This window comes from Amycolatopsis thermalba, assembly GCF_003385215.1.
Lineage (GTDB): Bacteria > Actinomycetota > Actinomycetes > Mycobacteriales > Pseudonocardiaceae > Amycolatopsis_E > Amycolatopsis_E thermalba.
This window is the reverse complement of the sequence record NZ_PQHW01000007.1, coordinates 55,677-111,733: the sequence shown is the minus strand read 5'-3', so window position 1 is coordinate 111,733 and position 56,057 is coordinate 55,677. Positions and strand designations below refer to the sequence as shown.

Genomic DNA, 56,057 nt, shown 5'->3' with positions numbered 1-56,057 from the left:
TGTGGCGCGCGAAGGGCAGCGGCCGCAAGCGGCTGGACTTCACGATCACCGCGTTCGACCCGCTCCCGCCCGCGGCGCGGACAGCCGTCGAGGAGGAGGCCGAACGGGTGGCGCGCACGCGGTGGTTCGCGGACCTGAAGGTGAGCTGGAACTAGCACCGTCGCCGAAGCCGTCGCGGGCGCACCGCGGTCTCGTCAGCGCAACGCACTGCCGATGCTGATGCCGCCATCCACATCCAGCACCACCCCGGTCACGTAGCCGGCCGCCTCCGAGCACAGGAACGCCGCCGCCTCCGCGATGTCCGCCGGGTCGCCGATGTGCCCCACCGGAACCCGCGCGGCCAGCTTCGCCCGTGCCTTGTCGTCCATCGACGCCAGCATCGGCGTCGCGATCAGCCCCGGTGCGATCGCGTTCGAGGTCACGCCGTGCCGCGCGCCTTCCAGCGCGATCGTGCGTGCCATCCCGACCACCCCGGCCTTCGCCGCGGAGTAGTTCACCTGGCCGAAGTTCCCGCGCCAGCACATCGACGACAACGACAGCAGCCGCCCGTACCCCTGCCGCTTCATCGCACCGAACACCGCCCGGCTGCAGTTGAACATGCCGCGCAGGCTGACGTCGATCACCGCGTCCCACTCGTCGTCGGTCATCCGCTCCAGCCGGTTGTCGCGGATCACCCCGGCGTTGTTGACCAGCACGTCCACCCGCCCGAACGCTGCCAGCGTCCCCGCCACCCACGAACCGACCTGCGCCGGATCGGCCACGTCCACCACGGACGCCCGCACGTCGATGCAGTCGGCCGCGGTCTCCTTCACCGCGGCCTCGTTGACGTCGCACAACGCCAGCGACGCCCCCTCGTCGGCGAACCGGCGCGCCATGGCACGGCCGAGCCCCTGCCCGGCACCGGTGATCAGGACGACGCGACCCACGTAGCGCTTCACGAAAACAGAAACTACTGTTTCATCCAGCGAACCACAAGTCTCAGGCGGCGACCGCGAGCCGCCGCTGCGCCTGCTGATACCGGGCCAGCACCAGGTCCACCACGTCCGGGTGCACGCCCAGCGGATCGGCCACCACGTCCGCGCCCGCGTCCAGCACCTTCCGCTGGAACAACCCCGGCGCCAGCAGCCACGACGCCACCGCCACCCGGCGGCCCCGCCCCCGCGCCCGGGCCACCGCGTCGGCGATCGAGGGCTGCGCCGTCGCGACGTAACCCACCCGCACGGACGTGCCCAGCACCGCACCCAGGGCATCCGCGGCAACCCGCACCTCGGCGAGCGCGCGTGGATCGCTGGAGCCCGCCGCGGCCAGCACGACCGCGTCACCCGCGCGGTAGCCAGCCCACTCCAGCCGGTCCCGCATCACGCCGACCAGCTCGGGCGCCGGGCCGAACGGGTCGGCCAGCAGCACGTTCCGGTGCCCGCTCGCGGCGATCTGCGCCGGGATGTCGGTTCGCACGTGGTACCCGGCGGCCAGGAACGCGGGCACGACGATCGCCTGGTAGCCGCGCACCGCATCGAGGACCGTCGTCACGTCGGGCTGCCGCACGTCGGCGTAGGCCACCCGCACCGGCACCGGCGTCCCGGCCCGCACGCGGTCCGCCAGCTCCTCGATCACCCGCGCGCCCCGCGGGTCCCGCGTCCCATGCGCTGCCAGCACGATCATCGTTCCACCGCCAACCGGTATCCGCGCTTCACCACGGTCTGCACGAGCTTCCCTTCGCCGAGCGACGTGCGCAGCCGCCCGATCGCGGTCTCCACCGCGTGTTCCTCACCGCCGCCGGGCAGTGCCGACGTCAGTTCCCGGCGCGAGACGACCCGGCCGGGCTCGCGGGCCAGCGCTCGCAGCACCGCCATCGGCGCGGGCGCCACGTCGCACAGCTGACCGTCCACAATGGCCGCTTGGCCGCGCAGCTCGATGAGCCGCCCGGCCGCCCGCAGCTTCGGTGACCGCTCGACCAGCGCCTGCGACACCGTCCGCGCCAGCGCGCCGATGCGCGCCCGCTCCGGCTGCACGGTGGGGATCCCGACCGCCGCCAGCGGGGCCGCCGTGATCGGCCCGACGCACGCGACCAGCACCCGGTGCGTCAGCGCCTCCACCAGCGCCGCGAGCCGGCCGGTGCGCTTGGCCATCGCCAGCGTGCTCGCCGCGGCCGGCGCGCTGGTGAACGGCATCGCGTCCACCGAGCCGTCCAGCACCGCGTCGATCAGCCGGTCCAGCGGCCCCGGATCGGACGGCCCGACCCAGCGGTACACCGGCACCTCGATGACCTCGGCCCCGGCCTCCCGCAACGATTCCACGAAGTACGGCAGGGGCTCGCCGTGCAGCTGCACCGCGACCCGCTGACCGTCCACACCGGACGCCAGCAGGTGCTGGAGCAGCTCCGCGCTGCTCTCCGAGGCCGGCGAGTAGCTCTCCGACAACCCGGCCGCGCGGATCGCGCCACGCGCCTTCGGCCCACGGGCCAGCAGCGACGCCTCGCCGAGGCGGCTGACCAGCGCCTCGCCGAGACCCCAGCCCTCGGCCGCCTCGACCCACCCGCGGAACCCGATGCCGGTGGTCGCCACGACCACGTCGACCGGCTCCGCCAGCATCCGCACGGTCGCGGCGTGCAGCTCGGTGTCGTCGGCGAGCGGCACGATCCGGATCGCCGGCCCGTACCGCACGGTCGCGCCCTGGCGCACCAGCAGCGCGCCGAGCTCGTCCGCGCGGCGCGCGGCCGTGATGCCCACCGCGAACCCGGCGAGCGGGAGGACACCGGGGGAATCGATCATGGCTGGAGGTACACCACACCCTCGATCACCCGCACCGGATACGTGCGCACAGCCACCGTCTCGTCGTCCAGCGAGTTGCCGGTGGCCAGCTCGAACCGGTGCTTCAGCATGGGCGAAGCGACGTGCGGCACGCCCTTCACGTCACCGATGATCCCCCGCGAGAGCACCGCCGCCTTGGTGAACGGGTCCACATTGGACAAGGCATAGACGTCGCCGGTCACCGTGCGGAAGATCGCCACCTGCCGCCCGTCGGGCAGCAGGGCGGCCACCCCGCGACCGGGGATCAGCCGGTCGACCGGGCAGATCTCGACCGCCTCCGTGGCGCGCTTCTCCTCCACCGCGGTCATCGCGAAACCACCTCCGGAACACCCAGCAGGACGGGGACTTTCTGGTCACGTTCGGCGCGGAACGAGATGGTCGGGTCGGGCGTGCCCGGCGCGTTGACGAACGAGGTGAACCGGGCCAGCTTCGCCGGGTCCTCCAGCACGCCGCGCCACTCGTCGGCGTAGTTCTGCACGTGCTTGGCCATCGCGGCGTCCAGCTCCTCGCAGATGCCGAGCTTGTCGTCGACGATCACCGCCCGCAGGTGGTCCAGGCCGCCGTCCATCTCCTCGATCCACGGCGCGGTGCGCTGCAGCCGGTCGGCGGTGCGCACGTAGAACATCAGGAACCGGTCGATGTAGGTGATCAGCGTGTCCTTGTCCAGGTCGGACGCCAGCAGCTCGGCGTGCCGGGGCAGGGCGCCGCCGTTGCCGCCGACGTAGAGGTTCCAGCCCTTCTCGGTCGCGATCACGCCGAAGTCCTTGCCGCGGGCCTCGGCGCACTCGCGGGCGCAACCGGACACCCCGGCCTTGAGCTTGTGCGGCGAGCGCAGGCCGCGGTAGCGCAGCTCCAGCTCGACGGCCAGGCCGACGCTGTCCTGCACGCCGTAGCGGCACCAGGTGGAGCCGACGCACGACTTCACCGTGCGCAGCGACTTGCCGTAGGCGTGCCCGGACTCCATCCCGGCGTCCACCAGCCGTTTCCAGATGTGCGGCAGCTGGTCCACGGTCGCGCCGAACAGGTCGATCCGCTGCCCGCCGGTGATCTTGGTGTAGAGCCCGAACTCCTCGGCGACCTCGGCGATCACCTTCAGCTTCGCCGGGGTGATCTCGCCGCCGGGGATCCGCGGCACGACCGAGTAGGTGCCGTTGCGCTGCATGTTCGCCAGGAAGTGGTCGTTGGTGTCCTGCAGCGCGGCCTGCTCGCCGGCCAGGACGTGACCGCCGTCGCGGTGGGTCGTGTCGAGCGTGGCGAGGATCGAGGCGACGGCCGGCTTGCAGATCTCACAGCCCGAGCCGGTGCCGTGCTTGGCGATCAGTTCGCCGAACGTGGTGATGCGGGTAGCGCTGAGGATCTGGAACAGCTCCTGGCGCGAGTAGGCGAAGTGCTCGCACAGCGCCTTGGACTGCTCGACCCCGCAGGCGTCGAGCAGCTTCGCCAGCATCGGCACGCACGACCCGCACGTCGTGCCCGCCTTGGTGCAGCCCTTGATCTTCGCGACGCTGTCGCAGCCCTCGTCGTGGATCGCGCTGGTGATGGCGCCCTTGCTGACCGCGTTGCACGAGCAGATCTGCGCCTCGTCCGGCAGCGCGTCCACACCCACCGCACTGGAGCCGCCTTCCGGCGCGAGCATCGCGGCCGGATCGGCCGGCAGCGGGCTGCCGACCAGCGGGCGGAGCAGGTTGTACGCGCTCGCGTCACCGACCAGCACACCGCCCAACAGGAGTCGGCGCCCGTGCTCATCAGGTTCGGACACGACGAGCTTCTTGTAGTACCCGCCGACCGCGTCGGAGAGCACGACCTCGACCGCGTTCTCCGTGGTGGCGTGCGCGTCGCCGAAGCTGGCCACGTCCACGCCCATCAGCTTCAGCTTGGTGGACAGGTCCGCGCCCGGGAACTCGCCAGTCTTGCCGAGCAGCTGCGCGGCGACGATCTCGGCCATCGTGTAGCCCGGGGCGACCAGGCCGTAGCAGCGGCCCTCGACCGCGGCGCACTCGCCGACCGCCCAGATGTCCGGATCGCTGGTGCGGCAGGCCAGGTCGGTGATGATCCCGCCGCGCTCGCCGACCGCCAGCCCGGACGAGCGGGCCAGGTCGTCGCGCGGGCGGACACCGGCGGAGAACACCACCAGGTCCAGGTCCAGCTCGGTGCCGTTGGTGAGCCTGGTGAACAGGCGGTCGCCGTCCTGCTCGATCTTCTCGGCCGAAGTTCCGGTGTGGACGGTCAGGTCCAGGTCGGTGACCAGCTTGCGCAGCAGCCGGCCACCGCCGTCGTCGACCTGGAGCGGCATCAGCCGCGGCGCCATCTCCACCACGTGCGGGGACAGGCCCATGTCGCGCAGGGCCTTCGCCGCCTCCAGGCCGAGCAGTCCACCGCCGACGACCATCGCCGCCGCGCGGCCGCGCTTGGTCGCCTTCGCGTGCTCGACCGCGGCCCGGATCGCGTCCAGGTCCTCGATCGTGCGGTAGACGAAACAGCCGGGCAGGTCGTGTCCCGGCACCGGCGGCACGAACGGGCGCGAGCCGGTGGCGAGCACGAGCGCGTCGTAGGGCTGCACGTGCCCGGACGCGGTGGTGACCGTCCTGGTCGCCCGGTCGATCGCGGTGACCGGGTCGCCCAGCCGCAGCTCGACCAGGTCGTCACCCTCGTAATCCGAACCGGACAGGGTGAGCGCCTGGACGTCCCAGCCATCCACGTAGGAGGTCAGGGCAACCCGGTCGTAGGCCGGGCGCGGCTCCTCGGCGAGCACGACGACCCGCCAGGCGCCCTCGGTGTCCTCGGCCCGCAGTGCCTCCACCAGCCGGTGGCTCACCATGCCGTTCCCGACGACGACGAGTGTGCGCATTACCGAAACCTCCTGCTCGCTTGCTCTTGCTTCAGACCCGGGCACCGGCGAGAGCCAGCCCGCGCTCGCTCACCGGCGCGTCCGACTTGCGGAGGTACACGGCCCAGGTGAGGACGAAGCAGATCCCGTAGAAGACGAGGAACCCGACGAACGCCGGCACGCCGCTGCCGGTGTCCAGGAAGGACTGCCGGAACGCCAGGTTGATGAACAGGCCGCCGAGCGCGCCGACCGCACCGGCCAGGCCGATCAGGGCGCCGGACCGCTTGCGGGCCTTGAGCATCTCGGTCGCCTCGTCGGCGCCGGCCGCGATCGCGGCCCTCGCCTTGGTGCGGAAGATGGCCGGGATGCTCTTGTAGGTGGAGCCGTTGCCGACCCCGGTCAGCACGAACAACACGATGAAGGCCGTGGTGAACAACGCCAGCGACTGGGTGTTCGACGCGATGATCAGGATGACGGTCATCACCGCCATGCCGACGAACGTGGTGAAGGTGACGCGCGAGCCGCCCAGCTTGTCCGCCAGCCAGCCCCCGGCCGGGCGGGAGAACGAGCCGAGCAGCGGGCCGAGGAACGTAACCGCCGCGGCCTGCAGCGGGGTGCGGCCGAACTGGTTCTGCAGCACCAGGCCGAAGGCGAAGCTGTAGCCGATGAACGAGCCGAACGTGCCGATGTAGAGGAACGACATCACCCACGTGTGGGCGTCGCCGATGATCTCCCGCATCGCCTTCTTGTCGTTGCGGACGGACGCGATGTTGTCCATGAACAACGCCGAGCACAGCGCCGCGACGACGATCAGCGGGATGTAGATGAACAGGATGATCCGCGGCGCGCCGGTGCCGACGGTGGCGATGATCAGCAGACCGAGCAGCTGGATCACGGCGACGCCGAGGTTGCCGCCGCCCGCGTTCAGGCCCAGCGCCATGCCCTTGGCCTTCTCCGGGAAGAACGCGTTGATGTTGGTCATCGAGGACGCGAAGTTGCCGCCGCCGACACCACCCAGCGCCGCGACGATCAGGAAGCCCCACAGCGGGGTGCCCGGCTCCATCACGATCGCCGCGCCGATGCTCGGGATCAGCAGCAGGGTTGCGCTGACGATCGTCCAGTTGCGACCGCCGAAGCGCGCCACCGCCCAGCTGTAGGGCAGCCGCGCGATCGCACCGACCAGAGTCGGGGTCGAGGTGAGCAGGAACTTGTCGGCGGCCGAGAACCCGTACTGCGGTCCCATGAACAGGACCATGACCGACCACAGTGTCCAGATGGAGAACCCGATGTGCTCGGAGAAGATGGAGAACCACAGGTTGCGGCGGGCGATCTTCTTGCCGGTGGACTCCCAGAACGACTCGTTCTCGGGCTCCCAGTGCTCGATCCAGTGCTTGCGCGCCGCTGGCGCGGTCATCGTTGTCGTCATGTGGCCTCCCTAGGCGGTGGTGGCGAGCCAGTCGGCGATGCCGCAGACGGCGTCGCGACAGCTGCCACATCCGGTTGTCGCTCGGGTCACGGAAGCGAGCTCGGTGACGTCGGTGGCACCGGCGCGGAACGCCTCGACCAGCCGGCCCTTCGTCACCGAGTTGCACCGGCAGACGACGGCGGCCGCCGGGATGTCGGCGGGGCTCGACGCGACGGTCGCCCCGCCCGGCAGCGCGCGCCCGAGCAGGACGGCGAGCCGGTCTTCGGGGACCGGGACACCCCGGTCGAACAGGTGCGTGATGTTCGCGGCGGCGTCCGGCGCACCCAGCAGGATCGCCCCGGCCACCCGTTCGCCGCGCACCACGAGCTTCGCGTAGCGGCCGCGCGCCGGGTCGGTCAAGCACACCACCTCGGCGTCCGGGTCGCTCGCATCGGTGTGCACGTCGCCGAGCGCGGTGAGGTCGATGCCGCGCGCCTTCAGCTTGGTGATCACCTGCGTGCCGCGGTACCGCGCCGACACGTCGGCGCCGGTCAGCAGGTCGGCCAGCACCTTCGCCTGCTGCCAGGCCGGCTCGACCAGGCCGGACACCGTGCCCGGGTGCTGCGCGCAGTCGCCGATCGCGTGGATGCGGCCGTCGCTGGTGCGCAGCGCGTCGTCGACCACGATGCCGCGGTCGACCGCCAGACCGGCCTCGGCGGCGAGCGTGGTCTCGGCCCGCACGCCGGTGCTGACGACGACCAGGTCGGCGTGGACCTTGCTGCCGTCGTCGAGCTTGAGCCCGTCGCCGGGAACGTACCGGGCCGCGCCCGCGCCGAGCCGGAAGTCGATGCCCAGCTCGCCCAGCGCCCTGGCCAGCACGCCACCGGCCCCGGCGTCGAGCTGGCGTTCCATCACGTGGCCGACCGGGTGCACGACGGTGACGAGGTTGCCGCGTCCGGCCAGGCCGCGGGCGGCCTCCAGGCCGAGCAGGCCGCCGCCGAGCACCGCGACCGGCGCCCCGGCCTGGGCGGCGTCCAGGATGCGGTCGCAGTCGTCCAGCGTGCGGAAGGTGACCACGCCCGGTGCCGGGGTGCCGTCGTCGGCGGTCAGGCCCTCGATCGGCGGCAGCCACGGGCGGCTGCCGGTCGCCAGCACCAGCGCGTCGTAGTCCACAGTGGAGGAGTCGCTGAGCCGGATCCGGCGGGCGGCGCGGTCGATGTGCTCGGCCCTGACGTCCGTGCGCAGGTCGATCGCGTGCCGGGCCGCCCAGTCCGGATCGTGCAGGCGGACCATCTCGGGGCGCATCGTCCCGGCGACGACGGCGGAGAGCAGCACGCGGTTGTACGCGGCGTGCGGCTCCTCGCCGATGACGGTCAGCGTGACGCGAGCGCCTTCCGGGTCGCGGGCCCGGATCTCGTCGGCGAGCCGGGCCCCGGCCATGCCGTAGCCCAGCACCACCACCTTGCGGGTCATTCCGCACCGTCCTTCGTGGTCAGGCGAACCGCGCACACCTTGAACTCGGGCATGCGGCTCGTCGGGTCCAGGGCGGGGTTGGTCAGCAGGTTCGCCCGCTGCGCGCCGGGGAAGTGGAACGGCAGGAACACCGTGTCCGGCCGCATCGAGGCGACGCACCGCACGCGCGCGGTGGTCTCCCCGCGCCGGGAGACCACCGCCGCCCAGTCGCCGTCGGCCAGACCGGCGCGGGCGGCGGTGTCCGGGTGCACCTCGACGTAGGCCTCCGGCACGACGTCGTTCAGCTCGCCGATCAGCCGCGTCTGGGCGCCGGACTGGTAGTGCTGCAGCACCCGGCCGGTGGTCGCGATCAGCGGGAACTCGTCGTCGGTCGGCTCGGCCGGGCCGCGGTGCTCGACCGGCACGAACCGGGCGCGGCCGTCCGGGTGGGCGAAGGAGTCCAGGAACATCCGCGGCGTCCCGGCGTGCTCGGTGCCGGTCACCGGCCAGTACAGGGCCTCACCGTCGCGCAGGCGTTCGTAGGTGACGCCGGAGTAGTCGGCGAGCCCACCCCGCGAGGCCTCGCGGAGCTCGGCGAACACCGTCTCCGCCTCGACCGGGAAGCGCGCGGCCGGCTGTCCCAGGCGCCGCGCGAGTCCACTGAGGACCTCCAGGTCGCTGCGCACCCCGGCGGGCGGGTCGATCGCCTTCTGCCGCAACAGGACACGGCCCTCCAGGTTGGTCATCGTGCCGCTCTCCTCGGCCCACTGCGTGACCGGGAGGACGACGTCGGCCATCGCGGCGGTGTCGGACAACACGAAGTCCGCGACGACGAGGAAGTCCAGGCCGCGCAGGCGATCCGCGACGTGCGCCGACCGCGGCGCGGACACCACGACGTTGCTGCCGAACACGAGCATCGCCTTCGGGCCGGTCTCGGTGCCCAGCGCGTCGAGCAGCTCGTAGGCCGAGCGGCCGGGGCCGGGCAGATCGGCGGGGTCGACACCCCACACGCGCGCGACGTGCTCGCGGGCGGCCGGGTCGTCGATCTTGCGGTAGCCGGGCAGCTGGTCGGCCTTCTGGCCGTGCTCGCGACCACCCTGGCCGTTGCCCTGACCGGTGAGGCAGCCGTAACCCGAGCCCGCGCGGCCGGGCAGGCCGAGCGCCAGCGCCAGGTTGATCCAGGCGCTCACGGTGTCCGAACCGCTCGCGTGCTGCTCGGTGCCGCGCGCGGTGAGGATGTAGGCGTCGCGGGCGTTCGCCAGCAGGGTGGCGACGCGGCGCTGGTCGGCGGCGGCGACACCGGTGACCCGCTCGACGCGCTCGGGCCACCAGCGCGCGACGATCTGCCACACCGCGTCGAAACCGCGGGTGCGCTGCTCCACGTAGGACCGGTCGAGCAGGCCCTCGGCGACCAGCGCGTGCAGGATGCCCAGCGCCAGCGCGAGATCGGTGCCCGGGGCGGGCGCCAGGTGCAGGCTCGCCTGGTCCGCGGTCGGCGTGCGGCGCGGATCGACCACCACCAGCCCGCCGAGGTCGATGGCCTTGCGCAGGTGCTGCATGAACGGCGGCATGGTCTCCGCCGGGTTCGACCCGATCAGCAGGACCGCGTCCGCCTCGCCGACGTCGGTCAGCGGGAACGGCAGCCCGCGGTCCAGGCCGAACGCCTTGTTTCCGGCCGCCGCCGCGGACGACATGCAGAACCGGCCGTTGTAGTCGACCTGCGAGGTGCCCAGTGCGACACGGGCGAACTTGCCCAGCAGGTAGCTCTTCTCGTTGGTCAGACCGCCGCCGCCGAACACGGCGACCCCGTCCCGGCCGTGCTCGGCCTGGACCTCGGCGATCCGGCGCGCGACCAGGTCGAGCGCGTCGTCCCAGGTCGCCGGCACCAGCTCGCCGTCGACCCGGACCAGCGGCGTGGTCAGCCGCGCCGGGCTGGTGAGCAGGCTGCCGGCGGTCCAGCCCTTCTGGCACAGGCCGCCGCCGTTGGTGGGGAACTCGCGGGGTGCGACGGCGGTGCCGGACAGGCTCATCCCGCACTGCAGGGCGCAGTAGGGACAGTGGGTGGCCACCTTGACCTGGGGTTCCGCGGTGAGCGTCACGCGCACCTCCTTCCGCCTCTGCCCAGAGACGGTAGGAACGGCGTGTTACCTGGAAACTCTCGAATGTTTCAGGCGTTTGACATTGCTACGGCATTTCGAGGGATGCCCGGTGAGAAGTGACGCGGGCTACAGGATCTCACTCACCGCGGCCGCGGCGGCACGCAAACCGTCGAGCGAAGCGGCCGTGGCGCGCGGGCTGAGCGCGTTGCCCGCCAACCGGAACAGCACGGCCCGCAGCAGGAGCTGCGGCCATTCCGGCAGGTGGGACCAGCGCCGCAGGAAGCCGGGCGCGGCGTCACCCCAGGCGACGGCGTCGACGGCGGCCACCGCGGCGCCCCATTCGGCGGGCCGGTAGAACGGGTCGAAGTCGACGATGCCGGGCGGGGCGTCGTCGTCGAAGAGGACGGTGCCGAAGAGGTCGCCCGGCACGACCTGGTCCGGCAGCCGCACGGGTCTTCGCGCCACCGCGAGGACCTCGAACCAGCGGCCGCCCTTGGCCTCGTCGACCGGCACGTCGGCCTCGCCCCAGGCCACCCGGTCGGCCACCGCGTCCGGATCGGTCCGGGCGGCCAGGTGCCGCGGGCGCGGCAGGCCGTCGAGGGCGTGGGCCAGTTTGAGGGCGGCGAGCATGATCTCGTCGTGCCGGTGCTCGGGACTGCCGTCGAGGTAGCGGCGCGCCGCCCACCCCGCGACGATCCACCGCCCGTCCCGCGCCCGCTGCGGCTTGGCGAGGCGCAGGTCGGGGACGTCGAGGGTGGGCAGCGTGCCGGCGAGCCACAGCGTGCGCGGCCGGTCCCGCACCGGGGTCAGGACGATGTCACCGCAGCGGTGCGCCCGCCCACCGGGCAGCGGCTCGGGGGTGGTGTGCTGGAGGCCGAAGGCCATGAGCACAGCCGCCGGTGGCTGACCTGCTCTCGGACCGTCGGGCACCGCCCGAGATTACCGCGTGGGGACGACGTTTTTCGGCCGTTCGAGCACGACCGGCCTCATCGGACGACCCAGAGTTTGATCGTTCCGTCATCACCGCCGCTGGCGAGTGTGTTGCCGTCGGGACTGAACGCGACGGCGTTCACCGGGCCGGTGTGGCCGGTGAGGACCGCGACGGGTGCGGTCCGTTCGCCGGCGTCGTCGACGGACCACGGATCCCACAGGCAGACGGTGCCGTCGTCGCTCGCGCTGGCCAGGGTCTTGCCGTCGGGACTGTACGCGACGGCGTTCACCGCGCCGGTGTGGCCGACGAACGTGCCCAGGAGATCATCCTCCTCCCTGCCGGCGAACCACCGCTTGATCGTGTGATCGGCGCTGCCACTGACCACACCGACCGGGTCGACCGGGCCGAAGGCGAGGCAGGTGACCCGATCGGTGTGACCGACGTGGGTGACGACGGTGCCGGGCTGACGCAGCGGCCACACGCGCACGGCGTTGTCGGCGCAGCCGGCGGCCAGGAGCGCACCGCTGCCGTTGTAGTCCACCGCGCTGACCGCCGCCGGCTGCTCCTCGGGCGGCAGGTCGCGGGCGTGCTGGTGGGTGACGGTGCTCCACAGGCTGATCGTTCCGTCCTCGTTGCCGCAGGCGATACCGGTGCCATCCGGGTGGAACGTCGTCGCCGTCACGTGCCCGGTGCCGGTCAGCTTGGTCGTGTAGGTGCGGGCGATCGGGTCCCACAGGGTGACCTCGCCGCCGCTGTCGACGCAGACCAGGGTTTTGCCGTCCGGGCTGAACGAAACGGACCGGGCAACGGTGATGTGACCGCTGAGCGGGGCGAGCAACCGGTGTGTGACCGGATCCCAGAGCTTGATGGAGTAGGAGACCCCGGCGGCGAGCAGCGTGCCGTCCGGGCTGAACGCCAGCCCGCGCACGATGTCGTCGGCAGCGAGATCCACCGGAGGGGCACCGCTGTGCGTGGTCGCGGCGGCCGTGCCTTGGCCGCCCTGGTTCGCCGACGGGGAGGAAATCAGTTTGGCCGCCACCGGGACCGCCAGGGTGGCGGCCAGTGCGCTTGCCCCGGCGGTGAGGACGGCACGGCGACTCGGCCGCCAGCCTCGCGCCGGCCCCGGACTGATCTGCGGTTTCCCCGGGTGTCCGGCAGGCTGGTCAGCACCCGTTGCCGAGGCTTCGCGGTTGCGGGCGAAGACGAAGTCGGCGGCACGGTCGCTCACCCGGCTGCCGGGCTCGGGTTTGCCGTCCCGCACCAGGGCTTCCGCAACCCGGTCGAAGATCGGGCCGAGCGTGAGCCCGGGTGGCTGGCCGGGAATCCCGGCCTCGACCACGTCGACCAGGTACTTGGTGAAGTAGGTCTGCGGTCGTGGGTTGCCGGCCGCGGTCTCGAACCAGGCGGTGTTGAATTCGCCGCTGGCCATCATCAGGTAGAAGCCCGGCGAACGCGGCAGGTCCGGAGTTCCGGCGAGGTGGCCGTCCCGGCCCGCGGCGAGGCCGGCGAAGCAGCAGTCCAGGATCGCGATCTTCGTGGTCGCCGTGCTGGCCCGGAAAGCCTGACGGACGGCGTCGAAGGTGAGGCTGGTGGTGGTGCGCAGGACCGGGTCCGGGCTGGAGTCGCCCAGCGCGAGGCAGAGCCGGTCCTCGTTGTCGTACTGGCCGTGGCCGACGTAGTAGAACAACGCGACGTCCACCGCGTCGCGCAACCCGACCACCAGTTCGTGCGGTAGGTCGCCGAGCCTCTCCCGATTGCCGACCACCGAAATCCGGTCCTGGGGCCACGGTCCGCACAACGGACTCGTCAACAGGGCCGTCATCCGGTTCAGGCTGTACTCGGCGGCCGGTACGGGCGGCAGGTGACGGTACTTCCAGGTACCGATCAGCACCGCCCGCGACCGGGAAAACTCCCCATCCAGCGCGTCAGGCATCGCCAAGCAGCTTGTCGACCACGGCTTCCGCGTCTTCGACGTTCTCGGCGGTCACCGTCACGCGGCGATCGCCGGACTCCAGCGTGACGGTCACGTTCGAGCGCCGCGACCGGATGAACTCGGGCAGCGTCTTGATCGTCACCGCGAGCACCCCGCCACCGGCGGCCAGGACCTGCAGCAGGTCCCAGGCCCCCTGTTCGCCGGCACCGGGCCGGCCCGGGACCTGCGTGACCTCCACACCGGGGATCCGGCCCAGGTGCTCGCGCAGCGACCGCAGCTCGGCCGGGTCGGACACCACCACGTCGACGCTGCAGGACGCGTTCTTCCCGCGCATGATCCCCCTCGCCCTGCTCGGACTGACACGCTTCGCACTCGCATCGTCGCAGAAAAGGGTCGCCGAATGGGCGGCGCTGACGAAAAAAGGCCCGCCGCGGCGACACCGCGGCGGGCCCTTCCGGCACGCGTCAGTAGGTCGGCAGGCTCTGGTCGATCTGCCGCGCCCAGGCCAGCACGCCGCCACCGAGGTGGGTGGCGTCCTTGAACCCGGCCCGGTGCAGCGCGGCCAGCGCCTCGGCCGAGCGGGCACCCGACTTGCAGTGCAGCACGATCGGCTTGTCCTGCGGCAGCTCGGCCAGCGCCTCACCGGACAGGATGCGGTCCTTCGGGATCAGCTTGGCGCCCTTGATGTTCACGATCTCGTACTCGTGCGGCTCGCGGACGTCGATCAGCTCGAAGTCCTCGCCCGCGTCGAACTTGGCCTTCAGCTCCGCCGGGGTGATGGTGCTGCCCGACGCCGCCTGCTGCGCCTCGTCCGACACGACACCGCAGAACGCCTCGTAGTCGATCAGCTCGGTGATCTTCGGCGTCTCCGGGTCCTTGCGGATCTTGACCTCGCGGTACTTCATCTCCAGCGCGTCGTAGCTGATCAGGCGGCCGAGCAGCGGCTCACCGATGCCGGTGATCAGCTTGATCGCCTCGGTCACCATGATCGAGCCGATCGAGGCGCACAGCACGCCCAGCACGCCACCCTCGGCGCACGAGGGGACCATGCCCGGCGGCGGCGGCTCGGGGTAGAGGTCGCGGTAGTTCAGGCCCTGCCCGTTCGGCGCGTCCTCCCAGAACACGCTGACCTGGCCCTCGAACCGGAAGATCGAGCCCCACACGTACGGCTTGCCCAGCAGCACGGCGGCGTCGTTGACCAGGTAGCGGGTGGCGAAGTTGTCCGTGCCGTCCAGGATCAGGTCGTACCCGCGGAAGACGTCCAGCGCGTTCGCCGTGGTCAGCTGCTCGGTGTGCAGGATGACGTCGACGAACGGGTTGATCTCGGCGATCGACTCCTTGGCCGACACGGCCTTGGGCTTGCCGATGTCGGACTGGCCGTGGATGACCTGGCGCTGCAGGTTCGACTCGTCGACCACGTCGAAGTCGATCACGCCGAGGGTGCCGACACCCGCGGCGGCCAGGTACAGCAGCGCCGGGCTGCCGAGGCCGCCCGCACCGATGACCAGGACCTTCGCGTTCTTCAGCCGCTTCTGCCCGTCCATCCCGACATCCGGGATGATCAGGTGCCGACTGTAGCGGGCCACCTCTTCTTTGGTGAGTTCGGCCGCCGGCTCCACGAGCGGCGGCAGCGTGCCTGCCATCGGTCCTCCAAGTTCGCGCGGCTGTCGTTGTCGCTCCCCAAGTATCCACAACACGGAGCGCGACCGGACTCTTCCCGCCGTCCCAGGATGTGGACCGGGTCAGCCGGCGGGAGCGCTGTCGCCGAACTGGAGCACCGGCCAGGCGTTGGGCACGCACGTCTTGCCGTCGGCCGGCACGGCCTTCGAGTTGTACTGGTCGACCGCGTTCAGCTGGGCCACGTAGTTGTTGGACACCCCGAAGGTCTGCTGCATCATCACGGGCGCCAGCGCGCCGTTCTCCTGGCAGCCCACGTGCGATTTGCCCAGCGCGTGCCCGACCTCGTGGTTGATCGCGTACTGGCGGTACAGCCCGAGGTCGGTGAACGCCATCGCCCCGCGCACCCAGCGGGCGAGGTTGATCACCACGCGGTGGTCGAACGCCCGCGAGTAGCAGGAGGTCGGGAACGGGATGCTGAACCCGCACACGTCCGGCCGCTTGGCGGTGTCCGGAGTGGTGAGGCTCACGCGGAAGTCGATGTCCGGGTAGTCCGCGCCGACCCGCTGCAGCTTGACCTTGCCGGTGCCGATCCAGCTGCGCACGTCCGACAACGTCCGCTCGACGGCGCTGGCGAAGGCGTCGTCCCCGGCGTAGCTGGCCGGGTCGATGCCGTTTTCGACCTCGATCGTGTAGTGGTACAGCTTCCCGCCGCTGCCGGCCTCCTTGCCGCTCACGCCGTCGTTGGGCACCGGCACGACGTGGTAGGCCATCGAGCCGCCCGGCGTGAAATCACCGCCGGTCGGCAGCTCGGCGGTGGGGATGTTGAGGTCGCGTGGCGCGGCCGGTTGTTCGGACAGCACGCTGTCCCCGCCCTGCCCGGCACCTCCGTCCACGGCCTGCGACGCGGAGTTCGTCTGCGGCGGGGCCGGCTCGGTGGCGGTGTTGAACACCACCAGGACGGTGATCACCACGAGGACCGGCAGCGCGTACGCGCGCCAGCCGTAGGCGCCGACGAGACGCCGCATCCGGCCCTTGCGGCGGCGCGCCTCGCGGGCTTCCTCCGGGTCCTGCTCGAGCTGCGCCTGCGGCGGCTTCCACGACGCGGTCAGCGGCTCGGCCTGCACGCGGCGCGCACGCGGGCGGTAGCGGTCCTCACTCAGGCGGACCGACGACCGGCCCGACGGTGGCGCGTACTGCGCTCGCCGTCCTTCGCCACGCTCGCCGTTACTCGCCCGATTCACGGGTCCCAGATTGCCACATGCGCAGAGTTACGCAACGCGCGACCAAGCCGTCACGCTGCGAACTCGAATTAGCTCGAATGGGCTACCACGAACCGGCGGCGACTTCCTCCCACATACCCAGAACAGCCTTCGCTACGACGATCGGGCGTTCCATCTGCGCCACGTGACCGGTCCTCGGCAGCACGAGCAGGCGCCCGCGCGGGAGCAGCTTCGCGGTCCGCGCCGCCCGGCGGACGGAGATCACCTTGTCCTCGGTGCCCCACACCACGAGCGTGGGAACCGTCACGTTCGGCACCACCCGCCACAGCGACGCCGCGCCCCGCGCGAACCAGGTCCGGAAGATCCCGAACGTGCTCCGGGACATCGCGAGGTTCGCCCAGGCCAGCTCGGCGCGGGCGCTGTGCTCCTCGACCAGCTCGGCCATGCGGTGCTCGGGGAAGGAGTCCGGATCGGCGAAGCACAGCTTGATCACCATCTTGGCGCGTTCCTGCGCGGTGTAGGCGGCGAGCCTGCGCCGGGCGCGGCGGCCGATGAACGGCAGGTAGGCCAGCGCCATCAGCGGATCGGACAGCCGCCGCGGGTCGGGCCGCCGGTCCGGCATCGCGGGCGAGATCAGCGTCAGCGTCTTGACCAGGTCCGGGTGGCGCGCCGCGACGAGCAGGGACACCGCCCCGCCCATCGAGTTGCCGACCAGGTGCACGGGGCCGACGCCGAGGCCCGTGATGAACTTGGCGACCACCTCGGCGTGCGCGTCGAGGCTGAAGTCGAACGCGCGTTCCGGCTCGGAGAACCCGAAGCCGGGCAGGTCGATCGCGACACCCCCGGCCGTCGGCGCGAGCAGCGCGGCCAGATCCGTCCAGTTCGTCGACGACCCGCCGAGCCCGTGCACGTAGAGGACGGTCTCGTCCTGGGCGCCGGGCGTGCGGCGGACGTGCAGGGAGACGCCGCCCACCTGCTCGGTTTCGCCGGGCCACGGCGGGAGTTTCGGGTCCAGTTCGGGTAACTCACGAGTGGACAGCGGAACGTGCGTGACGGGCACCCGGGGCGCCCCGGAATCCGGGGTCGGCCGGGAACTCGGGACGGTGTCGGTCATCAATCCAGGATGCCTACCGACCCGTCCCTTGGCGACTCGGCGATACCGGCGAGTAATCTCGAACGGGTTCTTTGGGAGGAAAGCATGACGGAGACTGCGGCGGCGCAACAGCGGGGAGTCCGGCTACCCCGGACCGAGCGGCGCGCTCAGCTTCTGGCCGCGGCGCAGCGGGTCTTCTCGGCCAACGGGTACCACGCGGCGGCCATGGACGAGATCGCCGAACAGGCCGGTGTCAGCAAGCCCGTGCTGTACCAGCACTTCCCCGGCAAGCTCGACCTCTACACCGCGCTGCTGGAGAACCACGTCGACGAGCTGGTCGCACGCGTGAACGAGGCGCTGGCCTCGACCACCGACAACAAGCTCCGCGTGCGGGCCGCGGTCGGCGCGTTCTTCGACTTCGTCGCCAGCGAGACCGGCGCCTTCCGGATGATCTTCGAATCCGACCTGCGGGGCGAGCCCGTCGTGCAGGAGGCCGTGGACCGCGCCACCACCGAGTGCGTGAACGCGATCACGGACACCATCACGGCCGACGCCGGCCTGGACGAGGGCCGGGCACGCCTGCTGGCGGTCGGCCTGGTCGGGCTGAGCCAGGTCAGCGCCCGCTTCTGGCTGGCCCACCACAGCACGATGAGCCGCGAGGAGGCGGTGTCGCTGACCGCGACGCTCGCCTGGCGCGGCATCGGCGGCGGCTTCCCGCTCCAGCACGCGCCAGGCGAGTCCGGCTAGTTCCGCAGCAGGCGGCTCAGCCGCTTCGCGACCTCGCGGGTTCGCTCGTAGGTCAGCTCGTGGCCCGCGCCGGGGAACAGCACGAACTCCGCGTCCGGCAGCTCCTCGGCGATCACCCGCGCGTGGTGCACCGGCGTGATCCGGTCCCGGTCCCCGACCATCACCACCGTCGGCGTGCCGCGCAGGGTCGCCAGCGCCTTGCGCCGGTCGTGGTCGGACATCGAGTCCCGGAACCCGCCCACGCTGCGCGGGTGCGCCCGCAGGAACTGCTCCGTCATCGCGCGCACGTCCGCGCGGCGGACCTTCTTCCCGAACGCCAGCCACTTCACCGACGGCCGCGCCAGCGGCGCCGGGATCGGCACGTGCTCGGCGCCCCACCGGTTCAGCAGCCGCCCGAACGTCTTGTCCACGCGCGCCGCCACCCGTCCGGCCCGCCCGTTCAGCCCGAGCGTGAGCCGGTCCATGTCGCAGCACGACGTGGCGATCAACGCGACCCCGTCGACCCGCGACTCCACCAGCTCCGGGTGCCGCTCGGCCAGCGCCATCACGGTCATCCCGCCCATCGAGTGCCCGGCCAGCACCAGCCTGCCCGCCGGCGCCAGCTCGGCGATCAGCTCCGCGAGGTCGTCGGCCAGCTGCGCGACGGTCGCCGTGCCGGGCTTGGCCGGCTCGGACCAGCCGTGGCCGCGGTGGTCGTAGCGCAGCACCCGCACCCCCGTCGGCAGCAGCGGCAGGACCGGGTCCCACTCCAGGTGGTCCTGCGTCCACGCGTGCACCAGGACCAGGGTGACGGTGGCGTCACGCGGGCCGGACGCGTCGACGTGGAGGACGGTGCCGTCGCTGGTGGTGAAGCGACGGTCCGTCCCCCTTCGACGGACCGTCGCCGTCATCGGGCCCCCAGCAGGAAGGACTTGCGCCACCAGTACGTGCCCGGCTGGCCGACCAGCCCGGCCTCGTCCAGGAACGCCATGATGCGTTCGCCGGACCAGCGCAGCGTCTCGTGCCAGTTCGGGTTGCTCATCGCGGTCTCCCACGCCTCGCGCGGGTTGAGGCCGACCGCCTTGTAGACGCGCGGGTTGATCAGGCTGCGGGTGATCGCGAAGCTGACGACGGCGATCAGCCAGCGCTGGTAGAGCAGCTCGGCCTTGGACAGCTTCGCCATGCCGCGGGTGACCTCCTCACGGGCGAAGGTCACGTGCCGCGCCTCTTCGAGCACGTGGATGCGGTTGACCATGCGCACCAGCGGCTGGATGTTCTCGTCGGCCATGCTCTCCCGCTGGATGCGGTCGAGGATCTCCTCGGCGACCAGGATCGAGCCGTAGAGCGCGGGCCCGTAGCCGATGAACTGCAGCAGCTTGCCCAGCCGGTGCACGATCTTGACCGGCCCGTAGGCCGGTGCGCCGACCCGCTCGACCGAGCGCGCGAACATCGTCGAGTGGCGGCACTCGTCGGCGATCTCGGCGAGCGCGTACTGCACGTGACGCGTGGTGGGGTCGGAGTTGTAGACCTCCTTGAGCAGCAGCTGCATCAGCAGCACCTCGAAGAAGATGCCGTTGCTGGCGACGCTGGCCAGCTCGTGCCTGCCCAGCTCGAGCCGCTGCTCCTCGCTGAGCCGGTCCCACAGGTGCGTGCCGTAGAGCGAGCTGCGGTGCTCCAGCTGGAACGGTTTGCCCTCGTCCAGTGGGGCGTCCCAGTCGATGTCGACCTCGGGGTCGTAGAACTTGTTCGCCGAGGACTTCAGCAACCGCTCCGCGGTCTTCTCCCGGCCGTGGTCATCCAGCGTTCGCGTCATCGCGTGCTCCCCACTGATTGTGTAACCCGTGGTAACAGTTACCTCTGGTAGCATGGGGCGCGTGACGGATCGTGTCAAGCGCAGCGGCAAGCACCCCTCGGCCGGCGAGCCGGCGACCGGCGACGCGCGCCGCGACCGCTGGCGCAAGCACCGGGTGGAGCGGCGGGCCGAGTTCGTCGAGGCGGCCCTGAAGGCGCTGGACGAGCGCGGGCCGGACCTGGCGATGGACGACGTCGCCGTCGCGGCCGGGGTCACCAAGCCGGTGCTGTACCGGCACTTCGCGGACAAGGCCGACCTGTACGACGCGCTCGGCCAGCGGGGCACCGAGCTGCTGTTCTCGCGCCTGGTGCCGGCGATCAACGCCGAGCTGGCGCCGGTGCCGCGGATCCGCATGGCGCTGGACGCGTTCTTCACCGTCATCGAGGAGCACCCGAACCTGTACCGGCTGCTGGCGCGTGGCTCTTTCGCGGGCAAGCAGGCCGACGCCGACGTGGTGGCCGAGGACAAGGAACTGATCGCCACCGCGCTGACCGCCCTGCTCGGCGACTACATGCGGATGTTCAACATGGACTCCGGCGCCGCCGAGCCGTGGGCCTACGGGATCGTCGGAATGGTCCAGAACACCGGTGAGTGGTGGCTGGAGCGCCGGTCGATGAGCCGGGACAGCGTCGTGGAGTACCTGACGCAGATCATCTGGGCCGCCATCGACGGGCTGGCCCGCCAGCACGGGGTCACGATCGACCCGAACAAGCCGCTGGAGGAGAACAAGATCGTCCAGCTCGGACGGGTGCGCCCGAAGGAGGAAACGGATGTCGGCTGACGACGAAGACGGCTACACCGGTCCCGCGACGGTGGTGGTGGACGGCACCGAGGTGCCCGTCGAGGTGGCGCTGAGGGGCCACTTCCAGCCGATCGACGGCTACTACCGCTGGTACGGCCGCATCGCGCCGAACGCCCGGCTGGACGAGCTGTGCGGTGGCCGCAAGAAGAAGGGCGAGATCCGCACCCCGGACGGCTCCGCGGCGGGCGAGTTGTCGGACCCGGACCCGTGGGGCCGCTACCGCATCCTCGGGACGAGCACCCCGCCGTTCACGGTGCCCAGGACACTGGCCGAACTGGCCGAATAACCGCGTCACCCGTGAAACGCAGAAAGGGGCGCCCACCAGCCGGTGGGCGCCCCTTCTTCGCGTCTGCTTGTCAGGAACCGACCGCGAACCCGACCCGGCGCACGTCCGTGGGCGCGATCTCCACGTAGGCGATCCGGTCCGACGGGACCAGGAACTTGCGCCCCTTGTCGTCGGTGAGGCTGAACAGGCCGTCCGCGGTCTTCAGCGCGTCGGCGACCAGCTTCTCGACCTCCTCGGCGGACTGGCCACTGGACACCACCAGCTCACGCGGGGTGTCCTTGATGCCGATCTTGACCTCCACCTGCTACCTCCGACTGGGTTCTGCCACGTACTCCACTGCCCAGGCTAGCCCAGCCCGAGCACCTGCATCCGTTTGGTGTGCCCCTGCTGCAACCGCCGGAACAGCCCGGCGATTCCCGACAGGTCGCCCGACCCGGACACGATCAGCTCCGCCAGCGGGTCCCGCTCGGCCACCACGTACTGCGCCTGGGTGAGCGCCTCGCCGAGCAGCCGCCGCCCCCACAGCGCCAGCTTGTCCCGCGTCTTCGGGTCGGCCTCGATCCCGGCCGCGACCTCCCGCTCGGCGAAGGCCGAGTGCCCGGTGTCGGCGAGCACGGTGACCACCAGGTCCTTGGTCTCCGGGTCCAGCCAGCTGCCGACCTCGCGGTAGAGGTCCGCCGCCAGCCCGTCCCCCACATAGGCCTTGACCAGCGATTCCAGCCACGACCGGGGCGCGGTGGACGCGTGCCAGGCGTCGAAGCGGGCCACGAACGGCGCCATCGCGTCCTCGACGCGCCTGCCGTGGTCGGCGAGGAACTTCGCCAGCATCTCGTAGTGCCCGATCTCGGCGGCCGCCATCGCCGACAGCGCGGCGCGCCCGGACAGGGTGGGCGCCTTCCGCGCGTCCTCCGCCATCCGGTCGAACGCGGACAACTCGCCGTACGCGATGACCCCGAGCAGGTCGACGACGCCTTCGCTGATCTCTCGTGTCACGGCCGTGAGCGTACCGCCGCGCCGGAGAGACGAATCTAACGTGGACACACCGGGCCGAAATGCCGAGGCCGGGGCCGCACCCGTTACAATTGGACGGGAAAGCTACCGCATCAGCTCAGATGCGCCCCACCCGAGGCACACCCGCCTCGACTCGCCGGAGGACGAGCACACCCGGGCGCAGGGCGAGCGGCAGGTAATGCGCGTGCACGCCGTCCAGGCATTCCCGGTGGACCTTCCCGCCGGTTGAGTGCCCAATCTCGACCAGGCCGTGCGCGCTGGTAGAGAGAGGCGATCACACTGACCGCGACGAATCCGGAAAACACGACCGACCCGGTGGCCCTCGAGCACAGCGAGACCGGGGTTCCCGACACCGACACCTCCCACCCGCTGCAGGCCGACCACGTCGAGCCCGCCACGCCCACCTTCGCCGAGCTGGGCGTCCGCCCCGAGATCGTGCGCGCGCTCGCCGAGGCCGGCATCGAGCACACCTTCGCCATCCAGGCCCTGACGCTGCCGCTCGCGCTGGCCGGCGACGACCTGATCGGCCAGGCCCGCACCGGCATGGGCAAGACGCTGGGCTTCGGCGTCCCGCTGCTGCAGCGCGTGGTCTCCCCCGGCGACGGCACCCCGCAGGCGCTCGTGGTCGTCCCGACGCGTGAGCTGTGCCTGCAGGTCACCCGCGACATCACCGACGCCGCCAAGCACCTGGACGTGCGCACGCTCGCCATCTACGGCGGCCGCCCCTACGAGCAGCAGATCAGCGCGCTGCGCAAGGGCGTCGACGTGGTCGTCGGCACCCCGGGCCGCCTGCTCGACCTCGCCGAGCAGAAGGCGCTGGTCCTGGGCAAGGTCCGCGCGCTGGTGCTGGACGAGGCCGACGAGATGCTCGACCTGGGCTTCCTCCCGGACATCGAGCGCATCCTGACCATGGTGCCCGACGAGCGGCAGACCATGCTGTTCTCGGCCACGATGCCGGACCCGATCATCAAGCTGGCCCGCACCTTCCTCAACCGCCCGACGCACGTGCGGGCCGAGGAGAACGACTCCAGCGCGGTGCACGAGCGCACCACCCAGTTCGCCTACCGCGCGCACTCGCTGGACAAGCCGGAGCTGATCGCCCGCGTGCTCCAGGCCAAGGACCGCGGCCTGACGATGATCTTCACCCGCACCAAGCGCACCGCCCAGAAGGTGGCCGACGACCTCGCCGAGCGCGGGTTCGCCGCCGCCGCGGTGCACGGTGACCTGGGCCAGGGCGCCCGCGAGCAGGCGCTGCGCGCGTTCCGCTCGGGCAAGGTCGACGTGCTGGTCGCCACCGACGTCGCGGCCCGCGGCATCGACGTCACCGACGTGACGCACGTGATCAACTACCAGACGCCCGAGGACGAGAGCACCTACGTGCACCGCATCGGCCGCACCGGCCGCGCGGGCAAGACCGGTGTCGCGATCACGCTGGTCGACTGGGACGACATGCACCGCTGGCAGGCCATCAACGACGCGCTCAAGCTCGACATGGCCGAGCCGGTCGAGACGTACTCGACGTCGAAGCACCTGTTCAGCAACCTGGACATCCCGGAGGACGCCACCGGGCGGCTGCCGCTGTCCAAGCGCACCCGCGCCGGGCTGGCCGCCGAGCCGGAGGAGCAGATGGGCGGCCGCCGGGGCAGCGGCGGTGCGACCACCCGCAGCCGCCGCCGCACGCGTGGCGCGGCGAAGCCCGCCGAGGGCGAGGCGGCCGAGGCCACCGGCGAGTCGTCGGGTGAGGAGCGCCGTCCGCGCCGCCGCACGCGCGGTGGCAAGGCGGTCGGCGAGGCCTCCGGCCCGTCCGAGAAGGGCCCGGCCGAGCGAGAGGCCGGCGAGTCCGCGGAGCGACCCGCCCGTCGTCGCCGCCGTCGCCGTTCGGGCTCGGCCAGCGCGTCGGCGAACACGTCTGATACACCGGGTTCGGCAGACTGAGGCCGACCGGCGCCGCGGGGGCGCCGGCGAACACCGGGAGCAGGAACGTGAGCGAGCCCGAGGCGGGAGGACGGCACCGCCGTCCCGAGGGCGATGCGGCCGCCGGGCCGATCGGCGCGGAGGACGTGCTGGCCGGTGCTCCCGCCCCGGCGCCGGCTCCCCAGCGGCCGCGACGCGAGCGGCCGTCGCCGTGGAACCGGCCACGCGACCGGGTGATCGCGGTCGCGATCACCGTCGTCGTGGTCGTCACCGGCGTCGTCATCTGGGCCGGTAGCGCGAACCGCGCGACGACCCAGGAGACGTCCGCGCCGGGCACTCCCCTGCCGCCCTCGCCCGCGACGGTGCCGGCGACGCTGCGTGAGCTGTGGCAGGCGCCCAGCGACGCGGCCCCGGTCCCGATCGCCGAGGGCACGGCGGTGGCGACCGCGAACGGCGGTGAGATCGCCGGTCGCGACCCGCTCACCGGCGCGGTGCGCTGGCGCTACGCCCGCGACCTGACGTTGTGCACCGCCGCCGAGGCCTGGGGCCGGGTGCTGGCGGTGTACCGCAAGGACGGGGTGAACGGCGAGTCCGGCTGCTCCGAGGTGGTCGGGCTCGGCATCGACACCGGGCTGCGCAAGGCGCAGCGCACCGGCAGCGCACCGCTGGGCACGCGGCTGGTGACCGACGGCAGCCAGGTCACCGCGACCGGGTCCGAGCTGCTCGTGACCTGGCGGGACGACCTCGTGGAGACCAACGAGTACGGCGAGGTCCCCGCCCTGGTGAACCCCGGCAAGCAGCCGCGCACCGGGTGCACGTACGGGTCGGTCGCGATGGCGTCCGGGCGGATCGGCGTGATCGAGCGCTGCCCCGGCGATCCGGGTGACCGGCTGACGGTGATGAAGGCCGTGCCGAAGGAGTCGGACGAGCCGCAGGTGTCGTTCAGCGCGATCGTGGCCGGGCACAACGCGAAGCTGGTCGCGATGTCCGGTGACTACACGGCGGTCGCGCTGCCGGACCAGCGGCTGCTGGTGCGGTACGACGCCGACGGCGAGCAGACGGCGGCGTACCCGCTGGACGTGCCGGCGTCGGACCTGGCGCAGGACCCGGTGGGCCTGGCGCCGGTCACGTCGACCACGTCGGCGAACGTGTACTGGTTCACCGGCTCGAAGACGATGGCGCTGTCCCGGGACAATCTCACTGCACTGTGGACGTTGAACAGCGCGCTGGGGCCGGGCATCACGTTCGCGCACCAGCTGGTCGTGCCGATCCAGGGCGGGCTGGCGGTGCTCAACGAGTCGGACGGGTCGACGATCCGCACCATCGCGGTGGACCGGCACGGCTACACCGGACCGGTGCGCCTGGCCGCGCTCGGACCGGTGCTGTTCGAGCAGCGCGGGAACACGCTGGTCGCGTTGTCGTGACCGGTCAGCTCACGCCGCACGGGGCCGAGAAGGTGCGGCTGCGGGGCCTGGCGGCGCTGCGCACACCGGCTCCCGCGACGGCGACGGCCGTCCTGGTGCCCGGGTACACGGGGTCCAAAGAGGACTTCGCCCCGCTGCTGGACGGCTTGGCGGACGGTGGTTTCCGCGCGGTCGCGATCGATCTGCCGGGCCAGTTCGAGTCGCCCGGCCCCCCGGACGAGAAGGCTTATCTGCCGTCCGCGCTGGGTTCGGTGGTGGCCGAGCTGATCGAAGACATCGAGGGGCCGGTGGTGTTGCTCGGCCACTCCTACGGCGGGCTGGTCGCGCGGGCGGCGGTGCCGCCGGGCGCGCCGGTCGTGGGGTTGACGTTGCTGGACAGCGGCCCCGGCGAGTTGCCCGACGGCGCGCGGCGGCGGGCGCTGGGGGCGGGTGAGCCGGTGTTGCGGACGTCCGGGCTGGACGAGGTGTACCGGGTGCGGGAGCAGGTGAGCGCGCGGTCACCGATGTGGGCGGCGATGCCGGCGGACCTGAAGGAGTTCCTGCGGTTGCGGTTCCTGGCGTCGAGCCCGGTGGGGTTGCTGGGCATGGCCGACGGCCTGCGGACCGAGCCGGACCTGGTGGACGCCCTCGCCGCGACGGGCGTCCCGACGCTGGTGGTCGCGGGCGAGTGGGACGACGCGTGGAGCGTGGCGGCGCAGCGCGAGATGGCCGCGCGGCTGGGCGCGCCGTTCGAACTCATCCGCGGCGCCGCGCACTCCCCGAACACCGAAAACCCGGCCGCGTTGCTGCGGGTGCTGCTACGCGCGTGGCGGGAGTGGCTGGGTTAGGCCCACCAGAAGGTCCACAACGCGCCGGCGAGGATCATCAGCACCGCGAGCCCGGCGGCGCCGGCGAGAACCCCGTCCTTCCGATCGGCGACGCGCTGCGCGAGAAGGGCCAGCACGGCGGCCGCCGGGTGGGCGATCATCGGCGCGGCACCCGGCCCGGGGACGTCGAGGAAGGCGCACAGCAGCCCGGCGCCGAGCACGAGCACAGCCAGCGCGACGAGCCCGGCCGCCAGCGAGCCGGTGAGCCCGCGCCACCGCCGGGCCGTCCGGCTCCGGCCACGCGCCGGGGCCAGCTCCAGCTCTTCGGTGTCCGTCATGTCCTCGCTCACCCTGTTCCACTCCTCGACCGGGACCCCCGAGGATTCCACCATGCCCGCGACGGGCCGAATCGGGACCACCCGCACCGGGGATCCCGGTCAGGCGCGCGGCCCGAGGAACAGGCCGCCACTGGCGTCGATGACCTGACCGGTGATCCAGCGCGCCGCGTCGGAGGCGAGGAACGCGACCACGTCGGCGATGTCGCCGGGTTCGCCGAGGCGGTTCAGCGCCGTCGAGCCGGCGATGAACTCGGCCAGGCCCGGGGCCTCGAACGCGGAACCGTTGGTCGCCGTCCGCGTGGCGCCGGGAGCGACCGCGTTCACCGTGATGCCCCGGGCACCGAGTTCGTTGGCCAACGTCATGCTCATCGTTTCCACGGCCCCCTTCGTCATGGCGAACGAGGTCTGGGCCGGGTTGGCCATCCGGGTCGCGACCGACGAGATCGTGATGATGCGGCCGCCGTCGCGGAACAGCGGCAACGCGCGCTGGATGATGAAGTACGGCGCACGCACGTTGACGGCGAAGAGGTGGTCGAACTCGGTCCGCGTCGTGGCTCCGAGCGGTCCGGCGGGTGCGGCCGCGGCGTTGTTGACGAGGATGTCCAGCGGCCGCCCCGCCAGGGCGGACTCGACGCCCGCGAAGAGCGTTTCGACGTCGTCGTCCACACCCAGCCGCGCCCCGACGGCGAACGCGCGCCCACCGTCGCGTTCGATCTCGGCGACCGTCGCCGCCGCGCCCTCGGCGTCCGTGCCGAAGTGCACGACCACCACCGCCCCCTGCGCGGCGAGGCGAGCCGCGATCGCCCGTCCGATGCCACGCGATGCCCCGGTCACCAAAGCCGTTCGCACACCGATCACCCCAGTCTGTTAGCTGCCACCGAATTGTTAGTGACTACCATTGCGGTACTGTCTACCAGGTGGCTGAGCGGCAATCAACGTTGCGGGCGCGACAACGAGCCGAAACGCAGCGCGTGATCCAGGCGCACGCGGTGCGGTTGTTCACCGAACGCGGCTACGACGCGACGACCGTGAACGAGGTCGCCGAGGCCGCGGGTGTTTCGGCGATGACCGTGTACCGGCACTTCCCCACGAAGGAAGACCTCGTGCTCGCCGACCAGCACGGCGGGCTCGTCGCCGAGCGGCTCGCCGCGACTTCGCCGGCGCAGCCGCTGGTCCGCCGGATCGGCAGGGCACTCGTCGACGCGACGGCGACGCTGACCGAGGGTGACCCCGCGACGAGGCGGCACCTGCTCGCGCGTCTCCGGCTGATGATCTCGGCACCGGCACTGCGGGCCAGGCACCTGGACAACCACTACGCCCTGCAGGAGGCGATCGTGGACGCCCTCGGCGTGACCGACCCCGAGGGGACGTTCCAAGCCCGAGCAGCGGCCGGAGCCTGTCTGGCCGCGATGCACACGGCGCTGGTGCGCTGGGCCGAGGAGGACGGGAAGACCTCGCTACCGGCCCTCATCGCGCAAGCACAAGCCGCCGCCTTCGGCGACAACCCCGCGGAGGATGGCGCGACCTGACTCTGGAGTTTCCGAGGGAATTCGTGCCGCGGCCGGCCGGTCACCCCATCGGCGGCTGGGCGAGAACCACCCGGCACCGCAACCCCCACGACCTCGACCCACACCAGCCGACCGCCCAGTCCACACCTACGGCGCCAACGACCCCCACGGCCCGCCTCACACACCAGCCACGCGGTCAGCCCCCACACCTACGGCGCCAGCAACCGCCACCGCCCGCTGCCGAGCGGGGCTCCTGAGCCCGGCCTCGCCCCTACGGCGCCAGCAGCTCCCACGGCTTCGCCGCCGCGGCGGCCGCCTGTCCGGCCTCGCAGCTGGGGCGGAAGTCGCACCAGCCGCAGCGGCGGTCGGGGCGGGCGGGGAACAGCACGTCGCCGTCGCCGCCGGCTTCCAGGGTGTCCGTGGCCAGCCGGACGTCCTCCGCGGTCTCCTCCGCGCGCCGCAGGTGCCGCCGCAGGCTGTCCGGCGTGTGCGTCGCCTCCGCGACCGTGCCGCTGGGCAGGTGGTGCAGCTCGACCTTCGTGCACGGGCGCCGCAACGTCCGCTCGGCCGCCACCGCGTACATCGCCAGCGCCTGCGAGCTGCGGGCCTCGTACTCGTCCGGCGCGCGGCGGCCCGTCTTGTAGTCCACGATCACCAGCTCGCCGCCGCGCTGGTCGATCCGGTCCGCGCGGCCCTCGATGATCATCGACGCCGGCTGCCCCGGCTCCGGGTTCACCGGCGCCGACACCCAGCGCTCGATGCCCACCGGATCGCTGGTCACGTCGTGCTGCTCGACGTACTCGGCCACCCACTGCTTGGCACGCGCGCGGTACGTCGCGGCTTGCTCGGCGTCGGCGAAACCGGCGTCCTGCCAGTGCTCCGACAACAGCGCCGCGGCGCGCTCCGGCGTGCGGCGCGCGGGCGGCAGGTCGAACAGCGCACGCAACGCGTTGTGCACGACCGCGCCGAGCGTGCTGTGCGCCCACGGCCCCGTGCGCTGCGGGGTCGGCCGGTCGAGGTAGGCCAGGCGATACCGGCGCGGGCAGTCCGCGAAGGTGGCCAGCCGCGCCGGGCTCACCTTCGTCAACCGCCGCGGCTGGACCGCGAACTCGAACCCCAGTTGCTCCACGCTCGCTACGGTACGCACCACCTCCGACACTTTCGGCTCCGCCCGCGCCCCGCTGCGCATATGATCTGGGCGGTTGGCATTCGGATCAGGGGGCAGTGCGTGTTGACGTTCGAAACGGCGCCGGCCGAACTGGACATCCTCGACGAGGAACTGGGCCTCGGGAGGTTCGTCTACCCGCACAAGGTCCCGTTCGTGAGCGGGACCCGGACCGAGCGGGCCGAGCAGCGGCGGCGCGTGTTCGAGCACTGGCACCGGCTCGGACGCATGTCGCGGGACCGGCTGCACCCCGAGTTCGAGGACCTGCTGCGGCTGTGGGCGCGGCCCGAGGTGCTCGTCACCCAGGTCGTGGCCGAGCTGACCACCGACGCGCAGATCCTGGCGCGCGGCGGCTGGGCCGGCGAACACGGCGTGCTGAGCCGCCAGACCGGCGACGACGTCACGTTCCACGAGCTGCGTGCGGGCCAGGTGCTCCCGCAACTGCTCGACCCGCTGCCGGAGGTGCCGCCGGTGCGCATCGCGCCCGTCAACTACGTGTCGCAGCCCCGCGGCGGCGATCTGTTCGGCGGCGGGGAGCCGCCGCGGGAGAAGCGCGTCGCGGACCGGTACTTCGCGGCGCCGCCGCTGCGGGCCGGGGTGGTCTCGTGCTCGGTCCGCGGCGTCGACACCGGCCGCCTGACCTGGTTCGACACACCCGACGGCCGGTTCTTCACCACGGTCGAGCAGCTGCCCGACGGCGCCCAGCGGCACACGTTCACCCCGGCCGACCGGGCGCGCATCGGCCAGTGGGTGCGGGACCGGGTCAACCAGCACCTGACCGCGGTGCATCGCTGACACCAGGGGAGGAAGTCATGACGCAGCCCGACAACGGGTACTCGCGGCGCCGGTACGAGTCGGAGGTCTACGCCGAAACCGCGGGGAAGTCCGCCGGCAAGTTCTTCGGGCCGGACGCCGAGGCGGTCGCGGGCGACTACTCGGTCAAGTCCGGCCAGATCTACACGCGGAAGCTGCAGGCCGAGGGCGGCGCCTACCGCGACGGCCTGCCGCCCTCGGACCAGCTCTACGAGAGGGTGCCGCACGAGCAGCTGAAGTCCATGGTCACCGACGGTGTCTCCCCGGAGGAGGTCGACGAGCAGGGCACCATCGTCAACGACCTCGGCAACGCCTTCGGCGAGATGGCCTCCGCGCTCCGGCAGGGTGTCGCCAAGGAGCAGGCCGGCTGGCAGGGCGACGGCGCGAACTCCGCCTTCGGCTACTTCAACACGCTCGCGACGTGGGCGGACAGCTCGAAGGACGCGGCCTTCCTGTCGGCCAACCGCTATTCGCAGACCTCCGCGGCCCTCTCTCAGGCGCGCAACAGCATGCCGGAACCGGCGGGCCGGTCGGTCGAGGAATCGGTCGCCGCCGCCCGGCAGCAGCTCGCGGGCGGGGACTGGCAGGCCGCCACCGCCACCATGAACGACATGCAGAACCAGGCCTTACTCCAGCACCAGGCCCAGCAGGAGGCCGCGGCGGTCCTGGCGCAGCGGGACCTGATGCTGCACTCCGGCGGCTCGACCCAGCCCGTGTACGCGACTCCGACCGCGCAGCCCGACACCGGCGGGACGACGACCCCGCAGTTCGCCGCCAACGACAGCACCATCGCGTCGAGTTCGGGCGGGGTCGGCCCCATGGGTGGTTCGCCGGGCGGGGTGCGGACCGTCGGGAGCATCGCGTCGCCCACGGTGCCGCTGCCGGGCGCCGGACCGACCACCGGTGCGTCACCGGCCGCCGGTTTCGCCGACCACGCCGGTGGCTGGGGCCGCTCCCCCGGCACGACGGTTCCCGGCAGCTCGGGGACCTCGGCCGGGGCGGGCATGATGCCGATCGCGCCGGGCCAGGCCGACCAGACCCGCACGTCACCGCGCCCGGGTGCGGGTGCGGGCCCGGGCGGTGTCCCGCCGCGGGCAGGCGTGGGTGGCCGGGCCGCCGGTGGCGCGGCGGGCCGTCTCGGCGGCGCCGCGGGCCAGGAACCGGCGGCGGGCCGCAAGGCCGGGGTCGGTGAGCCGGGCGCTCGGGCCGCCGCGGAGAGCGCGAACAGCGGCCGCGCCGGAGCGGCGGGCAAGGCCGGCGCGTCCGGGACGGGCCTGGCCGGTCCGGCAGGCAACTCGAAGAAGGAGGAGGACAAGGACCACGAACGGCCCGCGTACCTGCTCGAAGACGATCCGGACAGCATCTTCGGCCACGAGGGCGGCACCGACGAGAACGGCAACCGCATCAGCCCGCCGGTGATCGGCGGCTGACACCTGCGCGTCGCCGGTGGAGCGTCAGCCGCCCTCGATGAAGCCGCGCACCGAGTTCGCGACCAGTTCCACGGCGATCGCGGCCAGCAGCAGACCCGCGATCTTCGCCAGCAGCGTGATACCGCTTTCCTTGATGAGCCGGATCACCACGCCGGAGAACCGCATGCACGCGTAGATCACGATGTGCACCGCGACGATCGCGCAGGCCAGCGCCACGTACGCGCCCACGTGCCCGGCCGCCTGCCGCACGAAGACGATCGTCGCGGCGATCGCTCCCGGGCCCGCCAGCAGCGGCGTGCCCAGCGGCACCAGGGCGACGTTCACGTCCTCCACCACGTTCGGCTCGCTCGTCGCGCCGCGGCCGGTCAGCAGGTCCAGCGCGATGAGCAGCAGGAGCAGCCCGCCCGCCCCCTGCAGCGCGGGCACCCCGATCCCCAGGTAGGCCAGGATCGCCTGCCCCGCGATCGCGAACAGCGAGATCACCAGCAGCGACACCAGCACCGCCTGCCGCGCCGCCCGCGCCCGCACGGCGGGCGGCTTGCGGCCGACCAGACTGAGGAACACCGGCACGGTCCCCGGCGGGTCCATGATCACGACCAGCGTGATCGACGCCTCCAGGAACAGCTTCGCGTCGAAGAAGTCGGCGACCGCCAAGGTCAGCCCACCACGATCCGCGCGCCGGACGCCTTGTCGATGAGCGCCTCGAACTGCTCGGGATCGGTGTTCTCCGCACCGATCGGGATCGTCTTGTTCGTGCCGTGGTAGTCGCTGGACCCGGTCTGCACCAGCCCCAGCTCATCGGCCAGCCCGCGCAGCTCGGCGCGCGTGGCCTCGTCGTGGTTGGGGTGGTCGACCTCGAGCCCGGTCAGCCCGAGCTCCGCCAGCCCGACGATGTACTCCGCCGACACGATCCGCCCGCGGCTGCGCGCGAACGGGTGCGCGAACACGGTCACGCCACCGGCCTCGGCGATCATCTCGATCGCCCGCTCCACCGGCGTGTCCTGCCGCGGCAGGTAGTAGCCGCGGCCGGCGCCCAGGTACTCGGCGAACGCCTGGTCCACGCTCGTCACCAGCCCGGCCCGCACCAGGGCCTGCGCGAGGTGCGGACGGCCGGCCGGGGAGTCCGGGCCGAGCGATTCGAGCAGCTCGTCGGCGTCGATCGGCAGGCCGTCGGCCTGCATCCGCACCGCCATCGCCCGCAGCCGGGTGCGGCGCTCCTGCCGCAGCCGGGTCTGCTCGGCCACGATCGCCGGGGACGCCGGGTCGAACAGGTAGGCCAGCAGGTGGATGCTGACGCCGAAACTGCTCACGCACGACAGCTCGGCGCCGGGCACGAGCGTGAGACCCGGCGGCAGCGCCGCGGCCGCCGCGGCCCAGCCTGCCGTGGTGTCGTGGTCGGTCAGCGCGACCACGTCGAGCCCCGCGGCGGCGGCCGTGGCCACCAGTTCGGCCGGCGTGTCCGTGCCGTCCGACACGGTGGAGTGGGTGTGCAGATCGATGCGCATCGGAATCATTGTCGCCTACCCGGCCGGCACACGGCCGACCAGGCACGACGACACCTCAACCGACGATCTTCTTGCCGCGCGCCAGGCGCTGGGCCTTGATCATGGAGAAGCGCTCGCTCTGCTTGTGCTTGTCGCCGAAGACGAGTTCGGAGATGGTGTCGTAGAACTCCTCCGGGCTCGGCAGGAACTCGATCCGGTTCAGCGCCTGGATCTGACCGGCCGACTCGACGACGACCGTGCCGTAGCCGAACATCCGGCCCCACGCCGAGCGTTCGTAGGTCAGGTCGGTGACCTTCGAGATCGGCATCATCGCGACCTTGGTGGTGATGACGCCGCTGGTGAGCACGAACCGCTTGTCGGTCACCACCAGGCGTTCGACCCACCACTCGATGACCTTGAACGCGTACACGACGACCACGAGCAGCGCCGCGTACCAGAGGATGTTCTGGACCACCCACAGGGACGGTGGCAGCAGGTAGGACACCATCACGCAGATCGCGAGCAGGGCGATCGTCTCGAAGGTGTCCCAGGCCAGGAAGGCCCAGTGCCTGCGGACCCGAACCACGCGCCGCTCGGTGTCGAGCAGGTACTCGTCGGGATCCCGGGGGGCGAACATCAAGCCAGCCTATCCGGCCGCCTACGAAGTGAACACGTTGCTGACGAAGGTGATGACGGCCTCGGCCGATTCACGCAGGAAGTCGACGATGTTGCTGACCAGGTTGGCCGCGTTGCCCGGCTGGGCGATCACGAAGAACAGCACCAACGCGATACCCACGAGCCCGGCAATCTTCTTCGCGTTCACAACGATCAATCCCGTCTCTTACTCCGGCATCGGACTGGCAAGCTCACCAGTAACGTTGTACCGCACTCCGCAGGGTTACGGGAGGTAAGTCCCGCGCTTGGGTCAGTGTCCGGCTGTGATCTAATCGGTTGGTTACTCTCCGCGTCCGGCGGGACCGGGTTAGGCTGCCCTCATGAGCGGGATTCGCCCGGTGTCCGTGCGGTGCGTAGGCGGGATCTTGCACGATCACGAGGGCCGGTTGCTGCTCGTCCAGCGCGCGAACGAGCCCGGACGCGGACTGTGGTCGATCCCCGGCGGACGCGTCGAACCGGGCGAAACGGACAGTGAGGCCCTGGTCCGGGAGATGCGCGAGGAGACCGGTCTCGTGGTCCGGCCGGGCGCGCTGGCGGGGCACGTGGTCCGCGGCCGCTACGAGATCTACGACTACGTCTGCCAGGTGGAGAGCGGTTTCCTGCAGGCGGGCGACGACGCGGCCGACGTGCGCTGGGTCGACGAAGCGACCTTCACGGCGCTCGCGCTGACCGATGGGCTGGCGGACACACTGCGTGGCTGGGAGATGCTGCCGCGCTGCTGAGGGCGCTTTCCGGCAGCGGAACCCAGGGCCACTTCTCCGGGCGAGGAGCGGCCCCGGGCGGCACCCCACTCGCGGCGACGCCCACCTTTCTTCGCAGCAGCGACTCGGCAGCCGAGGCGACACCTCGGCTGCGGCGAAACCGCCACCTCACCGGGCCACTACGCGGCGACCCGGCCAGCACACCGCCACCAGCGACACCCCAACCTCCCCCGCAGCAGCAACTCGGCTGCCGAGGCGACGCCTCGGCTGCGGCGAAAATCGCTGCTCGCGGCGGCCTGTCGGCTGTGGCGAGCCGACGGAAACGCGCTGCCTTCGTGCCGAGCCGCCCCGCAGGGGCGCGTTGTTCCCGCGGAGCGAGCCGCCTCCGCGCTGCTGAGGGCGCTTTCAGCCCTGGATGCGGCTCTCCGCGCCACTCCAGTCCCGTTCGCGCAGCTGGAACTTCTGGATCTTCCCCGTCGAGGTCTTCGGCAGCGCCGCCACGAACTCCACCCGGTCCGGCACCTTGAAGCGCGCGATCTGCTCCCGCACGTGCGACCGCAGCTCCTCGGCCGTCACCGCGGCCCCGGGGCGCAGCACGACGTACGCCTTGGGCCGCTCGCCCCACTTCTCGTCCGGGACGCCGACCACCGCGACCTCCGCGACGGCCTCGTGCGAGTCCAGCGCCGCCTCCACCTCGATCGTCGAGATGTTCTCGCCGCCCGAGACGATGATGTCCTTCGCCCGGTCACGCAGCTGGATGTAGCCGTCCGGGTGCCACACGCCCAGGTCGCCGGAGTGGAACCAGCCGCCGCGAAACGCTTTCTCCGTCGCCTCGGGGTCGGCGAAGTAGCCGGACATCACGTTGTTCCCGCGCATCACGACCTCGCCCATCGTGACGCCGTCGCGGGGCACGTCGCGCATCTGCTCGTCCACCACGCGGATCCCGTCGGTCACCAGCATCCCGACGCCCTGCCGCGCCATCAGCCTGCTCCGCTCGGCGATGTCGAGCTTGATCCACCCCTCCTGCGCCTCGCACACCGTGTACGGGCCGTACGTCTCGGTCAGCCCGTACACGTGCACCAGCCGCGCGCCCAGGTCCGTCATCCGCCGGATCACGGTCGGCGACGGCGGCGCCCCGGCCGTGGTCACCACGACCTCGCGCGACAGCGGATGCGCCCCGGAGTAGCCCGCGATCGTGTTCAGCACCGTCGGCGCGCCGTTGAGGTGCGTGATGCCCTCGCCGTCCAGCAGCCGCCAGATCTCCGCCGCGTCGACCGCCCGCAGGCACACGTGCGTGCCGCCGATCGCGGTGACCGCCCACGTCGTGCACCAGCCGTTGCAGTGGAACATCGGCAGCGTCCACAGGTACTTCGACTCCGGCGAATGACCCGAATGGATGATCTCGGCGAGCGAGTTCAGGTACGCGCCCCGGTGGTGGTACTGGACGCCCTTGGGCCGTCCCGTCGTCCCGGAGGTGTAGTTGATCGAGATCGTCGACCGCTCGTCCGCGACGCGCCACGGCAGCGGCTCGTCGCTGCCGCGCGCCAGCAGCTCGTCGTAGGTGATGCCGCCGACGGCCGGATCCGGCGCGGCGCCGTCGACCACCGTCACGATGTCCACGCCGGCGTCCGGCGGCACCGAGGCGTGCAACGCGGCGTCCACGACCAGCACCTTCGCCCCGGAGTGCTGGAGGATGTAGCGGATCTCGGCCGGCGCGAGCCGGGTGTTGATCGCGACCAGCACCGCGCCGGCGAGCGGCACCGCGAAGTGCGCGACCAGCATCTCCGGGATGTTCGGCAGCAGGTACGCCACGCGGTCCCCGGGCTCGATACCGCTCGCCCGCAGCGCCCGCGCCACGCGCGTCGCCTCGGCGGCGAACTCGCGGTAGGTCACGCGGCGCTCGCCGTAGACGATGGCCTCCTTGTCGGCGAAGACCTCGGCGGAGCGCTCCAGGAACGCCAGCGGGGTGAGCGGGGTGAACCACGTGTCCTCAGCCATGACCACATCCTCACCGCAGTGGACCCGGCCACACAACAGCTAGGCGGCCAGCCAGGTCATCCGGGCGCCGTAGCGCGTGGTGCGGGCCAGGGCGACGGCGTCCCAGCCGTCCGCGGTGCGCCGCGCCAGCCCGAGCGTCGTCAGGCCGTCCCGGGCGAAGGCCAGCTCGTCCCGGCCCGGCAGCACCGCGGACAGCCCGTGCTCGTACGTCTCGTCCATGACCCACCACAGTGGACGCGTCTGGCCCAGCGCGGCCATGCGGGACAGGAACTCGGCGCGGTCGGCGTCCGGAATGTGGCCCATGGTCCGGCTGGTGAGCACCACCAGCGGCAGGTCCGCGGGCACCCGGGACACCGCCTCGTCGAACCCGCCGACCGCGCCCGCGGCGATGATCTCCGGCGGCGACTTGCGCTGCGCCAGCGCCGCCGCCCGCAGCAGCCGCACCCGGTCCGGCTGGTCGGCCCACACGCACGCCTCCAGCCACGCCAGCTCGTCCTCATCGGACAGATCCAGCGGCGCCGGGTCGAGCCCGACCCGCGAGGCGACGGTCAGCTTCTTCGGCAGCTTCGGCAGCACCGCGCCGGGCGCCAGGTCGAGCGCGCAGTGCAACCCGACGGCAGCCTTGGCCGGCCCGGCGACCAGCTGCTCGCCACCGTCGCACTGGTACCGGTAGGCGAACCTGTCCATCCCCAGCAGCAACCCGCCCGCGGTGCCGACCTCGATCAACGCGATCTTGCCGCCGGCCTGCTTGGCGGCCATCGCGACCCCGGGGAAGGCCGACGCGGCCCGGCGCACCTCGTTGTTCGCCAGCGACTTCGACGCGAGCATCCCGGCCGCGTCGTCCGCGTGCGCGAGCAGGAACTCGCGGAACACCGGCCAGGTCTGGCCGTCGACGCCGTCGAACCCGCCCAGCGACGGGTAGTAGCGCGAGAGCGGGTGGATCGGGTCGGCCTGGATGAGCCGGTGCGCGACCGCGAACAGCAGCGCCGGGCTCGCCCCGCCGGGCGCGGCGGCCAGCAGGCCGGCCACCTCGTCGTCCTCGGCGGCCTTCGACGCGAGGTGCTCGTAGAGCGGCGACTCGCCCGCCGCGCTCCCGGCGAACTCGCTCAGCTGCCGCTTGGCTTCGGCCAACCCGATCGTCACGCGCTCTCCCTCACTCGTGCGGAACGGGACGGCCCGGTTGCTCGCCCCCACGCGCCTCACCGTAGTTCTGCTTCGGCACCAGGACCTTGCGGCGGAAGATGCACACGATCGTGCCGTCCTGCTTGTAGCCCCGGGTCTCCACGTACACCACGCCCCGGTCGTCCTTCGACTTCGACGGGGTCTTGTCCAGCACCTCGGTCTCACCGTAGATGGTGTCACCGTGGAAGGTCGGCTTGACGTGCCGCAGCGACTCGATCTCCAGGTTCGCGATCGCCTTGCCCGACACGTCCGGCACCGACATGCCCAGCAGCAGCGAGTAGACGTAGTTGCCCACCACGACGTTCTTGCCGAAGTCGGTGGTCTCGGCCGCGTAGTGCGCGTCCAGGTGCAGCGGGTGGTGGTTCATGGTGAGCAGGCAGAACAGGTGGTCGTCGTACTCGGTCACCGTCTTGCCGGGCCAGTGCTTGTACACCGCGCCCACCTCGAACTCCTCGAAATACCGCCCGAACTGCACCGCTCGACCTCCCTGCGGGTAACGCCACACCGACCTGGAGCGACGTCAACTGATGTTGAGGAGTACCCTCGGCCAATGGAGGCGGTGCGTCAACGCGACAGCCGCCACGTTGCCGGTCCGGCTGGAGGAGGTGAGGAACGCACGATGAGTAGTGGCGATAGTCCGCTCCCTAGTAAACCCAGCGTTTCCCTCCGCATGGCCGGAATCCTCTCCGGTCGTTAGGTCTCTTTTCGCCCGGGAAAACGCTGGTCAGTGCCGAGCGGACGCATTCCTGCCCGCCCGGCGGTCGTGGTACGCACTGCGAAAGCCAGGAGATCCCATGCCTGCGATTCCCTCCCTCGGTGGCCTGCGCGGCCGGGGCAACGGCCGGTCGACCCGGGTCGAGCCGCCCGTGCCGGTCCCGGTGTCGGCCTACATCGTCGACTGCGCCGTGTACGTCGACGGCGAACGGCTGCCCGGGCGCTGGACGCACGCCGAGGCCATCAAGGAGGTCCGGCGCCGGCGTGACGGGTTCGTCTGGATCGGCCTGCACGAGCCCGACCAGCAGCAGATCCAGGGCATCGCGGAGGTCTACGGCCTGCACGAGCTGGCCGTCGAGGACGCCGTGCAGGCGCACCAGCGGCCGAAGCTGGAGCGCTACGACGACACGTTGTTCATGGTGCTCAAGACGGTCCGCTACGTCGAGCACGAGTCGCCCACCACGGCCAACGAGATCGTGGAGAGCGGCGAGCTGATGGCGTTCCTCGGGCTGGACTTCATCATCACCGTCCGGCACGGGGCGCACTCCGGGCTGGCCCGGCTGCGCCGCGAGCTCGACGAGGACCCGGAGCGGCTGGTGAACGGCCCGGCCGCGGTGCTGCACGCCATCACCGACCTCATCGTCGACCAGTACCTGGAGGTCACCTCGTCGATCGAGGAGGACATCGACGAGATGGAGGCGCGCGTGTTCGCGCCGCGGTCGACGGTCAGCGCGGAGCAGATCTACCTCATGAAACGCGAGGTGCTGGAGCTGCGCCGGGCGGTGTTGCCGCTGGTCACGCCGGTGCGCCGGCTGGCCGAGGGGTTCACCCGGCTGGTGCCCGACGAGGTCCGGTCGTACTTCCGCGACGTCGACGACCACCTGACCACCGTGTCGGAGCGGGTGGGCAACTTCGACGAGCTGCTGACGACGCTGGTGAACGCGACGGTCGCCAAGATCACGCTCCAGCAGAACAGCGACATGCGCAAGATCACCTCGTGGGCGGCGATGATCACGGTGCCCACGATGATCGCGGGTATCTACGGCATGAATTTCGACTACATGCCGGAATTGCGCTGGCAGTACGGCTATCCGGCGGTTCTCGTCATGATTCTCGGGATCTGCCTGCTTCTTTACCGAATATTCAGGAAGAACAACTGGCTGTAGCCCATTCCTGAAGTGTTCGATGAAAGGAGTCGACTCATGACCAGACTGCTCACGAGCGTGAAGTTCTGGGCGCTCGCGTTGACCCTGACGTGGATCGCGGTGGTGGCGGTCCTGATCGCGGACCACCCGGAACTCGCGCAGGCCCGCTGAGGAGTCCCTATCGTGGACCCATGCGCGCACTGGTGGTCGCCGACGAGGTCGACGAGCGGCTGTGGGCCGGTATCGGCCCCGGCTGCGACGTCGGCCTCGTCCTGGCCGCCGGTGACCTGCCGTTCGACTACCTGGAGTTCCTGACCGACGCGCTGGGCGGTGTGCCGTGCGTGTTCGTGCCCGGCAACCACGACCCGGACCTGTCCGGGTTCACCCGCCACGGCGGCCTGTTCCTGCGGGCCGGGTTCCCGCAGGCGTGGCCCGGTCCGGCCGGTGGCATCAACGCCGACGGCCGCGTGGTCGACGTGTGCGGTCTGCGGATCGCGGGGCTGGGCGGCTCGGTCCGCTACAACGACGGGCCGAACCAGTGGACCCAGGCGCAGCAGGCCCGCCGCGCCCGGGGCCTGGTCCGGCAGGCGGCGCGCCGGCGGCGCCGCGACGGCCGCGGCGTCGACTTCCTGCTGACGCACGCCCCGCCGCGCGGCGTCGGCGACCGCGAAGACCCGCCGCACCGCGGCTTCGACTGCCTGCACCCGGTGGTCGAGCGGATGCGGCCGGACTGGTTGCTGCACGGCCACATCCACCCCTACGGCGAACACCCCCGGGAGCACCGGATGGGCGAGACCCGAGTCCGCAACGTCGTCGGCAAGCACCTCATCGAGTTCACCCCGCACGAGGTGCGGACGTGACCCCCGCGCGCGACACCGGCTTCCCCCGCGCCGACGCCGAACACGACTTCCTGCGCGCCCGGCGGCGGCAGGTGCTGTCCCGGCTGGCGAACTGGCTGCGCCGGGAACCCGACGACGTCAACATCATGCTGCCGTTCGACGAGGTCGTGGACGCGCTGGGGTACGCGGGCGAGCGGCGGATCGGGCGGCGGGTGATCCCGCTGAACTCGATCGTCGGCAGCGTGGACCGGGGCCGCGACTTCGACCGCCGGTTCCGGCCCACGTCCGGCCGGGTGCGGGAGCGCTGGGAACGGCTCGCGCTGGCCGCCCGCCGCGGCGAGCACATCCCGCCGATCGAGGTGTACCGGGTCGGTGACCTGCACTTCGTGATCGACGGGCACCACCGCGTGTCGGTCGCCTACGCGCTCGGGCTGGAGACCATCGAGGCGTCGGTGACCGAGGTGCACACCAAGCTCGACCCGAAGGGCATCCGCTACCGGGGCGACCTGATCGTCAAGGACTACCGGCGGCTGTTCCTGTCGCGGGTGCCGCTGACCGGCGAGGCGCGCGCGGCGATCGTGGTGAGCGACCCGTGGGACTACGCGCACCTCGGTGAGCACGTCGAGGCGTGGGGGTTCCGGCTCATGCAGGCGGAGGGCAAGTTCCTCGACCGCGCGACGATCGCCCGGCGCTGGTACGACGAGGAGTACCTGCCGGTGGTGGAGATGATGCGGCAGGCGGAGCTGATCGGGGACCGCACCGAGGCCGAGGCGTACATGTGGGTCGCGGGCGAGCGCTACCGGCTGATCCGGCAACACCGCTGGGACGACGAGGTCATCGAAGCGCTGCGGGCCCGCCGGCGCTGAAGGCCGGCGCCGCTGCCCGGCCCCGCAGCGCGCGCCGCACGCCGAGGCCCCCGGTCAATCCGGGCGGCGGCGCCGGGCGGCCCCGCAGCCTGCGGAACGCCGCATCACTGAGAGCGCGACCGAACACCGGCCCGAAGCCCAGCGAGCCCGCCGACGGTGAGACCCCCGGTCACCGCGGCCTGCGGAATGCGGCATCACCGAGGACGCGCCGCACGCCATCGCCGAAGCCCACCTCACAACGCGGCAGGCTGCGGCACCGCCCGACCCCGCAGCCTGCCGAACACCGCACCGCCGACGGCGCGCCGCACACCATCACCGAAGCCCACCTCACAACGCGGCAGGCTGCGGCACCGCCCGGCCCCGCAGCCTGCGGAACACCGCACCGCCGACGGCGCGCCGCACACCATCACCGAAGCCCACCTCACAACGCGGCAGGCTGCGGCACCGCCCGGCCCCGCAGCCTGCGGAACGCCGCATCGCTGAGGGCGCGGCCGCACACGGTCACCGAGCCCACGCACTGGCCGTCCGCGTCCAGGATCCGTACGTCGTAGCGTGGCCGGTTGCCTCGGGTGCCGGTCTTCGCCCAGCTCAGGACCGCTCCGGTGGACGGGCCGGCGGGCACCGTGGCGGCCAGCCGCGTCAGCACGAACCGGGTGCCCTCCTGCCGCTGGTTGTCCGCGTACTCCAGGAGCGTCACGAACTGCCGCGCCGCCTCGATCAGCCGTTCCGCGGTCCGCCCGCCGTCGAGGTGGTGTCCGGCCGGCGGCGGCAGCACGGTGACGCGCCAGTCCTGCTCGCTCTCGGCGAGGTCGCCGACGACCACGTTCTCCGCCCGGCGGCGGTGCACCAGCCGCCGATCGACGGGCCGCACCACCCGGCGCGGATCCTCCGCCGAATCCACGGGCCACTCGACGGCAGCGCCCACCTCGACCGCGCCGGAACCGGCAGACCGCACCGGATCCTCCACCGAATCCACGGGCCACTCGACGGCAGCGCCCACCTCGACCGCGCCGGAATCGGCAGGCCACGGCGGATCCCCCAGCGAACCCAGGGGCCACTCAGCAGTGGCGCCCACCTCGATCGTGCCGGTCATGATCGTCCGCCCCTCCTGACCGGCCTCCACCCGCCACCGCCCGGTGCTCGACTCGCTCGGCTCGGCGGTCAGCTGGACCGGCGCGTCCAGTTTCCCCATGCCCCGGAAGTCGAGCGTCAGGACTACAGCGGGCTCCGCCCCGGCCGGGCGCACGAGGTCCAGCGCGGCGCTCAGGAGCAGCATCCCGGGCAGGTGGTCGAGCTCGTGGTCGAAGAAGAACGGGTCGTCGAGGTCGGCCACGAGTTCCCGGGTTCGCCGCCACCGGTCGACCACGAGCACGTCCGCCAGCGGCGCCCGCCGGGCCGGCCGGAACGGGCCGCCGTCGTGGTAGGCGGTCGGGATCAGGGCACCCTGGCGGATCCCCGGCGGGAGACCGAGGATCTCCGCGACCTCGGCCTCCCGCCGCAGGTGACAGGTGGTCCACACGGTGCCGAGACCGCGGGCCCGCGCGGCGAGCAGGTAACTCCACGCGGCCGGGAGCAGCGAGCCCCACAGACCGGCCTGGCTGCCCTCGGGCAGCCGCGACGCGACGAGGCACGGCAGCACCAGCACCGGCACCCGGTGCAGGTTGTCGGCGAGGAACCGGGCGCTGTCCAGGTCCCGGGACGGCCCGGGGTCGCCCAGCTCGGCGACGTATTCGGCGAAGCACCACCGGTAGACCTCGGCGATGCGCGCGCGCTGCTCCGCGTCCCGCACCACGATCCACCGCCACGGCTGCCGGTTCCCGCCGCTGGGCGCCTGCACGGCGACCTCCAGGCACTCCCGGATCACCTCCGGCGCGACGGGCCGGTCGAACCGCAACCGCCTCCGAACCGCACGGGTGGTGGTCAGCACCTCGTCGATCGGCAACGTCATCGGAATCCCCTTCCGCGATACCAACGGTGATTCGACATTACCGAATAATCCATCACTCTTGTGGGTTAAATCACAGCGTTCTCCGGGCACGAAAGAGGGCCACCCCTCCGCCAGGAGAAGTGGCCCTCGTCGCGCCGGAGCGCGGTCACTCTTCGTAGGTCAGGTTCTTCCCCGACGACGGATCGAACAGCTGCACCTTCTGCACGTCGAACCACACGTCGAGCGTGCCGCCCTCCCGGGCGCCCGACGACGGGGACAGCCGGGCCGTGATGGACGCTCCGCCGCCCGGCACGTCGTCCGCTCCGGCGTCCGCCGCCAGCTCCGCCAGCTCGGACGACGTCGCCGTCGCGCCTTCCACCGTGAAGTACGCGTACTTCTCCGAGCCCATCGACTCCAGCACGTCCACGTGGGCGCTGAACACGCACCCGCCGCGCGTGGCGGTGTCGTCGAGCAGCCCGGCGTCCTCGAAGTGCTCCGGCCGGATGCCGGCGATCACCTCCCGCGGCGCACCGGCCGCCTCCGCCAGGCGGCGCAGCCGGTCCGGCAGCTCGACCGTGCCCAGCGGGCTCTTCAGGCTCCCGTCCTCCAGCGTCGCGGGCACGAAGTTCATCGACGGCGACCCGATGAACCCGGCCACGAACAGGTTGGCCGGGTGGTCGTAGAGGAACTGCGGCGACCCGATCTGCTGCACGTACCCGGCCCGCAGCACCACGACCCGGTCACCCAGCGTCATGGCTTCGGTCTGGTCGTGCGTGACGTACAGCGTGGTCGTGCCGAGCTGGCGCTGCAGCTTCGACACCGACGTCCGCATCTGCCCGCGCAGCTTGGCGTCCAGGTTGGACAGCGGCTCGTCCATCAGGAACGCCTTGGGGCTGCGCACGATCGCCCGGCCCATCGCCACCCGCTGCCGCTGCCCACCGGACAGGTTGGACGGTTTGCGGTCCAGGTGCGGGGTCAGGTCCAGGATCTCGGCGGCCTCCTCGACCTTCGCCTTCACCGTGGCGTCGTCGATCTTCGCCAGCCGCAGCGGGAAGGCCATGTTCTCCCGCACGCTCATGTGCGGGTACAGCGCGTAGGACTGGAACACCATCGCGATGTCCCGGTCCTTCGGCGCCTTCTCGTTCATCCGCTCGCCGTCGATGCGCAGCTCGCCGGAGGAGATGTCCTCCAGCCCGGCCACCATGTTCAGCGTGGTCGACTTCCCGCACCCGGACGGGCCGACCAGGATGATGAACTCACCGTCGGCGACCTGCAAGTCCACTTCGGACACGGCGAGCGCACCGTCCGGATAGCGCTTGCTCACCTTGTCCAGCACGATCTCAGCCATGGCGCTACCCCTTCACCGCACCGGAGGTCAGCCCCGCGACGATGCGGCGCTGGAAGAACAACACGAACAGGATGATCGGGACGGTGATCACGACCGCGGCGGCGCAGATCGTCCCGGTCGGGTCCTCGAACTGCGAGGCCCCGGTGAAGAACGACAACGCCGCCGGCACCGTCCGCGACGCGTTGGTCGAGGTCAGTGAGATGGCGAACAGGAAGTCGTTCCAGCAGAAGATGAACACCAGGATCGCGGTGGTGAACACGCCCGGCGCCGCCAGCGGCGCGATGACCCGCCGGAACGCCTGGCCGGGCGTGGCGCCGTCCATCTTGGCCGCCTTCTCCAGTTCCCACGGGATTTCCCGGAAGAACGCCGACAACGTGTAGATCGCCAGCGGCAGCGCGAACGTGATGTACGGCAGGATCAGCCCCGGCCAGGTGTCGAACAGCCCGAGCGTGCGCTCGATGTTGAACAGCGGGCTCACCAGCGACACCTGCGGGAACATCGCGATCAGCAGCGAGACCCCGACCAGCAGCTGCTTGCCGGGGAAATCCAGCCGCGCGATCGCGTACGCCGCCATCGTCCCCAGGATCACCGCGATCAGCGTCGCGATGATCGAGATGCCGATCGAGTTGATCAGCGCCCGCACGAAGTCCAGGGTCTGGAAGATGTCCGCGTAGTTCTCCAGCGTCCACGAACGCGGGATGAACTTCCCGTCGTCGATGGTGTCCTTCGTCTTCAGCGACAGCGACAGGATCCACAGCACCGGCACCAGCGCGTAGACCACCACCACGATGTCGATCAGCGTCCACTTCGTCTTGCGGCCGGTGGTGACCGCTCCGCCCATCACCATCAGCGCTTCCCTCCCTTGTCGCTGCCCGGCGCCGCGGTGCCGAACAGCTTGATGAAGATGAACGCGATGATCGCGACCGTGATGAAGATGAGCACCGACATCGTCGACCCGATGCCCAGGTTCAGGCCCTTGATCAGGTTGTTGTAGGTCTGCATGGACACCGACGACGTGTCGTTCTGGCCGCCGGTGAGCACGTAGATGTTGTCGAAGATGCGGAACGCGTCCAGGGTGCGGAACAGCAGCGCCACCAGGATCGCCGGCTTCATCACCGGCACGATGACCTTGATGAACCGCTGCCAAGCGCTCGCGCCGTCCATCGCCGCGGCCTTGAGCAGGTCGTCCGGCACCAGCGCGAGCCCGGCCATCAGCAGCAGCGCCATGAACGGCGTCGTCTTCCACACCTCGGCGAGGATGATGATCGCCATCGACGGCAGGTACTGCGTCAGCGGCGCCGAGTCCCCGGCCAGGGTGTTGGCCAGGTAGCCGGTGTCCGGGGTCCACGCGTAGTACCAGGAGAACGCGGCGACCACGGTCACGATGCCGTACGGGATCAGCGACACCGTGCGCACCAGGCCGCGCCCGACGAGCGTGCGGTGCATGATCAGCGCGAGCACCATGCCCAGCACCAGCTCGATGGCCACCGAGATGATCGTGAGGGCCATCGTGGTGCCGAACGCCGTCCACCAGTAGGAGTCCGACAGTACCGCCGCGTAGTTGGCGAGCCCGACGAACTCGGTGTTCTGCGGGAACCGCAGGTCGTACCGCTGCAGCGACAGCCAGATCGAGTAGACGATCGGGTACCCGGTGACCGCGACCATCACGAGCGCCGCGGGCGCGCACAGCAGCCAGCCCAGCCGCCGCTCCGCCCTCTTCCCTTCGCTCAGGGCCGCTTTCCCCGTTCTCGCCGTGGTCTGTGGCGTCGTGGAAACGTCCTCGACCGTGCTCACGGGATCACCCCTTTCGAGTTCAGCGCGTCGGTCAGCTTGCTGCGCAGCTCTTCGGCCGTCCGCTGCGGATCGATCTCCGACGGCGGCGACAGCACCTTGGAGATCACCGTGGACAGGCTCTGGTACGCCGGGGTCAGCGGGCGCACCGCCGGATCCTTGAGCGCGGCGAGGATCGCGTCCCGCATCGGGTACGCGGTGGCCATGCTCGGGTTGTTGTCCGCGTCGACCGGCTTGGTCGGGTCGAGCGGGGTGTCGTCGGTGTAGAGCGCCTCGATGCTCGGCGGGACACCGTCGTTGAGCGCGGAGAACTTCTGGCTCTCCGGGCTGCGCAGGCACAGCGCCGCCTCGAACGCCTCCGGCTTGTGCTTGGAGGTGGTGCTGACCGCGAGGTCGTAGCCACCGATCGTGGTCTTCGCCGGGATCCCCGGGTCGACGGCCGGGTAGGTGGACCACTTGAAGTGCTGCAGGTCCTGCGGCTGCTCGTCGGCGTAGGAGGCGTAGACGAACGGCCAGTTCAGCTCGAACGCGCCGTTGCCGCGCTGGAACGCCTGCCGGACGTCGTCCTCCTTCTGGTTCGTCAGCGACGGGTCGGTTATGCCGCTGGAGGTGACCCGCTTGAGGAGCTCCAGCGCCTGCACCGCGCCCTCGTCCATGACCACGGACTTGCCGTCGTCGGAGAGGATGCGCCCGCCCGCGGAGGCGACCAGCGTGTTGTAGATGACCACCAGGCCCTCGTACTGGGCGCCGGTGAACAGGATGTTGTGCGGTTTGCCGGCCGCCTTGAGCTGCTCGGCCTGGTTGATCATCTCGTCCCAGGTCGCGGGCGGCCGCGGTGTGATCCGGTCGTCGTACCAGAGCAGCTGGACGTTGGTGTTCTTCGTGGCCGCGTACAGCTTGCCGTTCCAGGTGGCGGTGGCCAGCGGGCCGGGCAGCACGCCCGCCTCCGCCTGCGCCTTGTTCGGCCCCGTCCACTCCTCGGCCCAGCCGGCCTCGGCGAACTCCGGCACCCAGGTGACGTCCAGGCCCAGGATGTCCAGGCCGTCGTCACCGGCGGCGAGCCGTCTCGCCATCTGCAGCCGCTGGTCGTCGGCGCCGCGCTGGAGCTTGTTGTAGACGATCCGGTAGCGCCCCTCGGCCTTGGCGTTGCAGTTGTCCACGACCGACTGGAACGTGTCCTCCGGCGCGTAGTACAGGTTGAGCGTGATCCCCTGTTCGGATCCACAGGCGGTCACCAGCCCGGCGGTCAGCATGCCCGCGCCGACCACCGCTGCGATCCGGCCGGGCGGCCTGCCCCGGCTCTTACCGTTCCCCATCAGGCCTCCTCCTCGGCACGCGGCCGGCGGGAGACCCACCCCGCACGCCGTCGTGCATGCAATCAAGCAACCCGAGGGTGTCAACCCGGGTCGCACGATCGGTGGGAACTGAAACTATGCCCGGCGATCACCGTCCGCAAGCGGTGGAGGTCACGATTCAGTCCGTTGCCCCGGATGGCCGCATCGCGAGCTTCGCCAGCAGGTCACGGCCCTGCTCAGCGTTGCGGGGCTGGCACAGGACGTCGTAGCGGCCCGCGACCAGCTGGCTGGCCGAGGCGAAGTCGCGGCGGCCGCGCGAGGAGGCGTAGCTGATGGCGGCGAACACCAGGCCGAACAGCACACCGGAGACCAGGCCGACCAGGATCGGCTGGTAGGTGACCGTCGCGCCGGAGGCGAACATCGCCAGCAGGAAACCCACGAACAGGCCGAACCAGGCGCCGGAGATCGCGCCGGTCATGAGGACGCGACCCCACGACAGCCGGCCCAGCACCCGCTCGACGAGCATCAGGTCGACGCCGACGATGGTCACGTCCTCGACCGCGAACTGGTTGTCGGCGAGGTAGTCGACCGCCCGCTGCGCCTCCTGGTAGGTGGCGTAGGAGCCGATCGGCCACCCCGTGGGCGGCGTCGGCAAGCGCGGCAGGCCCTGTACTTGACGGCCGCCGGAGGAGAACGGGCTGGTCACGGTCATCACCTGTGCTGTCGTAGTGATCGAGTGACTTCATCCTGCCAACCCCCATGAAACCACGCGAACCCGACACACCAGGGGTTGATCAGCTCTTGACCTGGTACTCGCGCAGCAAGCCGCGGCTGATGATCGTCTTCTGGATCTCGCTGGTGCCCTCGCCGATGAGCAGGAACGGCGCCTCGCGCATCAGGCGCTCGATCTCGTACTCCTTGCTGTACCCGTAGCCGCCGTGGATGCGGAACGCCTCCTGCGTCACCTCGGCGCAGTACTCGCTCGCGATCAGCTTCGCCATGCCCGCCGCCACGTCGTTGCGCTCGCCGGTGTCCTTCAGCCGGGCCGCGTTGACCATCATCAGGTGCGCGGCCTCGACCTTGGTCGCCATCTCGGCCAGCTTGAACGCGATCGCCTGGTGCTGGGCGATCGGCTTGCCGAACGTCCGGCGCTGCTGCGCGTACTCCACCGCCAGCTCGAACGCCCGGATCGCGATCCCGCACGCCCGCGCCGCCACGTTCACCCGGCCCACCTCGATGCCGTCCATCATGAACGCGAACCCCCGGCCCGGGGCCTCGCCGAGGACCTGCGACGCCGGGATCCGGAAGCCGTCGAACACCGCCTCGGTGGTGTCGACGCCCTTGTAGCCCATCTTGTCGATCTTGCCCGGAATCGTCAGCCCCGGCGCCACCTCACCGAAGCCCTCCGGCTTCTCCACCAGGAAGGTCGTGAGGTTCTGGTGCGCTTTCTCCGCGCCTTCGTCGGTACGCACCAGCAGCGCGATCAGGTTCGACGAGCCGCCGTTGGTCAGCCACATCTTCGACCCGTCGATGACGTAGTCGTCCCCGTCCCGCCGCGCGCGCGTCTTGATCGCCGCCACGTCCGAGCCCAGATCCGGCTCGGACATGGAAAAAGCACCGCGAACGAGTCCTTGTGCCATCTTCGGCAAGTACTTCTGCTTCTGCTCCGGCGTGCCGTGCCGGGAGATCATGTGCGCCACGATGAAGTGCGTGTTGATCACACCCGACACGCTCATCCACCCGCGCGCGATCTCCTCGACCACCAGCGCGTAGGTCAGCAACGACTCGCCCAGCCCGCCGAACTCCTCGGGAATGGTGATCCCGAACAGCCCCATCTCCTTCATGCCCTCGACGATGTCCGCCGGGTAGGCGTCCGCGTGCTCCAGCTCCTGGGCGTGCGGGATGATCTCCTTGTCCACGAACGAGCGGACGGTGGACAGGATCTCGTGCTGCACGTCGGTGAGACCGGCGGTCCGGGCCAGACGGGCCATGGGGCGACTCCTGTGTCTGCGGGCGTTATTACCGGCGAGTATCGCGCCCGCCGTGCGATCCCGCATATGGCGCGCCTCACCCGGGGGCGGACTCCTCCGGCTGCCGCGGCGCCGGCGCCTGCCCGTTCACCTGCCGCTCGGCGGACTTCTCCGGGTGGGCGGTGTGCCGTTCGAGAAAGCGGAGCAGCTCGACCGGGAACGGCAGCACGAGCGTGGAGTTCTTCTCCGCCGCCACCTGCACCACCGTCTCCAGCAGCCGCAGCTGCAACGCCGCCGGGGCGTCGGCCATGATGCCCGCGGCCTCGGACAGCTTGTGCGACGCCTGCAGCTCGCCGTCGGCCGAGATCACCCGCGCCCGGCGTTCCCGCTCGGCTTCCGCCTGGCGCGACATCGACCGCTTCATCGACTCGGGCAGCGCGACGTCCTTGATCTCCACCCGGTCGATGTGCACGCCCCAGTCCAGGGCCGGGCTGTCGATCATCAGCTCGAGCCCCTGGTTGAGCCGCTCCCGGTTGGAGAGCAGGTCGTCCAGGTCGCTCTTGCCGATGATCGAGCGCAGCGAGGTCTGCGCCACCTGCCCGACGGCGAACCGGTAGTCCTGCACGTTGACGGCGGCGACCACGGGGTCGATGACCTTGAAGTACACGACGGCGTCGACGCGGACCGTCACGTTGTCCCGCGTGATGCCCTCCTGCGCGGGCACCGGGAGGGTGACGATCTGCATGTTCACCTTCTGTAGCCGGTCGGCGCCCGGCAGCAGCATGGTCAGGCCCGGCTCGCGGACGTTCGGGCGGACCCGGCCGAACCGGTACACCAGCCCGCGTTCGTACTGCCGGACCACGCGGAGGCTGGTGGCGAGCCCGGTGACTCCCACGGCCGCGACGACGGTGATGATTTCGGCCAGCATGGCGGCTCCCAGGGGTGCGTGTCCCTTGACGCGATGTTACCCCCGTCACAGTCATTGGGAAGTGCCCGATCGCTGGCACTCTGGGTGACGTGCGGGTACCTGAGGAGTTCGCGGAGCGGCTGATCGACAACGAGGGGGACGTGGTGCGGCCGTGGCTGGCCGCGCTGCCCGACCTGGCGGACTGGTGCTGCCGGCAGTGGGGGCTGGCGATCGAGGGGCTGCCCTGGCACGGCTACACGGCGCTGGTGTTCCCGGTGCGCCGCGACGGCGAACCGCTCGTGCTGAAGCTCGCCTGGCAGGACGACTGGACCCGGGACGAGCCGGTGGCACTGTCCACCTGGGATGGTCGTGGCGCGGTGCGGCTGCTGGAAAGCGCTCGCGGCGCGCTGCTGCTGGAACGGCTCGACGCGTCCCGGACGCTGCTGACCGAGCCGCTGGACAAGGCGCTGGAGATCGCGTGCGGCCTGCTGCACCGGCTGACCGTCCCCGCTCCCCCGCTCGGCCGCACCCTGCGCGACGAGGCCGTCCGGCTCGCCGAGGAGATGCCCGTGGAATGGGCGCGGCTGGGCGGGCCGGTGCCGAAGCGGTTGCTGGACGCCGCGGTCGCGGTGTGCCGGGACCTCGGCCCGGAGGCCGGGACGTCACTGGTCAATCAGGACCTGCACTACGAAAACGTCCTCGCCGGGTCGCGCGAACCGTGGCTCGTGATCGATCCGCAGCCGATCGCCGGCGATCCGGAGTTCGGCCTGATCCCGTTGCTGTGGAACCGGTTCGACGAGTCCACAGTGGAAGAGCGGGCCCGGGTGCTGACCGCCGGGCTGGACGCGGACCGCGCCCGCGCCTGGACGCTGGTGCGGGCCGTGGACGACTGGCTGTGGGCCGCCGAGCACGGGGGTTTTCCCAGCGTGCCGATCCTCAGTGCGATCGCCGAGTGGGCGGCGCTCGCCTAGTCCCCACCCGCCAGCCCGCCACCGCCCTCAACCGACGCGCTACGCGCGGCTCGCCTAATCTTCCAGCATGGCCGGAGTGAACAGAGTCTTCGCCGCCCAGCTGGCCGGCCTGCCGGTGTTCGGGCCGGACGGCGAGTCCATCGGCAAGGTCCGCGACCTGGTCGCCGGCCTGCGGCTGGACCAGCAGCCGCCGCGGGTGCTCGGTCTCGTCGTCGAGCTGGCCACCCGGCGCCGGGTGTTCGTGCCCATGCTGCGGGTCACCGCGATCGAACCGACCGCCGTCACACTCGCGACCGGCTCGGTCAACATGCGCCGCTTCCACCGCCGCCCCAACGAGGTGCTGGTGCTCGGGCAGCTGATCGACGCGCAGGCCCGGCTGGCCGCCACCGACGCGCGGGTCACGGTCGCCGACGCGGCGATGGAACCGGTCCGCACGCGTGACTGGGTGCTGGCCAAGCTCGCCGTCCGCGAGCGCACCGGGCGGCTCGGCCTGAGCAGGCGGCGGTCGTCGCTGCGGGTGCTGCCCTGGTCGGAGGTGCGCGGGCTGAGCCTGACCGACCTCACCGGCCAGCCGCAGGGCGCCGGGCAGCTGCTCATGCTGTTCGACACCATGCGCGCGGTCGACATCGCCGCGACCATGCGCGACCTGCCGACCAAGCGGCGGCACGAGGTGGTCGACTCGATGGACGACGAGCGGCTCGCCGACGTGCTGGAGGAGCTGCCCGAGGAGGACCAGAAGGAGCTGCTCGCCCACCTGGCCGAGGAGCGCGCCGCCGACATCCTGGAGGCGATGAACCCGGACGACGCGGCCGACCTGCCCGCCGAGCTGGCCCCGGCCGACCAGAGCCGCCTGCTCGAGCTGATGCACCCGGACGAGTCCGAGCCGCTGAAGCGCCTGCTCACCTACTCGTCGGACACCGCGGGCGGCCTGATGACGCCGGAGCCGGTCATCCTCACCCCGGACGCCACGATCGCCGAGGCGCTGGCCCACATCCGCAACCCCGACCTGCCGGCCGCGCTGGCGAGCCTGGTGTTCGTGTGCCGCCCGCCGACCGAGACCCCGACCGGCCGGTACGTCGGCTGCGTGCACTTCCAGCGCCTGCTGCGCGAGCCGCCCGCCGAGCTGGTCGCCAGCGCCGTGGACACCGACCTGCCCGCCCTGGGCCCGGACGCCGAGCTGCCGGAGATCACCCGCTACTTCGCGGCCTACAACCTCGCCTGCGGTCCGGTCGTGGACGACCAGGACCACCTGCTGGGCGCCGTCACCGTCGACGACCTGCTCGACCACCTGCTGCCCGACCGCTGGCGCGAGACCGGGCTGGCCGACATCACCGAGGGACAGGAGATTGACAGTGCCTGAGTTGACCGCGCGGCGCCGCCTCGACCAGCCCCGCTCCGGCCGCGGGCCCCGGGTCAGCATCGACCCGGACAGCTTCGGACGGCTGTCCGAGCGGCTGGCCCGGTTCCTCGGCACCGGGAAGTACCTGTTCTGGCAGACGCTCATCGTGATCGTGTGGATCATCATCAACCTGAGCGCGGCCGCCCTGCGCTGGGACCCGTACCCGTTCATCCTGCTCAACCTGGCCTTCTCCACCCAGGCGGCGTATGCAGCGCCGTTGATCCTGCTGGCGCAGAACCGCCAGGACGACCGCGACCGGGTGTCGCTGGAGGAGGACCGGCACCGGGCGGCGCAGACCAAGGCCGACACCGAATACCTGGCGCGTGAGCTGGCCGCGCTGCGCCTGGCCGTCGGCGAGGTCGCCACCCGCGACTACCTGCGCGGGGAGCTGGACAAGCTGCGTGAGGACCTCAACACGAAGCCGCGACGTGGCAAAAGCAATAGGGCCCAGGCAGAGGCCATTACCGGTCCGTAGCATGGTGGGGTGACCAGTACGCAGCAGATCCCCAGCGCCGAGGACGTCCGCGCGGCGCTGAAGGACGTTCACGACCCCGAGATCCGCAAGCCCATCACGGACCTCGGAATGGTCAAGGACGTCGCGGTCAGCGAGGACGGCGTCGTCACGGTCGCGGTGTATCTGACGGTCGCCGGCTGTCCGCTCAAGGACACCATCACCAAGGACACCCAGGCCGCGGTCGGCAAGCTCCCCGGTGTGCGCGAGGTCCGGGTGGAGCTCGACGTGATGAGCGACGAGCAACGCACCGAGCTGCGGAAACAGCTGCGCGGGGATTCGGCGGAACCGGTCATCCCGTTCGCCCAGCCGGGCTCGATGACGCGGGTGTACTGCGTCGCGTCCGGCAAGGGCGGGGTCGGCAAATCGAGCGTGACGGTCAACCTGGCGGTGGCGATGGCCCAGCGCGGGCTGTCGGTCGGCGTGGTCGACGCGGACATCTACGGTCACTCGGTGCCGCGCATGCTGGGCGCGCGCGAGAAGCCGACGAAGGTCGAGCAGATGATCATGCCGCCGCAGGCGCACGGCGTGAAGGTCATCTCGATCGGCATGTTCACCTCGGGCAACACGCCGGTGGTGTGGCGCGGGCCGATGCTGCACCGCGCGCTGCAGCAGTTCCTGGCCGACGTGTTCTGGGGCGATCTGGACATCCTGCTGCTGGACCTGCCGCCGGGCACCGGGGACATCGCGATCTCGGTCGCGCAGCTGATCCCGAACGCGGAGATCCTGGTGGTGACCACGCCGCAGCAGGCGGCGGCCGAGGTCGCCGAGCGGGCCGGCGCGATCGCGATGCAGACGCGGCAGCGGATCGCCGGGGTCATCGAGAACATGTCGTGGCTGGAGACGCCGTCCGGGGAGCGGATGGAGATCTTCGGCTCCGGCGGCGGCCGGACGGTGGCGGAGTCGCTGTCGAAGTCGGTGGGCACGGAGGTGCCGCTGCTGGGCCAGGTCCCGCTCGACCCGCGCCTGCGTGAGCAGGGCGACGCGGGGACGCCGCTGGTGCTGGCGGAGCCGGAGGCCCAGGCGTCGCAGGTCCTCCAGGACGTGGCGAAGAAGCTCTCGGTGCGGGCGCGCGGGCTGGCGGGCAAGATGCTCAACCTGAGCCCCAGCGGCCGCTAGCCGGGGCTTGAGAACCCAAGGTAGCTGGGTGGTCATCCCGTCGCCTGACACGTGACGATCACCTTGGGCCAGGGCCGCAACCCAGGCCGCCAACCGGCGGCCGAACATGCCAACCTTGCGGCCCTGGCTCAAGGTGATATGCACAAACCGGAAGGCGACGGGATGACCACCCAGCGACCACCCACCCGAGGTGAGACAACAACGGTCCCCCGTCATCCCGGAGCCTGCCCGTCCGGCGAGGACATCTTTTGATCTTTAAACCCGCGCCTTGGGCAGGCGGAGAGCCCGCCCTGCGGGCGGGAGCGCCTCACGGCGCCGAACGGTCACCTTCCGACCACCCCCGCCCCCGCTCCTGAATTGTGTTTCGGTCGCCGAGCAGGCGTGTCAAGGCGGGAAAGAGTACCTTGACACGCCTGATCGGCGACCAAAGACCGGCTGTGGATCGGGGGCGGGGGAGGTCTGGTTGGGGTAGTCGGTCCTGCTGCGTTGCCAGGCGGGGGTTGTGCAGGGCTGCCGCGCGGCCCTTGGGGTAGTCGGTGCTGTTGCGTTGCCAGGCGGGGGTTGTGCAGGGCTGCCGCGCGGCCCTTGGGGTAGTCGGTGCTGTTGCGTTGCCGGGCGGGGGTTGTGCAGGGCTGCCGCGCGGCCCTTGGGGTAGTCGGTGCTGTTGCGTTGCCGGCCGGCGGTTTTCGGGCACGCTCCCAAAAAAAGAGCGCCCCGTCAGGGGCGCCTTCTTTGCTCAGGTGGCGTCGGGGTCCACCGGTGGCTTCTCGCCTGGCTTGAGTGGCTCCGGCTCCGCCTTGGTGGCCGGGCTGGCCGCCGCGGGGTAGCCGTTCGGCTTCACGCTTCCGCCCGACAGGCCGTTGATCCCGAGCGGGTCCGGGTCACCGTCGAAGAGGTGCTGCGTCACCGCCCGGCGCGGGTCGAAGTTGCGCAGCTGCCGCAGGTCCTCCAGCGGCTTCTGGAACTGCTCGAAGTCCGAGCCCATCTCGTCCTTCAGCTGCTGCCGCGCGCCGTTCGCGAAGTCGCGCACCTTCCGCACGCTGCGGCCCAGCCACGCGGCCGCCTCGGGCAGTCGCTCCGGGCCGAGGATGAACAGGCCCGCGACGATCAGGACGAGGATCTCGCCCCAGCCAACGCTTTCGAACATTCGCGAACCTCCGCCTCACACGGCCGTAGCTCTCCCAGGTTACCTCGGCGACAGCCCCGGTCCACCGCTGATCGAGGAGTTCACGTCTCGGCTACCGCGCCGTCAGTCCGAGCCCAGCGTCACGTCGACCATGAGCGTCCGCCCCTGCCGCACCAGCTGCACCGGCACCGTTTCGCCGATCTCGTGCTGCCGCACCGCCACCGTCAGCTCCGCGGCGTTGCGCACCAGCCGGTCACCGAGCTTGGTGATGACGTCGCCCTCCGCGATGCCGGCCCGCGCGGCCGGGCCACCGTCGGCGACGTTGAGCACCTGCGCGCCCTCCGACGTCTCCGCCGCCACCGACGCCGCGTTCACCCCGATGTCGGCGTGCTTGACCTGACCACTGCTGATGAGCGTCCGCGCGATCTTGATGGCGTCGTCGGCCGGGATCGCGAACCCGATGCCGATGCTGCCGCCCGAACCGTCCTGACCACCATCGGTGCGGATCGACGAGTTGATGCCGACCAGCGCGCCCGTGGAGTCGACCAGCGCCCCGCCCGAGTTGCCGCGGTTGATGGGCGCGTCGGTCTGGATGGCGTCGTAGGTGACCGGCGGCTCGCCGTT

Annotated in this window: 56 protein-coding genes (2 of these 56 cut by a window edge); 18 read left to right on the top strand and 38 right to left on the bottom strand. The window is 71.4% G+C overall.

Annotated features, from left to right (window positions below; translation table 11 throughout):
• Positions 1 to 155: the end of a winged helix DNA-binding domain-containing protein gene (locus tag D0D15_RS05310; RefSeq protein ID WP_094006817.1), read on the top strand. 967 nt of this gene lie to the left of the window's left edge; 155 of the gene's 1,122 nt are visible here — the last part of the coding sequence; its start codon lies beyond the left edge, outside the window; the stop codon is at positions 153 to 155.
• A 39-nt stretch (positions 156 to 194) separates the two neighbouring features.
• Here D0D15_RS05310 and D0D15_RS05305 read toward each other — a convergent pair whose 3' ends face one another.
• The 14 genes from D0D15_RS05305 to D0D15_RS05240 all read right to left on the bottom strand — a co-directional run bounded on the left by D0D15_RS05305 (position 195) and on the right by D0D15_RS05240 (position 17,411).
• A complete protein-coding gene (locus D0D15_RS05305) occupies positions 195 to 938 on the bottom strand; it encodes an SDR family oxidoreductase (protein WP_094006818.1) in 744 nt (247 codons plus the stop codon).
• Positions 939 to 978: 40 nt separating this feature from the next.
• Positions 979 to 1,662 (bottom strand): sirohydrochlorin chelatase, encoded by a 684-nt coding sequence (locus D0D15_RS05300; RefSeq protein ID WP_094006819.1) that lies wholly within the window; start codon positions 1,660 to 1,662, stop codon positions 979 to 981.
• Positions 1,659 to 2,771 carry a uroporphyrinogen-III synthase gene (locus D0D15_RS05295; RefSeq protein WP_094006820.1) on the bottom strand — a complete coding sequence of 371 codons (1,113 nt, stop codon included), beginning with the start codon at positions 2,769 to 2,771 and terminating at the stop codon, positions 1,659 to 1,661. The genes D0D15_RS05300 and D0D15_RS05295 overlap by 4 nt, the downstream gene beginning before the upstream one ends.
• Complete coding sequence (gene nirD, locus D0D15_RS05290; protein ID WP_094006821.1) at positions 2,768 to 3,118, bottom strand: nitrite reductase small subunit NirD; 351 nt, start codon at positions 3,116 to 3,118, stop codon at positions 2,768 to 2,770. Before nirD ends, D0D15_RS05295 begins: the two co-directional genes overlap by 4 nt.
• Positions 3,115 to 5,658, bottom strand: a complete 2,544-nt coding sequence (gene nirB, locus D0D15_RS05285; protein WP_094006822.1) for a nitrite reductase large subunit NirB — start codon at positions 5,656 to 5,658, stop codon at positions 3,115 to 3,117. The genes nirD and nirB overlap by 4 nt, the downstream gene beginning before the upstream one ends.
• A 31-nt stretch (positions 5,659 to 5,689) precedes the next feature.
• Positions 5,690 to 7,063, bottom strand: a complete 1,374-nt coding sequence (locus D0D15_RS05280) for a nitrate/nitrite transporter (protein WP_094006823.1) — start codon at positions 7,061 to 7,063, stop codon at positions 5,690 to 5,692.
• A 9-nt stretch (positions 7,064 to 7,072) separates the two neighbouring features.
• Entirely contained in the window at positions 7,073 to 8,515 is a 1,443-nt protein-coding gene (locus D0D15_RS05275; protein WP_094006824.1) for an FAD-dependent oxidoreductase, read from the bottom strand.
• Positions 8,512 to 10,524 (bottom strand): molybdopterin oxidoreductase family protein, encoded by a 2,013-nt coding sequence (locus D0D15_RS05270; protein WP_094006858.1) that lies wholly within the window; start codon positions 10,522 to 10,524, stop codon positions 8,512 to 8,514. The genes D0D15_RS05275 and D0D15_RS05270 overlap by 4 nt, the downstream gene beginning before the upstream one ends.
• A gap of 195 nt (positions 10,525 to 10,719) precedes the next feature.
• On the bottom strand, positions 10,720 to 11,523 hold the full coding sequence (locus D0D15_RS05265) for a TIGR02569 family protein (protein WP_255407924.1): 804 nt from the start codon (positions 11,521 to 11,523) through the stop codon (positions 10,720 to 10,722).
• A 56-nt stretch (positions 11,524 to 11,579) separates the two neighbouring features.
• Entirely contained in the window at positions 11,580 to 13,457 is a 1,878-nt protein-coding gene (locus D0D15_RS05260; RefSeq protein WP_094006826.1) for a caspase, EACC1-associated type, read from the bottom strand.
• Entirely contained in the window at positions 13,450 to 13,791 is a 342-nt protein-coding gene (locus D0D15_RS05255) for an effector-associated constant component EACC1 (RefSeq protein ID WP_094006827.1), read from the bottom strand. The genes D0D15_RS05260 and D0D15_RS05255 overlap by 8 nt, the downstream gene beginning before the upstream one ends.
• Before the next feature lie 130 nt (positions 13,792 to 13,921).
• Positions 13,922 to 15,100 (bottom strand): adenylyltransferase/sulfurtransferase MoeZ, encoded by a 1,179-nt coding sequence (gene moeZ, locus D0D15_RS05250; protein WP_094006828.1) that lies wholly within the window; start codon positions 15,098 to 15,100, stop codon positions 13,922 to 13,924.
• A 99-nt stretch (positions 15,101 to 15,199) separates the two neighbouring features.
• A complete protein-coding gene (locus D0D15_RS05245; RefSeq protein ID WP_167481456.1) occupies positions 15,200 to 16,318 on the bottom strand; it encodes a DUF3152 domain-containing protein in 1,119 nt (372 codons plus the stop codon).
• 82 nt (positions 16,319 to 16,400) lie between these two features.
• Complete coding sequence (locus D0D15_RS05240; protein ID WP_094006829.1) at positions 16,401 to 17,411, bottom strand: alpha/beta fold hydrolase; 1,011 nt, start codon at positions 17,409 to 17,411, stop codon at positions 16,401 to 16,403.
• 84 nt (positions 17,412 to 17,495) lie between these two features.
• Between D0D15_RS05240 and D0D15_RS05235 the strand changes: the two genes are divergently transcribed.
• Complete coding sequence (locus D0D15_RS05235) at positions 17,496 to 18,137, top strand: TetR/AcrR family transcriptional regulator (protein WP_094006830.1); 642 nt, start codon at positions 17,496 to 17,498, stop codon at positions 18,135 to 18,137.
• Here D0D15_RS05235 and D0D15_RS05230 read toward each other — a convergent pair.
• Both D0D15_RS05230 and D0D15_RS05225 read right to left on the bottom strand, forming a co-directional pair.
• Positions 18,134 to 19,027 (bottom strand): alpha/beta fold hydrolase, encoded by an 894-nt coding sequence (locus tag D0D15_RS05230; protein ID WP_094006831.1) that lies wholly within the window; start codon positions 19,025 to 19,027, stop codon positions 18,134 to 18,136. The genes D0D15_RS05235 and D0D15_RS05230 overlap by 4 nt on opposite strands.
• Entirely contained in the window at positions 19,024 to 19,929 is a 906-nt protein-coding gene (locus D0D15_RS05225; RefSeq protein WP_094006832.1) for an AurF N-oxygenase family protein, read from the bottom strand. Before D0D15_RS05225 ends, D0D15_RS05230 begins: the two co-directional genes overlap by 4 nt.
• 52 nt (positions 19,930 to 19,981) lie before the next feature.
• Between D0D15_RS05225 and D0D15_RS05220 the strand changes: the two genes are divergently transcribed.
• Positions 19,982 to 20,749: a TetR/AcrR family transcriptional regulator gene (locus D0D15_RS05220; RefSeq protein ID WP_094006833.1), complete on the top strand. Its 768-nt coding sequence runs from the start codon at positions 19,982 to 19,984 to the stop codon at positions 20,747 to 20,749.
• A complete protein-coding gene (locus D0D15_RS05215; RefSeq protein WP_094006834.1) occupies positions 20,739 to 21,056 on the top strand; it encodes a DUF4873 domain-containing protein in 318 nt (105 codons plus the stop codon). Before D0D15_RS05220 ends, D0D15_RS05215 begins: the two co-directional genes overlap by 11 nt.
• Positions 21,057 to 21,126: 70 nt before the next feature.
• On the opposite strand, the gene D0D15_RS05210 is transcribed toward D0D15_RS05215, so the two are convergent.
• The gene (locus tag D0D15_RS05210; protein WP_094006835.1) at positions 21,127 to 21,357 is read right to left on the bottom strand and encodes a DUF3107 domain-containing protein; all 231 of its coding nucleotides are present in this window, start codon (positions 21,355 to 21,357) and stop codon (positions 21,127 to 21,129) included.
• A 44-nt stretch (positions 21,358 to 21,401) separates the two neighbouring features.
• A complete protein-coding gene (locus tag D0D15_RS05205) occupies positions 21,402 to 22,049 on the bottom strand; it encodes a ferritin-like fold-containing protein (RefSeq protein ID WP_094006836.1) in 648 nt (215 codons plus the stop codon).
• 333 nt (positions 22,050 to 22,382) lie between these two features.
• Between D0D15_RS05205 and D0D15_RS05200 the strand changes: the two genes are divergently transcribed.
• From D0D15_RS05200 to D0D15_RS05190, 3 genes are read left to right on the top strand one after another with little or no spacing between them, the layout of a single operon-like run.
• A complete protein-coding gene (locus D0D15_RS05200) occupies positions 22,383 to 24,002 on the top strand; it encodes a DEAD/DEAH box helicase (RefSeq protein WP_094006837.1) in 1,620 nt (539 codons plus the stop codon).
• A 47-nt stretch (positions 24,003 to 24,049) separates the two neighbouring features.
• Positions 24,050 to 25,405 carry an Rv3212 family protein gene (locus D0D15_RS05195; RefSeq protein WP_094006838.1) on the top strand — a complete coding sequence of 452 codons (1,356 nt, stop codon included), beginning with the start codon at positions 24,050 to 24,052 and terminating at the stop codon, positions 25,403 to 25,405.
• Positions 25,402 to 26,232, top strand: coding sequence for an alpha/beta fold hydrolase (locus D0D15_RS05190; RefSeq protein WP_115944278.1), 831 nt, complete (start codon positions 25,402 to 25,404; stop codon positions 26,230 to 26,232). The genes D0D15_RS05195 and D0D15_RS05190 overlap by 4 nt, the downstream gene beginning before the upstream one ends.
• Here D0D15_RS05190 and D0D15_RS05185 read toward each other — a convergent pair.
• Both D0D15_RS05185 and D0D15_RS05180 read right to left on the bottom strand, forming a co-directional pair.
• Complete coding sequence (locus tag D0D15_RS05185) at positions 26,229 to 26,549, bottom strand: hypothetical protein (protein ID WP_233157374.1); 321 nt, start codon at positions 26,547 to 26,549, stop codon at positions 26,229 to 26,231. The two genes, D0D15_RS05190 and D0D15_RS05185, sit on opposite strands and share 4 nt — an antisense overlap.
• 99 nt (positions 26,550 to 26,648) lie before the next feature.
• A complete protein-coding gene (locus D0D15_RS05180) occupies positions 26,649 to 27,407 on the bottom strand; it encodes an SDR family oxidoreductase (protein WP_094006841.1) in 759 nt (252 codons plus the stop codon).
• A 113-nt stretch (positions 27,408 to 27,520) separates the two neighbouring features.
• Between D0D15_RS05180 and D0D15_RS05175 the strand changes: the two genes are divergently transcribed.
• The gene (locus D0D15_RS05175; protein ID WP_233157375.1) at positions 27,521 to 28,078 is read left to right on the top strand and encodes a TetR/AcrR family transcriptional regulator; all 558 of its coding nucleotides are present in this window, start codon (positions 27,521 to 27,523) and stop codon (positions 28,076 to 28,078) included.
• A gap of 250 nt (positions 28,079 to 28,328) precedes the next feature.
• Here D0D15_RS05175 and D0D15_RS05170 read toward each other — a convergent pair whose 3' ends face one another.
• On the bottom strand, positions 28,329 to 29,186 hold the full coding sequence (locus tag D0D15_RS05170) for a RecB family exonuclease (RefSeq protein WP_094006843.1): 858 nt from the start codon (positions 29,184 to 29,186) through the stop codon (positions 28,329 to 28,331).
• 99 nt (positions 29,187 to 29,285) lie between these two features.
• Between D0D15_RS05170 and D0D15_RS05165 the strand changes: the two genes are divergently transcribed.
• A complete protein-coding gene (locus D0D15_RS05165) occupies positions 29,286 to 30,017 on the top strand; it encodes an ESX secretion-associated protein EspG (RefSeq protein WP_094006844.1) in 732 nt (243 codons plus the stop codon).
• A 17-nt stretch (positions 30,018 to 30,034) separates the two neighbouring features.
• Positions 30,035 to 31,465 (top strand): hypothetical protein, encoded by a 1,431-nt coding sequence (locus D0D15_RS05160; protein ID WP_115944277.1) that lies wholly within the window; start codon positions 30,035 to 30,037, stop codon positions 31,463 to 31,465.
• Positions 31,466 to 31,489: 24 nt separating this feature from the next.
• Here D0D15_RS05160 and D0D15_RS05155 read toward each other — a convergent pair whose 3' ends face one another.
• The 4 genes from D0D15_RS05155 to D0D15_RS05140 are packed head-to-tail and all read right to left on the bottom strand — an operon-like array spanning position 31,490 to position 33,745.
• A complete protein-coding gene (locus D0D15_RS05155; protein ID WP_094006846.1) occupies positions 31,490 to 32,119 on the bottom strand; it encodes a MarC family protein in 630 nt (209 codons plus the stop codon).
• A 2-nt stretch (positions 32,120 to 32,121) separates the two neighbouring features.
• Positions 32,122 to 32,979, bottom strand: coding sequence for a PHP domain-containing protein (locus tag D0D15_RS05150; RefSeq protein WP_094006847.1), 858 nt, complete (start codon positions 32,977 to 32,979; stop codon positions 32,122 to 32,124).
• A gap of 46 nt (positions 32,980 to 33,025) precedes the next feature.
• A complete protein-coding gene (locus D0D15_RS05145) occupies positions 33,026 to 33,586 on the bottom strand; it encodes a PH domain-containing protein (protein WP_017986943.1) in 561 nt (186 codons plus the stop codon).
• A 21-nt stretch (positions 33,587 to 33,607) separates the two neighbouring features.
• Positions 33,608 to 33,745, bottom strand: a complete 138-nt coding sequence (locus D0D15_RS05140; protein WP_162830497.1) for a hypothetical protein — start codon at positions 33,743 to 33,745, stop codon at positions 33,608 to 33,610.
• Between the two features lie 199 nt (positions 33,746 to 33,944).
• On the opposite strand from D0D15_RS05140, the gene D0D15_RS05135 reads away from it, so the two are divergent.
• Complete coding sequence (locus D0D15_RS05135) at positions 33,945 to 34,346, top strand: NUDIX hydrolase (protein ID WP_094006848.1); 402 nt, start codon at positions 33,945 to 33,947, stop codon at positions 34,344 to 34,346.
• A 384-nt stretch (positions 34,347 to 34,730) separates the two neighbouring features.
• Here D0D15_RS05135 and D0D15_RS05130 read toward each other — a convergent pair whose 3' ends face one another.
• The 3 genes from D0D15_RS05130 to D0D15_RS05120 are packed head-to-tail and all read right to left on the bottom strand — an operon-like array spanning position 34,731 to position 37,980.
• Positions 34,731 to 36,323, bottom strand: coding sequence for an acyl--CoA ligase family protein (locus D0D15_RS05130; protein WP_094006849.1), 1,593 nt, complete (start codon positions 36,321 to 36,323; stop codon positions 34,731 to 34,733).
• A gap of 39 nt (positions 36,324 to 36,362) precedes the next feature.
• Positions 36,363 to 37,466 carry a DUF2332 domain-containing protein gene (locus D0D15_RS05125; RefSeq protein WP_162830500.1) on the bottom strand — a complete coding sequence of 368 codons (1,104 nt, stop codon included), beginning with the start codon at positions 37,464 to 37,466 and terminating at the stop codon, positions 36,363 to 36,365.
• A gap of 10 nt (positions 37,467 to 37,476) precedes the next feature.
• The gene (locus D0D15_RS05120; RefSeq protein WP_094006851.1) at positions 37,477 to 37,980 is read right to left on the bottom strand and encodes a MaoC family dehydratase; all 504 of its coding nucleotides are present in this window, start codon (positions 37,978 to 37,980) and stop codon (positions 37,477 to 37,479) included.
• A 319-nt stretch (positions 37,981 to 38,299) separates the two neighbouring features.
• Between D0D15_RS05120 and D0D15_RS05115 the strand changes: the two genes are divergently transcribed.
• The 3 genes from D0D15_RS05115 (at position 38,300) to D0D15_RS05105 (ending at position 41,069) form a co-directional block, all read left to right on the top strand.
• Positions 38,300 to 39,385: a magnesium and cobalt transport protein CorA gene (locus D0D15_RS05115; RefSeq protein ID WP_094006852.1), complete on the top strand. Its 1,086-nt coding sequence runs from the start codon at positions 38,300 to 38,302 to the stop codon at positions 39,383 to 39,385.
• A gap of 170 nt (positions 39,386 to 39,555) precedes the next feature.
• Positions 39,556 to 40,224, top strand: coding sequence for a metallophosphoesterase family protein (locus D0D15_RS05110; protein WP_115944276.1), 669 nt, complete (start codon positions 39,556 to 39,558; stop codon positions 40,222 to 40,224).
• Positions 40,221 to 41,069, top strand: coding sequence for a ParB N-terminal domain-containing protein (locus D0D15_RS05105; protein WP_094006854.1), 849 nt, complete (start codon positions 40,221 to 40,223; stop codon positions 41,067 to 41,069). The genes D0D15_RS05110 and D0D15_RS05105 overlap by 4 nt, the downstream gene beginning before the upstream one ends.
• Positions 41,070 to 41,490: 421 nt before the next feature.
• On the opposite strand, the gene D0D15_RS37550 is transcribed toward D0D15_RS05105, so the two are convergent.
• The 8 genes from D0D15_RS37550 to D0D15_RS05065 form a co-directional block, all read right to left on the bottom strand.
• A complete protein-coding gene (locus tag D0D15_RS37550) occupies positions 41,491 to 43,017 on the bottom strand; it encodes a nitroreductase family protein (protein ID WP_115944275.1) in 1,527 nt (508 codons plus the stop codon).
• A 145-nt stretch (positions 43,018 to 43,162) separates the two neighbouring features.
• Positions 43,163 to 44,344, bottom strand: coding sequence for an ABC transporter ATP-binding protein (locus D0D15_RS05095; RefSeq protein WP_094006860.1), 1,182 nt, complete (start codon positions 44,342 to 44,344; stop codon positions 43,163 to 43,165).
• Positions 44,345 to 44,348: 4 nt separating this feature from the next.
• Positions 44,349 to 45,191 carry a carbohydrate ABC transporter permease gene (locus D0D15_RS05090; protein WP_094006861.1) on the bottom strand — a complete coding sequence of 281 codons (843 nt, stop codon included), beginning with the start codon at positions 45,189 to 45,191 and terminating at the stop codon, positions 44,349 to 44,351.
• The gene (locus tag D0D15_RS05085; protein ID WP_094006862.1) at positions 45,191 to 46,138 is read right to left on the bottom strand and encodes a carbohydrate ABC transporter permease; all 948 of its coding nucleotides are present in this window, start codon (positions 46,136 to 46,138) and stop codon (positions 45,191 to 45,193) included. Before D0D15_RS05085 ends, D0D15_RS05090 begins: the two co-directional genes overlap by 1 nt.
• Complete coding sequence (locus D0D15_RS05080; RefSeq protein WP_094006863.1) at positions 46,135 to 47,451, bottom strand: ABC transporter substrate-binding protein; 1,317 nt, start codon at positions 47,449 to 47,451, stop codon at positions 46,135 to 46,137. The genes D0D15_RS05085 and D0D15_RS05080 overlap by 4 nt, the downstream gene beginning before the upstream one ends.
• A gap of 157 nt (positions 47,452 to 47,608) precedes the next feature.
• Positions 47,609 to 48,142, bottom strand: a complete 534-nt coding sequence (locus tag D0D15_RS05075) for a YflT domain-containing protein (protein WP_094006864.1) — start codon at positions 48,140 to 48,142, stop codon at positions 47,609 to 47,611.
• Between the two features lie 82 nt (positions 48,143 to 48,224).
• Positions 48,225 to 49,421: an acyl-CoA dehydrogenase family protein gene (locus D0D15_RS05070; RefSeq protein ID WP_094006865.1), complete on the bottom strand. Its 1,197-nt coding sequence runs from the start codon at positions 49,419 to 49,421 to the stop codon at positions 48,225 to 48,227.
• A gap of 76 nt (positions 49,422 to 49,497) precedes the next feature.
• The gene (locus D0D15_RS05065) at positions 49,498 to 50,328 is read right to left on the bottom strand and encodes a slipin family protein (RefSeq protein ID WP_094006866.1); all 831 of its coding nucleotides are present in this window, start codon (positions 50,326 to 50,328) and stop codon (positions 49,498 to 49,500) included.
• 80 nt (positions 50,329 to 50,408) lie between these two features.
• Here D0D15_RS05065 and D0D15_RS05060 point away from each other — a divergent pair, with 80 nt between their 5' ends.
• The 4 genes from D0D15_RS05060 (at position 50,409) to D0D15_RS05045 (ending at position 54,307) form a co-directional block, all read left to right on the top strand.
• Positions 50,409 to 51,278: an aminoglycoside phosphotransferase family protein gene (locus tag D0D15_RS05060; protein ID WP_369806806.1), complete on the top strand. Its 870-nt coding sequence runs from the start codon at positions 50,409 to 50,411 to the stop codon at positions 51,276 to 51,278.
• 67 nt (positions 51,279 to 51,345) lie between these two features.
• Complete coding sequence (locus tag D0D15_RS05055) at positions 51,346 to 52,638, top strand: magnesium transporter MgtE N-terminal domain-containing protein (RefSeq protein WP_115944274.1); 1,293 nt, start codon at positions 51,346 to 51,348, stop codon at positions 52,636 to 52,638.
• The gene (locus D0D15_RS05050) at positions 52,631 to 53,152 is read left to right on the top strand and encodes a DUF1003 domain-containing protein (RefSeq protein WP_094006868.1); all 522 of its coding nucleotides are present in this window, start codon (positions 52,631 to 52,633) and stop codon (positions 53,150 to 53,152) included. Before D0D15_RS05055 ends, D0D15_RS05050 begins: the two co-directional genes overlap by 8 nt.
• Positions 53,153 to 53,161: 9 nt before the next feature.
• On the top strand, positions 53,162 to 54,307 hold the full coding sequence (locus D0D15_RS05045; RefSeq protein WP_094006869.1) for an Mrp/NBP35 family ATP-binding protein: 1,146 nt from the start codon (positions 53,162 to 53,164) through the stop codon (positions 54,305 to 54,307).
• 736 nt (positions 54,308 to 55,043) lie between these two features.
• On the opposite strand, the gene tatB is transcribed toward D0D15_RS05045, so the two are convergent.
• Both tatB and D0D15_RS05035 read right to left on the bottom strand, forming a co-directional pair.
• Entirely contained in the window at positions 55,044 to 55,454 is a 411-nt protein-coding gene (gene tatB, locus D0D15_RS05040) for a Sec-independent protein translocase protein TatB (RefSeq protein ID WP_094006870.1), read from the bottom strand.
• A gap of 102 nt (positions 55,455 to 55,556) precedes the next feature.
• Positions 55,557 to 56,057, bottom strand: partial view of a S1C family serine protease gene (locus tag D0D15_RS05035; protein WP_094006871.1) — the final stretch only. It continues 1,023 nt past the right edge of the window; 501 of the gene's 1,524 nt are visible here — the last part of the coding sequence; its start codon lies beyond the right edge, outside the window — the gene reads right to left on this strand; it ends in the stop codon at positions 55,557 to 55,559.

What these genes read in the sequence shown, in the direction of transcription:
- D0D15_RS05090 (WP_094006861.1), bottom strand. Translation starts at nt 45,191, where the DNA reads ATGGTGATGGGCGGAGCGGTCACCACCGGCCGCAAGACGAAGTGGACG.
- D0D15_RS05150 (WP_094006847.1), bottom strand. Translation starts at nt 32,979, where the DNA reads ATGATTCCGATGCGCATCGATCTGCACACCCACTCCACCGTGTCGGAC.
- D0D15_RS05275 (WP_094006824.1), bottom strand. Translation starts at nt 8,515, where the DNA reads ATGACCCGCAAGGTGGTGGTGCTGGGCTACGGCATGGCCGGGGCCCGG.
- D0D15_RS05135 (WP_094006848.1), top strand. Translation starts at nt 33,945, where the DNA reads ATGAGCGGGATTCGCCCGGTGTCCGTGCGGTGCGTAGGCGGGATCTTG.
- D0D15_RS05095 (WP_094006860.1), bottom strand. Translation starts at nt 44,344, where the DNA reads ATGGCTGAGATCGTGCTGGACAAGGTGAGCAAGCGCTATCCGGACGGT.
- D0D15_RS05055 (WP_115944274.1), top strand. Translation starts at nt 51,346, where the DNA reads ATGGCCGGAGTGAACAGAGTCTTCGCCGCCCAGCTGGCCGGCCTGCCG.
- moeZ (WP_094006828.1), bottom strand. Translation starts at nt 15,100, where the DNA reads ATGGCAGGCACGCTGCCGCCGCTCGTGGAGCCGGCGGCCGAACTCACC.
- D0D15_RS05295 (WP_094006820.1), bottom strand. Translation starts at nt 2,771, where the DNA reads ATGATCGATTCCCCCGGTGTCCTCCCGCTCGCCGGGTTCGCGGTGGGC.
- D0D15_RS05160 (WP_115944277.1), top strand. Translation starts at nt 30,035, where the DNA reads ATGACGCAGCCCGACAACGGGTACTCGCGGCGCCGGTACGAGTCGGAG.
- D0D15_RS05080 (WP_094006863.1), bottom strand. Translation starts at nt 47,451, where the DNA reads ATGGGGAACGGTAAGAGCCGGGGCAGGCCGCCCGGCCGGATCGCAGCG.
- D0D15_RS05235 (WP_094006830.1), top strand. Translation starts at nt 17,496, where the DNA reads ATGACGGAGACTGCGGCGGCGCAACAGCGGGGAGTCCGGCTACCCCGG.
- nirB (WP_094006822.1), bottom strand. Translation starts at nt 5,658, where the DNA reads ATGCGCACACTCGTCGTCGTCGGGAACGGCATGGTGAGCCACCGGCTG.
- D0D15_RS37550 (WP_115944275.1), bottom strand. Translation starts at nt 43,017, where the DNA reads ATGACGTTGCCGATCGACGAGGTGCTGACCACCACCCGTGCGGTTCGG.
- D0D15_RS05240 (WP_094006829.1), bottom strand. Translation starts at nt 17,411, where the DNA reads ATGACCGACACCGTCCCGAGTTCCCGGCCGACCCCGGATTCCGGGGCG.
- nirD (WP_094006821.1), bottom strand. Translation starts at nt 3,118, where the DNA reads ATGACCGCGGTGGAGGAGAAGCGCGCCACGGAGGCGGTCGAGATCTGC.
- D0D15_RS05110 (WP_115944276.1), top strand. Translation starts at nt 39,556, where the DNA reads ATGCGCGCACTGGTGGTCGCCGACGAGGTCGACGAGCGGCTGTGGGCC.
- tatB (WP_094006870.1), bottom strand. Translation starts at nt 55,454, where the DNA reads ATGTTCGAAAGCGTTGGCTGGGGCGAGATCCTCGTCCTGATCGTCGCG.
- D0D15_RS05185 (WP_233157374.1), bottom strand. Translation starts at nt 26,549, where the DNA reads ATGACGGACACCGAAGAGCTGGAGCTGGCCCCGGCGCGTGGCCGGAGC.
- D0D15_RS05270 (WP_094006858.1), bottom strand. Translation starts at nt 10,524, where the DNA reads ATGAGCCTGTCCGGCACCGCCGTCGCACCCCGCGAGTTCCCCACCAAC.
- D0D15_RS05280 (WP_094006823.1), bottom strand. Translation starts at nt 7,063, where the DNA reads ATGACGACAACGATGACCGCGCCAGCGGCGCGCAAGCACTGGATCGAG.
- D0D15_RS05220 (WP_094006833.1), top strand. Translation starts at nt 19,982, where the DNA reads ATGGGGCGCGTGACGGATCGTGTCAAGCGCAGCGGCAAGCACCCCTCG.
- D0D15_RS05070 (WP_094006865.1), bottom strand. Translation starts at nt 49,421, where the DNA reads ATGGCCCGTCTGGCCCGGACCGCCGGTCTCACCGACGTGCAGCACGAG.
- D0D15_RS05300 (WP_094006819.1), bottom strand. Translation starts at nt 1,662, where the DNA reads ATGATCGTGCTGGCAGCGCATGGGACGCGGGACCCGCGGGGCGCGCGG.
- D0D15_RS05145 (WP_017986943.1), bottom strand. Translation starts at nt 33,586, where the DNA reads ATGTTCGCCCCCCGGGATCCCGACGAGTACCTGCTCGACACCGAGCGG.
- D0D15_RS05255 (WP_094006827.1), bottom strand. Translation starts at nt 13,791, where the DNA reads ATGCGCGGGAAGAACGCGTCCTGCAGCGTCGACGTGGTGGTGTCCGAC.
- D0D15_RS05075 (WP_094006864.1), bottom strand. Translation starts at nt 48,142, where the DNA reads ATGACCGTGACCAGCCCGTTCTCCTCCGGCGGCCGTCAAGTACAGGGC.
- D0D15_RS05260 (WP_094006826.1), bottom strand. Translation starts at nt 13,457, where the DNA reads ATGCCTGACGCGCTGGATGGGGAGTTTTCCCGGTCGCGGGCGGTGCTG.
- D0D15_RS05230 (WP_094006831.1), bottom strand. Translation starts at nt 19,027, where the DNA reads ATGACGGCGACGGTCCGTCGAAGGGGGACGGACCGTCGCTTCACCACC.
- D0D15_RS05065 (WP_094006866.1), bottom strand. Translation starts at nt 50,328, where the DNA reads ATGCTGGCCGAAATCATCACCGTCGTCGCGGCCGTGGGAGTCACCGGG.
- D0D15_RS05115 (WP_094006852.1), top strand. Translation starts at nt 38,300, where the DNA reads ATGCCTGCGATTCCCTCCCTCGGTGGCCTGCGCGGCCGGGGCAACGGC.
- D0D15_RS05130 (WP_094006849.1), bottom strand. Translation starts at nt 36,323, where the DNA reads ATGGCTGAGGACACGTGGTTCACCCCGCTCACCCCGCTGGCGTTCCTG.
- D0D15_RS05225 (WP_094006832.1), bottom strand. Translation starts at nt 19,929, where the DNA reads ATGACGCGAACGCTGGATGACCACGGCCGGGAGAAGACCGCGGAGCGG.
- D0D15_RS05215 (WP_094006834.1), top strand. Translation starts at nt 20,739, where the DNA reads ATGTCGGCTGACGACGAAGACGGCTACACCGGTCCCGCGACGGTGGTG.